The organism is Phenylobacterium sp. (genome assembly GCF_044358365.1).
GTDB lineage: Bacteria > Pseudomonadota > Alphaproteobacteria > Caulobacterales > Caulobacteraceae > Phenylobacterium.
In genome coordinates this window covers 1-48,946 of record NZ_JBIKNZ010000021.1, presented here as the reverse complement: position 1 = coordinate 48,946, position 48,946 = coordinate 1, and the positions used below count along the sequence as shown (strand labels likewise).

45 protein-coding genes are annotated in these 48,946 nt (G+C 64.9%); 15 read left to right on the top strand and 30 right to left on the bottom strand.

Going from position 1 to position 48,946, the window contains the following annotated elements; genetic code table 11:
* Positions 1–499 precede the first annotated feature (499 nt).
* The 10 genes from ssb to flbT all read right to left on the bottom strand — a co-directional run bounded on the left by ssb (position 500) and on the right by flbT (position 9,496).
* Positions 500–982 (bottom strand): single-stranded DNA-binding protein, encoded by a 483-nt coding sequence (gene ssb, locus ACIQ3B_RS08200; RefSeq protein ID WP_397401436.1) that lies wholly within the window; start codon positions 980–982, stop codon positions 500–502.
* Positions 983–1,095: 113 nt separating this feature from the next.
* Positions 1,096–1,473: a hypothetical protein gene (locus tag ACIQ3B_RS08195; RefSeq protein ID WP_397401434.1), complete on the bottom strand. Its 378-nt coding sequence runs from the start codon at positions 1,471–1,473 to the stop codon at positions 1,096–1,098.
* Between the two features lie 31 nt (positions 1,474–1,504).
* Entirely contained in the window at positions 1,505–2,146 is a 642-nt protein-coding gene (locus tag ACIQ3B_RS08190; protein ID WP_397401432.1) for a hypothetical protein, read from the bottom strand.
* A 103-nt stretch (positions 2,147–2,249) separates the two neighbouring features.
* Positions 2,250–5,009: a hypothetical protein gene (locus ACIQ3B_RS08185; RefSeq protein ID WP_397401430.1), complete on the bottom strand. Its 2,760-nt coding sequence runs from the start codon at positions 5,007–5,009 to the stop codon at positions 2,250–2,252.
* Between the two features lie 132 nt (positions 5,010–5,141).
* Complete coding sequence (locus tag ACIQ3B_RS08180; protein WP_397401428.1) at positions 5,142–5,975, bottom strand: flagellin; 834 nt, start codon at positions 5,973–5,975, stop codon at positions 5,142–5,144.
* A gap of 172 nt (positions 5,976–6,147) precedes the next feature.
* A complete protein-coding gene (locus tag ACIQ3B_RS08175; RefSeq protein ID WP_397401426.1) occupies positions 6,148–6,435 on the bottom strand; it encodes a hypothetical protein in 288 nt (95 codons plus the stop codon).
* Positions 6,436–6,567: 132 nt separating this feature from the next.
* Entirely contained in the window at positions 6,568–7,386 is an 819-nt protein-coding gene (locus ACIQ3B_RS08170; RefSeq protein ID WP_397401424.1) for a flagellin, read from the bottom strand.
* A 278-nt stretch (positions 7,387–7,664) separates the two neighbouring features.
* Positions 7,665–8,483: a flagellin gene (locus ACIQ3B_RS08165; protein WP_397401422.1), complete on the bottom strand. Its 819-nt coding sequence runs from the start codon at positions 8,481–8,483 to the stop codon at positions 7,665–7,667.
* A gap of 262 nt (positions 8,484–8,745) precedes the next feature.
* Positions 8,746–9,111 carry a flagellar biosynthesis regulator FlaF gene (gene flaF / locus ACIQ3B_RS08160; RefSeq protein WP_397401420.1) on the bottom strand — a complete coding sequence of 122 codons (366 nt, stop codon included), beginning with the start codon at positions 9,109–9,111 and terminating at the stop codon, positions 8,746–8,748.
* A complete protein-coding gene (gene flbT, locus ACIQ3B_RS08155) occupies positions 9,071–9,496 on the bottom strand; it encodes a flagellar biosynthesis repressor FlbT (protein ID WP_397401418.1) in 426 nt (141 codons plus the stop codon). The genes flaF and flbT overlap by 41 nt, the downstream gene beginning before the upstream one ends.
* Before the next feature lie 222 nt (positions 9,497–9,718).
* Between flbT and ACIQ3B_RS08150 the strand changes: the two genes are divergently transcribed.
* The 3 genes from ACIQ3B_RS08150 to ACIQ3B_RS08140 all read left to right on the top strand — a co-directional run bounded on the left by ACIQ3B_RS08150 (position 9,719) and on the right by ACIQ3B_RS08140 (position 13,417).
* Positions 9,719–11,521 (top strand): tetratricopeptide repeat protein, encoded by a 1,803-nt coding sequence (locus ACIQ3B_RS08150; protein WP_397401416.1) that lies wholly within the window; start codon positions 9,719–9,721, stop codon positions 11,519–11,521.
* A gap of 126 nt (positions 11,522–11,647) precedes the next feature.
* Positions 11,648–12,514 (top strand): AAA family ATPase, encoded by an 867-nt coding sequence (locus tag ACIQ3B_RS08145; RefSeq protein WP_397401414.1) that lies wholly within the window; start codon positions 11,648–11,650, stop codon positions 12,512–12,514.
* Between the two features lie 93 nt (positions 12,515–12,607).
* Positions 12,608–13,417, top strand: a complete 810-nt coding sequence (locus tag ACIQ3B_RS08140) for a hypothetical protein (protein ID WP_397401412.1) — start codon at positions 12,608–12,610, stop codon at positions 13,415–13,417.
* A gap of 20 nt (positions 13,418–13,437) precedes the next feature.
* Here ACIQ3B_RS08140 and ACIQ3B_RS08135 read toward each other — a convergent pair whose 3' ends face one another.
* Both ACIQ3B_RS08135 and ACIQ3B_RS08130 read right to left on the bottom strand, forming a co-directional pair.
* Positions 13,438–13,812, bottom strand: a complete 375-nt coding sequence (locus tag ACIQ3B_RS08135; RefSeq protein ID WP_397401410.1) for a hypothetical protein — start codon at positions 13,810–13,812, stop codon at positions 13,438–13,440.
* Positions 13,813–13,842: 30 nt separating this feature from the next.
* Positions 13,843–14,655: a universal stress protein gene (locus ACIQ3B_RS08130; RefSeq protein WP_397401408.1), complete on the bottom strand. Its 813-nt coding sequence runs from the start codon at positions 14,653–14,655 to the stop codon at positions 13,843–13,845.
* 107 nt (positions 14,656–14,762) lie between these two features.
* On the opposite strand from ACIQ3B_RS08130, the gene ACIQ3B_RS08125 reads away from it, so the two are divergent.
* The 3 genes from ACIQ3B_RS08125 to ACIQ3B_RS08115 are packed head-to-tail and all read left to right on the top strand — an operon-like array spanning position 14,763 to position 17,223.
* Positions 14,763–15,407, top strand: a complete 645-nt coding sequence (locus tag ACIQ3B_RS08125) for a YfbR-like 5'-deoxynucleotidase (RefSeq protein ID WP_397401406.1) — start codon at positions 14,763–14,765, stop codon at positions 15,405–15,407.
* Complete coding sequence (locus ACIQ3B_RS08120; RefSeq protein ID WP_397401404.1) at positions 15,404–16,366, top strand: NrtR DNA-binding winged helix domain-containing protein; 963 nt, start codon at positions 15,404–15,406, stop codon at positions 16,364–16,366. Before ACIQ3B_RS08125 ends, ACIQ3B_RS08120 begins: the two co-directional genes overlap by 4 nt.
* Positions 16,367–16,419: 53 nt before the next feature.
* Entirely contained in the window at positions 16,420–17,223 is an 804-nt protein-coding gene (locus tag ACIQ3B_RS08115; protein WP_397401401.1) for a helix-turn-helix domain-containing protein, read from the top strand.
* Between the two features lie 28 nt (positions 17,224–17,251).
* Here ACIQ3B_RS08115 and ACIQ3B_RS08110 read toward each other — a convergent pair whose 3' ends face one another.
* On the bottom strand, positions 17,252–18,166 hold the full coding sequence (locus tag ACIQ3B_RS08110; RefSeq protein ID WP_397401399.1) for a sterol desaturase family protein: 915 nt from the start codon (positions 18,164–18,166) through the stop codon (positions 17,252–17,254).
* The gene (locus tag ACIQ3B_RS08105) at positions 18,163–18,552 is read right to left on the bottom strand and encodes a hypothetical protein (protein WP_397401397.1); all 390 of its coding nucleotides are present in this window, start codon (positions 18,550–18,552) and stop codon (positions 18,163–18,165) included. The genes ACIQ3B_RS08110 and ACIQ3B_RS08105 overlap by 4 nt, the downstream gene beginning before the upstream one ends.
* A 133-nt stretch (positions 18,553–18,685) precedes the next feature.
* On the opposite strand from ACIQ3B_RS08105, the gene ACIQ3B_RS08100 reads away from it, so the two are divergent.
* Together ACIQ3B_RS08100 and ACIQ3B_RS08095 are read left to right on the top strand one after the other, a co-directional pair.
* Positions 18,686–19,801 (top strand): beta-ketoacyl-ACP synthase III, encoded by a 1,116-nt coding sequence (locus tag ACIQ3B_RS08100; RefSeq protein WP_397401395.1) that lies wholly within the window; start codon positions 18,686–18,688, stop codon positions 19,799–19,801.
* A 224-nt stretch (positions 19,802–20,025) separates the two neighbouring features.
* Entirely contained in the window at positions 20,026–21,744 is a 1,719-nt protein-coding gene (locus ACIQ3B_RS08095; protein ID WP_397401393.1) for an amidohydrolase family protein, read from the top strand.
* A gap of 21 nt (positions 21,745–21,765) precedes the next feature.
* Here the strand turns inward: ACIQ3B_RS08095 and ppdK are convergent, their stop codons facing one another.
* The 4 genes from ppdK to ACIQ3B_RS08075 all read right to left on the bottom strand — a co-directional run bounded on the left by ppdK (position 21,766) and on the right by ACIQ3B_RS08075 (position 28,727).
* Positions 21,766–24,459, bottom strand: a complete 2,694-nt coding sequence (gene ppdK / locus ACIQ3B_RS08090) for a pyruvate, phosphate dikinase (RefSeq protein ID WP_397401392.1) — start codon at positions 24,457–24,459, stop codon at positions 21,766–21,768.
* 15 nt (positions 24,460–24,474) lie between these two features.
* A complete protein-coding gene (gene glyS / locus ACIQ3B_RS08085; protein WP_397401390.1) occupies positions 24,475–26,745 on the bottom strand; it encodes a glycine--tRNA ligase subunit beta in 2,271 nt (756 codons plus the stop codon).
* Between the two features lie 2 nt (positions 26,746–26,747).
* Positions 26,748–27,632 (bottom strand): glycine--tRNA ligase subunit alpha, encoded by an 885-nt coding sequence (locus tag ACIQ3B_RS08080; protein WP_397401388.1) that lies wholly within the window; start codon positions 27,630–27,632, stop codon positions 26,748–26,750.
* Between the two features lie 525 nt (positions 27,633–28,157).
* The gene (locus tag ACIQ3B_RS08075) at positions 28,158–28,727 is read right to left on the bottom strand and encodes a fasciclin domain-containing protein (protein WP_397401386.1); all 570 of its coding nucleotides are present in this window, start codon (positions 28,725–28,727) and stop codon (positions 28,158–28,160) included.
* A 390-nt stretch (positions 28,728–29,117) separates the two neighbouring features.
* Here ACIQ3B_RS08075 and ACIQ3B_RS08070 point away from each other — a divergent pair, with 390 nt between their 5' ends.
* Together ACIQ3B_RS08070 and ACIQ3B_RS08065 are read left to right on the top strand one after the other, a co-directional pair.
* Positions 29,118–29,456: a P-II family nitrogen regulator gene (locus ACIQ3B_RS08070; RefSeq protein WP_397401384.1), complete on the top strand. Its 339-nt coding sequence runs from the start codon at positions 29,118–29,120 to the stop codon at positions 29,454–29,456.
* A gap of 24 nt (positions 29,457–29,480) precedes the next feature.
* On the top strand, positions 29,481–31,016 hold the full coding sequence (locus ACIQ3B_RS08065) for an ammonium transporter (protein WP_397401382.1): 1,536 nt from the start codon (positions 29,481–29,483) through the stop codon (positions 31,014–31,016).
* A gap of 64 nt (positions 31,017–31,080) precedes the next feature.
* Here the strand turns inward: ACIQ3B_RS08065 and ACIQ3B_RS08060 are convergent, their stop codons facing one another.
* The 4 genes from ACIQ3B_RS08060 to ACIQ3B_RS08045 all read right to left on the bottom strand — a co-directional run bounded on the left by ACIQ3B_RS08060 (position 31,081) and on the right by ACIQ3B_RS08045 (position 36,913).
* A complete protein-coding gene (locus ACIQ3B_RS08060) occupies positions 31,081–31,956 on the bottom strand; it encodes a 4-(cytidine 5'-diphospho)-2-C-methyl-D-erythritol kinase (RefSeq protein ID WP_397401380.1) in 876 nt (291 codons plus the stop codon).
* 3 nt (positions 31,957–31,959) lie between these two features.
* Complete coding sequence (locus ACIQ3B_RS08055) at positions 31,960–33,645, bottom strand: tetratricopeptide repeat protein (protein ID WP_397401378.1); 1,686 nt, start codon at positions 33,643–33,645, stop codon at positions 31,960–31,962.
* 37 nt (positions 33,646–33,682) lie between these two features.
* Positions 33,683–35,344, bottom strand: a complete 1,662-nt coding sequence (locus ACIQ3B_RS08050; protein WP_397401376.1) for an electron transfer flavoprotein-ubiquinone oxidoreductase — start codon at positions 35,342–35,344, stop codon at positions 33,683–33,685.
* A gap of 123 nt (positions 35,345–35,467) precedes the next feature.
* Complete coding sequence (locus ACIQ3B_RS08045; RefSeq protein ID WP_397401374.1) at positions 35,468–36,913, bottom strand: M48 family metalloprotease; 1,446 nt, start codon at positions 36,911–36,913, stop codon at positions 35,468–35,470.
* 160 nt (positions 36,914–37,073) lie between these two features.
* Between ACIQ3B_RS08045 and ACIQ3B_RS08040 the strand changes: the two genes are divergently transcribed.
* From ACIQ3B_RS08040 to ACIQ3B_RS08030, 3 genes are all read left to right on the top strand, one after another.
* A complete protein-coding gene (locus tag ACIQ3B_RS08040; protein ID WP_397401372.1) occupies positions 37,074–38,288 on the top strand; it encodes an SGNH/GDSL hydrolase family protein in 1,215 nt (404 codons plus the stop codon).
* 46 nt (positions 38,289–38,334) lie between these two features.
* Positions 38,335–39,156 carry a uracil-DNA glycosylase gene (locus ACIQ3B_RS08035; RefSeq protein ID WP_397401370.1) on the top strand — a complete coding sequence of 274 codons (822 nt, stop codon included), beginning with the start codon at positions 38,335–38,337 and terminating at the stop codon, positions 39,154–39,156.
* A gap of 76 nt (positions 39,157–39,232) precedes the next feature.
* Positions 39,233–40,843, top strand: coding sequence for a lytic transglycosylase domain-containing protein (locus ACIQ3B_RS08030; protein WP_397401368.1), 1,611 nt, complete (start codon positions 39,233–39,235; stop codon positions 40,841–40,843).
* Here the strand turns inward: ACIQ3B_RS08030 and ACIQ3B_RS08025 are convergent.
* Positions 40,751–41,254 (bottom strand): hypothetical protein, encoded by a 504-nt coding sequence (locus tag ACIQ3B_RS08025; RefSeq protein WP_397401366.1) that lies wholly within the window; start codon positions 41,252–41,254, stop codon positions 40,751–40,753. The two genes, ACIQ3B_RS08030 and ACIQ3B_RS08025, sit on opposite strands and share 93 nt — an antisense overlap.
* A gap of 20 nt (positions 41,255–41,274) precedes the next feature.
* Here ACIQ3B_RS08025 and ACIQ3B_RS08020 point away from each other — a divergent pair, with 20 nt between their 5' ends.
* Positions 41,275–42,411 (top strand): PA0069 family radical SAM protein, encoded by a 1,137-nt coding sequence (locus ACIQ3B_RS08020; RefSeq protein ID WP_397401364.1) that lies wholly within the window; start codon positions 41,275–41,277, stop codon positions 42,409–42,411.
* Between the two features lie 6 nt (positions 42,412–42,417).
* Here ACIQ3B_RS08020 and ACIQ3B_RS08015 read toward each other — a convergent pair whose 3' ends face one another.
* The 3 genes from ACIQ3B_RS08015 to ACIQ3B_RS08005 all read right to left on the bottom strand — a co-directional run bounded on the left by ACIQ3B_RS08015 (position 42,418) and on the right by ACIQ3B_RS08005 (position 44,233).
* Positions 42,418–42,543, bottom strand: a complete 126-nt coding sequence (locus ACIQ3B_RS08015) for a hypothetical protein (RefSeq protein WP_397401362.1) — start codon at positions 42,541–42,543, stop codon at positions 42,418–42,420.
* A 192-nt stretch (positions 42,544–42,735) separates the two neighbouring features.
* Complete coding sequence (locus ACIQ3B_RS08010; protein ID WP_397401440.1) at positions 42,736–42,852, bottom strand: hypothetical protein; 117 nt, start codon at positions 42,850–42,852, stop codon at positions 42,736–42,738.
* Between the two features lie 193 nt (positions 42,853–43,045).
* Complete coding sequence (locus ACIQ3B_RS08005; RefSeq protein WP_397401360.1) at positions 43,046–44,233, bottom strand: class I SAM-dependent RNA methyltransferase; 1,188 nt, start codon at positions 44,231–44,233, stop codon at positions 43,046–43,048.
* Between the two features lie 252 nt (positions 44,234–44,485).
* Here ACIQ3B_RS08005 and ACIQ3B_RS08000 point away from each other — a divergent pair, with 252 nt between their 5' ends.
* Positions 44,486–45,073, top strand: coding sequence for a glycine zipper 2TM domain-containing protein (locus tag ACIQ3B_RS08000; protein ID WP_397401358.1), 588 nt, complete (start codon positions 44,486–44,488; stop codon positions 45,071–45,073).
* Here ACIQ3B_RS08000 and ACIQ3B_RS07995 read toward each other — a convergent pair.
* The 4 genes from ACIQ3B_RS07995 to ACIQ3B_RS07980 form a co-directional block, all read right to left on the bottom strand.
* A complete protein-coding gene (locus tag ACIQ3B_RS07995; protein ID WP_397401438.1) occupies positions 45,070–45,804 on the bottom strand; it encodes a TlyA family RNA methyltransferase in 735 nt (244 codons plus the stop codon). The two genes, ACIQ3B_RS08000 and ACIQ3B_RS07995, sit on opposite strands and share 4 nt — an antisense overlap.
* Positions 45,801–47,555, bottom strand: coding sequence for a class I adenylate-forming enzyme family protein (locus tag ACIQ3B_RS07990; protein WP_397401356.1), 1,755 nt, complete (start codon positions 47,553–47,555; stop codon positions 45,801–45,803). Before ACIQ3B_RS07990 ends, ACIQ3B_RS07995 begins: the two co-directional genes overlap by 4 nt.
* Positions 47,556–47,707: 152 nt before the next feature.
* The gene (locus tag ACIQ3B_RS07985; RefSeq protein WP_397401354.1) at positions 47,708–48,163 is read right to left on the bottom strand and encodes a helix-turn-helix domain-containing protein; all 456 of its coding nucleotides are present in this window, start codon (positions 48,161–48,163) and stop codon (positions 47,708–47,710) included.
* Positions 48,164–48,267: 104 nt separating this feature from the next.
* On the bottom strand, positions 48,268–48,714 hold the full coding sequence (locus ACIQ3B_RS07980) for a hypothetical protein (protein WP_397401352.1): 447 nt from the start codon (positions 48,712–48,714) through the stop codon (positions 48,268–48,270).
* Between the last annotated feature and the right edge of the window lie 232 nt (positions 48,715–48,946).

Below are 48,946 nucleotides of genomic sequence, written 5' to 3'. Positions count from 1 at the left end.
TGCGCCACGATCCGCTCGCGCAGGTCCATCGAATAGCTCTTGCCCATGATCCACCTCCATCCACGGTGAATCACGCTTCGCCAGATTTGGGAATCCTTCGATTCCCGATTCAGGCACGACGCTCTAGAGCCTGTCCGTTTCAGATGGAATCATCTGAAACGGATAAACAGGCTCGTTTTCATACATTTAGAGTGCGACGGGCGCTTGAACCGGTATCCACTTCAAGCTGTCGCGCTCTAGCGCCCCTCCATGATCGACTGGACGGAGATGAGCCCGTTCAAGCCGCGGATACTGCCCGCGTCGTCGCCCCGAAGCAGGCCGGATATCCCCTGGGTGGAGCTTCCCGCAGCACTTCGCTGACCGGCATCCGTACCGCACGTCTGGTGAATGGGAGTCCTCGAGGCGCCAGGATGGACCTCGGCGCCAATCGATCCCGGTACAGGCATTTGCCGGGATGAGCGGAGTCTGGATCCCGGACTCGAACCGACCGGACCTGACTCTAGAACGGGATCTCGTCGTCCAGGTTGGCCGAGAAGTCTTCCCGAGGCGCCGAGCTGGTCTGGCGGGGACCCGAGGAGAAGCCGCTGGAGCCCGAAGAATAGCCGCCCTCCCCCTGCTCGGCGTCGCCGCCGCGACCGTCCAGCATGGTGAGTTCACCGCGGAATTTCTGAAGGACGATCTCGGTGGAGAACTTCTCGACGCCCGACTGATCCGCCCACTTGCGGGTCTGGATCGAGCCCTCGATGTAAACCTTGGAGCCCTTGCGCAGATAGTTCTCGGCCACCTTGACGAGGTTCTCGTTGAAGATGACCACGCGGTGCCATTCGGTCTTTTCCTTGCGCTCGCCCGAGGACCTGTCGCGCCAGGTCTCGGAGGTGGCCACGCGCAGATTGGCGACCCGGTCGCCGGAGCCCAGGGCGCGAATTTCGGGGTCTGCCCCGAGGTTCCCCACCAGAATGACCTTGTTGACGCTGCCCGCCATGTCGTTGTGTCCCGTCGTTTCCGTAGCTTCGGGCTCTGGCCCTGCAGGCACGCTAGACGCTCAGATCGGGCGCGGCAAGCGAATGTTCTTTGTTTGTTTCATTCTGCCCACAGTTATTGCTGCGGCATGGCGCCCGGAATCGCCAACCGACCGTCGCCGGTCCTGACCAGAGCCACATAGCGCGGCCCCTCCAACGACGTGGAAGTCAGAACGCCCTCGCGCACCAGAAACAGGAAATTGGCCTGGAAGGCGCCGTAGATGTCGGTCTGGTTGCCGCCCAGCCGCAGGAACTTGACCCGCATGGCTTCGAGGTTGCCGGCGCAAGCCTCCAGCGTGGCCACTGTCACCACACGGTTGTACTTCATCGATCCGTCCTTCTGCGGCACCACATGGTAGCAGACGCCGGCGTCACCCGGCGGCTTGGTGCGCTGGGCGCACCCGACCATCGCGAGCGCGGACACACCGAGGATCAGCAGTGTTTTGACGGACATAATTTTATCCTATCAGGCCAGCCGCCGCGCGTCATCCAACAGGTGGCAAGGCGCAGTCAGCCGCCTGCAGAACCAGCGTCGAGAATGTGCGGTTGTCGTCCGAGACCTCCACCCGGCCTGGCATAAGGCGCAAGGTGCGCGCGCCCCAGCGGCCATAGACCGCGCCCGAGGTCTCGCAGCGCCCCGCGAAGAGCGCCTGGACACAGCCGTCAAGGTCGAGGTCATTGGCCACCTTGCGCCAGCGCCCGCCCCGATGAAGCCAGCAGCTGCCTGGCGAGGGTTCATTGCCCACCTCGGCGTCAGGCTCCGGATCGGGCGTACGGAATGCGGCGCCCGCCTCCTCCTGGGGCGGCAGCGGAATGAGCGTCTGGCTGGCCTGCTGGGCCGCCGCCAGGGCGCCGCTCTCGTCGATGCCGACGTCCAGGGAATCGGTGGCCACGCCATTGCGCCGGGCGCAGGCGGTCAGGCTGAGTTCGCCGACAAACTGGCCGGCGACGAAGCAACGCAGCGGCCTGGCCGGATCAATGCGGTCATCGTCGGTAGCACTGGAATCGATGATCAGGCCGGCCTCCGACGCCGGCGGCGGGGTGGTGCGGTCAATGTCGCTGCGGGTCATGAACCAAGCCGCACCCAGTCCCGTGAGCAGGGCGATCAGGCCACCCGCCACAAACATGGGGACCCTGCGGGCCGGGGGCTTGGGGGCTGGGGTCTGCGACGTCTCCATGGGGTCTGGCTAACCCCCCGTCATGGCGCATTCAAGTCGCCAAATGACCCGGCTATCTGCCGAGGCGGTCCAGCGCCGCCTGATAGTTGGCGATCTGATTGTTCAGATAGGCCGGCACCTTGCCTGAAATCGCCGCAGCGGAGGGCGGTGGCGGAGGTGAGGCGGCCGCCTTCATGTCGATGTAGGCCTTGCGCACCACGCCCATGGCCTGGCCGATTTCGGCAATAGCGTGCTTGCGCTCAACCTCGTCGTTGAGGTTGAGGTTACTGGGCAAGCCCAGTCCGTAAAGCATGCTCTTGCCGTCGGCCGGGAGGGTTTTGCCACCCACCGTCGTAGTCTTGCGCAGGACGCCCTCGGGGATGCCCAACAGCTCCAGCGCGTCCTTGCCGTCCTTGCCCAGAGCGAACTCGATCATCTGCCTCGGAGTCGTCGGCTCGATGCGCAGGCTGCGCTGACCGCCCAGGGAGGTGATGGTGACTTTCGCCTGGAAGTTACTGTTTCGACGTATCTTCTGGGCCAGGGTATCAATCGTGTCGGTCGCTTCAATGGTGACGGTCCGGGCGGCCCCCTGCCCCGTCTTTATCGTAAACTGGTCGCCGGCCCGGAGGGCGGAGGCCGCCGTCAGGCGCGGTGAATCGCTGAGGTCCAGTTGGCCTTGCGGCAGGCCCAGGCGATCCAGGACGCTGGCGCCCTGGGTGTCCACGGCAATGCTCGTGGGCGCCGCGCGCCCGTCCTTGCCCGTAAACCGGCGCGACCATTCGACAGTCCCGGCGGCTACGTCCAGGCGCGTGAGAAAGCCGTCCTTCGTGCCGATCTTGTTGGCGAACCCCGGCAGATCCGTTCCGACAGCGCCCGCCAGCCAGACCTCGCCGCCGGCGCCGACAGCCAGGGCGGTGGCGCGGTCGTCGCCTGCCCCGCCGTAGTAGGCGATGGAGCCGCCGGGTCCGAGATTGGCGGAAATCCGCGCCGCGAACGCATCGCTGCCGCCCGAGTGCGCCCGGGTTATGGTTCCGGCGGCCAGCGCCGGGTTTCCAGCAGATCCGGCCACGACAACCTCGCCTCCATCCAGGGCAAGACCGGTGATCTCACCGCCCTGCAGAACGCCGAGATCGCGCATAGATGTCTGCACGGGATTGGCGCCAGAGACATCATATCTTCGCAGGACCGCGCGGCCGTCCTCGTTGCTGGCGGTCACCACCGAGGTCCCATCGACGACCAGGCCGGCCGGGCGATCCGTGCCGGCGGTGCCGAAAGTCGTCGTAAACAAAGTCTGTACCTTGCCGTTTCCATCCGGCTTGAAGGCCTCAAGATAGCTGTCCCAGCCCCCGATGGCCGTGGTCCCTGGAAGGGCCGACTGGGCGCGACCGGCGACATAGACGGCGCCATCGGCGCCGAACGCCACGTGGCTGGCCTCGTCGGCCTTACGCGCGCCGCGCCGCTGGGTCCAAAGCTCCTGCCCCTCGGCGTCGAAGACGGTGACGTAGCTGTCTGACGAGGCGCCGGGGCCGGCTGTGGAATTCAGTGCGCCATTGACGGCGCCGTTCAGCCCCCCCGTGACGGATCCGGCAATGGCGATCTTGCCGTCAGCCGACAGGGCCAGGCCCAGGCCGCTGGAGGTCTCTGCGGCCCCGAGAACACGGGCGAAGATCAGCTTCCCGGCGCCGTCATACTTGAGCAGCGCGGTGTCCTGGGCGCCCCGGATTTCCTGGCCAGCGACCTTGGAGGTTACATCCGCCAGCATGTAGACCGAGCCGTCGGCGTCGACCTTGGTCTGGCGAACGGTCTTGACCTCAGGCCCCAGGGTTTGCGCGAACACGCGGCCATCCACCCAGTTCTGCTCGCCGGTCCTTTGCAGCGGCGCGGCAACGTTGGTGGTATCGGTCTGGAACTTGAGAAACTGGCTGCGGGCGATGCTGTCGGCTGTGGCGGGTTTACCATCCGGATCGGGGTTGCCCGCGTCCTGAGCCAGATAGACCGCGCCCGCCGTCGCCGGCGCCTGGAACGAGACGGTTTCTCCAGCTGAGACCTTGAACTTCAGCGCAAACTGATCGGGATTGGTTCCAATAGTCACCGGCTTGCCGTTCACCGTAGTGGTCTTCGGCGGTCCGGGCGTTCGAGCCGAGGAAACCCGCGCTTCAACTCCGGCGGCCTGAAGCTTGCTGTTGATGTACTCCACGGTGTTGCCCATCGTACGCGGCGTGGCGCCCATGGCGGACAGGTCGATCGGGACGTTGATGGTGGTCCCTGACCGCCTCACGGTGATGTTGAACGCGACCGCACCCTGGAACGCCGGAACGACGGTCGAACTAGACCCGCTCACCAATGGCGGGGTCTGATACTCTGTTCGTGTCCGGGGGACGCCCAGCTTGGCCTTGGCGCTGGTGGCGGCTTCGCCCTGGACCAGGCGCATCTTTTCGAAAGATGAGTCGTCTACGTAGCCGGCAACCTCTTCGAGACCCCGGGTAAAGGCCTGACTGATGCGTTGCTTCTCGCTGGGGTTAAGGCTCTTGGCGCCGGCCTGCTCGGCGACGCCCAACAGGCTGCCGAGCCCCTGATAGAGGGCGAACAGTTTTCGGTAATCCGTACTCGCGCCAGCCAAGTCCAGCTTGGCCGCACCCTCATTGATGAACTTGCGGCCCGACAGAGCGGCCTTGATCGCCGCGCTGGTTTCGGCGGGCGTTGTGGAACCGTTCCAGGGCGCCGTGGGCGCGACCCGCTTGAAGGTTCCCGGGGATGCGCTCGCAACCGCCCGGGCACCGGTCCGAGACTGGTACGTCGAAAGCAGCAGACTGGAATCAATCGCCGTAACCATAGGCTCGCTCGCGCAGACGCAGGGGTCGCAGGTTCACGATAGTCACAACAACACTTACCTCTCGTTAAGCCGCCCGCAAAACAACACCCAGGCTCACCTCCGCGCCGGCCAAAGCGCTTTCCACGTAACGGGCTAGCCGCCGCGGAACAAATCCAGGATGATACGCGGCGCCGAGTTCGCGATTGAAAGCGCCTGAGCGCCCAGCTGCTGCTGGACCTGCAAACCCTGAAGACGCGCGCTTTCCTTTGCGAGGTCAGCGTCAACCAGGTTCCCGACGCCAGACTCCAGAACATCAGTCAGTTTGGACACGAAGTTGAGGTGGGCATCGATCTGCTTGGCCTGAGAGCCGAGATTGCCCAGCGCCTGGTTGACGTTGGCGATGGAGGTGTCAAGGCGCGCCAGCACGGTTGTGGCGATGGTGATGGTGGTGATGCCCGCAGTGGCCGGGATGGTGATGTTGGAGCCGCCCAGAGCCAGGGTGCGCGTCGACAGGGTGAGGCGCGAGGTCGCCTCGGCGTTGGCCAGGAACTGGATATTGCCCGCCGTGCCGCTGAAGATATTGGCGCCGTCGAAGCTGGAATTCTGCACCACCTGAGTGATCTGTCGCAGGATGGCCTTGAAGTCGGAGTCCAGCGCGTTCCGCGAGGCCGCATCCAGCGATGTGTCCAACGCTGCAACGACCTTGGCCTTGAGCTCAACCAGGAGGTCCGAGATGGTGGCGCCGGCGGCGAGCGAGACATCAGCGATCGAGGTCGCGCGATTCAGGCTGTTGGTCACCGCCCCCAGCGCCCCGATGTCGGCCCTCTGCCCCTGAGCAATGGCCCAGACGGAGGCGTTTTCCTTGGCGTTGTTGATCCGCAGACCGGTGTTGATCCGATTTTGCGTCTCGGTCAGCTTGTCGGTGGTCGCATTGAGGTTCTGGAGCGCTGTCAACGCTGACTTATTTGTATGGACGCTGATCGTCATCACGCTCTCCTGGCGGTCCGACCCCGGCGGCGACTCGCAACCGTGTGGCCAGGCCACTGTAGGAAAACGTGGTGATCAGAAAGTTAACGCGCCACGCAGAACGCCGCCGCCGGGCGCTCCGGGGCGGTTAACGGTGCATACTGGTCCTGCGCGAACGGCGGGCCGGGCTGGATCAGACCTCGGTGCGTACGATCGCCCCGGACTTGTATTCGTCGCCTGATTGCAGCTTCAGGATCTCTTCCCGAGGAAACTGCCGAAGGATTTCGCCCGTCACACGGTTGATCGTCTTGTAGACGTACGAGCCGCTGACCTTACCTTCTTCAATGACCAGACGAACGTCGGCTAGATCCGGGCCCGTCGCCACGGACGGCGCTTCTGCTTTCGTAGGCGCCGAACCTTGCTGGACTTGCGTCGGGACTGGATCGAGCAAGCGTGCGTTAGTTGCGATCTTGGGTTCCATTGCTCCTCTCGCCGACCTGTGGTGCGGCGCTCCGGATTATTTGGGAAATGCGACCGGCGGACGGGCGAGCCGCCCGCCGGCGTATTTGGAGTGATACCCGGAACATCAGATCGTTCCGGGCGTCGCGTTCCATTAGCGGAACAGGGCCTGCAGGATCGACGGCGCCTGGTTCGCGATCTGGAGCGCCTGAACACCCAGCTGCTGCTTTGTCTGCAGGGCCTGGAGCCTGGCGCTTTCCTTCGCGAGATCAGCGTCGACGAGGTTGCCGACACCAGCGTCGATCGTATCCTGCAGCTTGTTGACGAAGTTAAGGTGAGCGCCCAGGGCCTTGGACCCGGTACCCAGCGACGACAGCTTGCTGGAGACTTCCGTGATCGCCGAGTTCACGAGGCCGATGGCCGTGGAGGCCAGGGTCTTCGTGCTGATTGAGCTGGTCGACAGCGACAGCGCCGAAAGCGTCAAGGTCTGGGCGGCAACGGTGATCACCGATGAGGCGTCAGAGTTGGCCAGGGCGTTGATTGTGGTGCCACCCTGCTTGATCAGGTTGCCACCATTGAACTCGGCGTTGCTCACTGCCTTGGTGATCTGGCCGAGAATAGACTTGTACTCGTCGGCAAGAGCCGTACGGCTGGTGCCGTCCAGACCCGCGTCAGCGGCGGAAAGCGCCTTTTCCTTCAGCTGCAGAAGCAGGTCGGAAATGGTCTCGCCGGCCGAAATCGCAACCTCTGCGGTCGATTGACCGCGCTGAAGCGATTCCCGCACGGAGTTCAGAGCGTTGGAGGCGGCACGCTGGTTCTGGGCGATCGCCCAAACGGCGCCATTGTCCTTGGCGTTGCCGATCTTCTTGCCGGTATTGATCCGGCTTTGTGTAATTTCCAGTTCCCGGTTCGTCTGGTTCAGGTTCTGGAGGGCGACCATGGCGCCGACATTGGTATTCACTGAATTTGGCATTTTAGACCTATTTCTCAGGGACCGACCGTCATTCTGACAGCCAGAGGCGTTTTGCCTGCCCACTTGTGAGCAACGAACGCGCCAAACGTGGCTGCCGCACTTCCAAGATCAAATCATTGAAAAACTTGAGTTATAGGACTGTTAAGCCTATCGGCGCCCGGCAGTTTCTGCCTGGTAAGGCGCTCAGGTCGGCAGAATATGCCGGCCAAGGCCGGCAATTCCGACCTACCGCGCAAAGAGGCCGCCAGGCGAACCAAAGCTCGCCTGGCGGCAATGACCTAGCGGAACAGAGCCTGCAGGATCGTCGGCGCCTGGTTCGCGATCTGGAGCGCCTGGACACCCAGCTGCTGCTTTGTCTGCAGGGCCTGGAGTTTGGCGCTTTCCTTCGCGAGATCGGCGTCGACAAGATTGCCTACACCGGCATCGACTGTGTCCTGCAGCTTGTTGACGAAGACGAGATGAGCGCCCAGGGCCTTGGCCCCGGTGCCCAGCCTCGAAAGCTTGCTGGAAACTTCCGTGATCGCCGAATTCACAACGCCGATGGCCGTTGAGGCCAGGGTCTTGGTTCCCAGGGTGCTTGTCGCTAGCGACAGCGCCGTCAGGGTCAAGGTCTGGGCTGCAACCGTGAGCACCGATGAGGCGTCAGAGTTGGCCAGGGCGTTGATCGTGGTGCCACCCTGCTTGATCAGGTTGCCACCATTGAACTCGGCGTTACTCACCGCCTTGCTGATTTGAAGCAGCAGGGATTTGAACTCGTCGGCGAGCGCACCACGGCTGGTTGCGTCCAAACCTGCGTCAGCGGCGGAGAGCGCCTTTTCCTTCAACTGCAGAAGCAGGTCGGAAATGGTCTCACCAGCCGAAATCGCAACCTCGACGGTCGATTGACCGCGCTGCAGGGATTCCCTGACGGAGTTCAGAGCGTTGGAGGCAGCGCGCTGGTTCTGGGCGATCGCCCAAACGGCGCCATTGTCCTTGGCCGTCGCAACCCTCTTGCCGGTGTTGATCCTGGTCTGTGTGGTGGCAAGCTCCGCGTTGGTTTTATTCAGGCTTTGCAGCGCGACCTGCGCGCCAACGTTCGTATTGACCGAATTGGACATGGTGCAGTTTCCATTCTGGAAGGGGAAAACCGGCTTCGCCGATGAGCGACTTTGCGCTTGCCCCACCCTCCGCAATCGGCATGCCAAGCCGTTAACCCTGAGCGGAACCCATATCTAATTGAATATTTGAGATATTTTCAGGATCTCGACCCGTTGGGCCACGCGCAAACGTTAGCGCGCATTTGCCGCGCGGCAGAAGCTGCCGGGACATGAAAAAGGCCGCAGTCGCCTGCGGCCTCCCAGATGTGACAAAACCACACGATCAGGCGGCGACCTGGGCTCCAGCCGCGAGACCCTGCATGATCATCCGGTTGATCTCGATCAGAGGTTCGATCTCTTCCTCACGACGGATCACAAGACTGGTGTGCCTCCCGACCCAGAGGCTCAGCGAAATGATCGACGCCCGCAATGGCTTTGGCAGGCCATTGTCGGGGCTGCCGCAATCCGAGGCGAATGCGGTCCACACCCGGCGATTCCAGTCGAGCGCATCAGCCCGGCCGCCGAAATCCATCGGATCCAGCTTCGAGGCCTCGATCAGCGCGCGGGTGACCTGCGCGAACAGGCGGTATTCGGTATCGCGCGGGCTTTCAGCCCGCGTCGCCGCCTGCTGGTAAGCCTGTAGGGACATGCCCCAACCTTTCGTCTTCGTACTCTATAAGTTTCCGGCAGAGCATGAGCGCCTTATAGAACTCACGCTCCATGCAATGGCGCGATATGTTGACGCAGTGCGTAAGAATCAATGGATTCTGGATAACGCCCATGAACTCCGTGAGCCTCAGCACGAACTCGTCGTAATGGCGCTGGGCGCTTGCCTCATCGAGATACATCATCATCACCGGGAAATAGATGCGTCGGGCCGGCGTCTCGACTTCGGATTCCTGCAGGATGTCCTTCTCCCGAAGGACCGAGGCCTTGTTCTGTAGCACCAGGACCGCGCGGCGATCACCGTTCTGCAGCACAGCGCCGTTCAGGACGAACTTTTCTCCGGGTCTCAGAGACAACTTCAGTGGCAAGTCTGTCTCCCTTTTCTTGCGCGGCGAGCCGCACCATTGCGATTCGCGTCAGGTCAACTTCGCGCATGCCGATCCCTAGCGCACCCCCTGCCTAGCCGCTTTTCGGTTAACGACGCCTTTCGAGCGCGAGACGCGCTTTCGGCAGCGGACGAAGCCACAGCGATTAACGCGCGATTAAGCATAATCAGGCGAGCAAGGGGCGGGCCAACCTGAGGTGAATCCATGTCGCGCAATGCGATGATCAACGCCGCATCCAGCCGGGCGCTGCAGGATTCGGCCGGGGCCACGCCTGCCCGGATGTCGGTTGTCGACATGGGCCAGGCCGCCAACAAGGAAGCCCTGGCGACCCTCAACGAGGCGGTCCGCGAACTCAAGGCGCTGGCCGTTCAGCCGATCCTCAAGCGCGCCATCGAAGCCCTGAACCGCGAGGACTTCGTCGCCGGCGGCAAGTGGGCGGTCAAGGCGCTGGAGAAGGACGAAAAGAACGGCGTCGGCTGGTACCTTCTGGCGATGGCGCGGGAGCGGGCGGGCGATTTCACCAACTCGATCAAGGCCTATGAAGCGGCGCTGCAGCTTTTGCCTGACCACGCCGAGGTCGCCAATGACCTTGGGCGTCTGGCCTATCGAATGGGCATGCACGAACAGGCCGAGAAGCTGTTCCGCCACTATGTAGAGCACGCGCCGGATCGGCCGGAAGGGGTGAACAACCTGGCGACGGTCGTGCGCGATCGCGGGCGTCCGGACGAGGCGGTCGAGCTCCTCAGGCAGGCCATTGGCGTCAAACCTGAAGCCCAGATGCTGTGGAACACCCTGGGCACCATCATGATGGAACGGGGCGACCTGGAAACGGCATGCATCTTCTTCTCCGAAGCGATCCGGCTGGCCCCGACATTCGGGAAGTCGAGGTACAATCTAAGCCAGGTGAAGCTCGGGCTCGGCGACCCTGAGGGTGCGCTGGAAGACTGCGACGAGGCCATGAAGCTGGTGATCACCGCGGACGACCGCGAGATGATGCGACTGGCGCGCAGCTCTTACCAACTGGCCATGAGCCGGCTGGGCGAAGGGTGGGATGACTACGAGGCCCGCCTGTCGCCACAATTCGCCGATGTCACAAACTTCTTTATCGACCGTCCCCGCTGGTCGCCAGGCGCTGATGTCTCAGGCAAGACCGTGCTGGTGGTTGGCGAACAGGGTCTAGGTGACGAGATCCTGTTCGCCAACGTCCTTCCGGACCTGCTGGAAAAACTGGGCCCTGAGGGCAAGCTGCGGATCGCGGTGGAGCCACGCCTGGTTCCGCTGTTCCAGCGCAGCTTCCCCACGGCCGAAGTCACCTGGCACACGACCCACGTCTGGGCGACCCGCCCGCTTCGCTCGGCGCCCAACACCGACCACGCCTCGGCGGATCTGTGGACGCCAATGGGCAGCCTGATGCGGGAGTTCCGGCGCACGCTGGACGACTTTCCGGCGCACAAGGGGTTCCTCAAGCCTGATCCGAAGCGGGTCGCACACTGGCGCAAGGTGCTCAAGACGGCTCCGGTCGGGCCAAAGGTCGGGCTGCTATGGAAGAGCGCCACAAACAAGGACGCTCGCCAGCGCTATTTCTCGCCTTTCTCGCAGTGGGCGCCTGTGCTCAAGACTCCTGGCGTCAGCTTCATCAATCTCCAGTACGGCGACTGTTCGGAGGAACTGGCCCAGGCCGAAGAAGAGTTCGGCGTCCGGATCTGGACGCCGCCCGGCATCGATCTGAAGAAGGACCTGGACGATGTGGCCGCGCTCTGCGCCGCGATGGACCTCGTTGTGGGATTTGCAAACGCGAGTTTCAACCTGGCCGCCTCGAGCGGCACGCCGGTCTGGTTGATTTCGACCCCAGGCTCATGGCCGCGTCTCGGCACGGACCGCTACCCCTGGTATCCGCAGGCCCGCGTCTTCATCACCCCCACCTATGGCGACTGGGACGGGGTTATGGCGCTGATTGGTGATGCGCTGGGCGAGCATGTGGCAGACGGCGACACCCCGGGCGCCTGACGCCGCGCAGCCGCCTTACTGACTGCGCCTGCTCGAACGCGCTTGAACATCGCGCGCGGCCCTATAGGTTGCCCCCAGACAAACAACTGTTCGAATGCGGGCACGGAGCTCGCACGGGGAGCCTAGATGAGCCAACGTTTTACCGGGACTGACAATTACGTCGCCACCGAAGACCTCAAGGTGGCCGTCAATGCCGCCATCGCCCTGGAGCGCCCGCTCCTGATCAAGGGCGAACCCGGCACCGGCAAGACCGTGCTGGCCGAGGAGATCGCCAAGGCGCTGGGGTCAGAACTGATCACCTGGCACATCAAGTCGACCACGAAGGCGACCATGGGCCTTTACGAATACGACGCCGTCACCCGTCTTCGGGACAGCCAGCTGGGCGATGAGCGGGTCAAGGACGTCAAGAACTACATCAAGAAGGGCAAGCTCTGGGAAGCCTTCGAGCACAAGGGCCGACCCGTGTTGCTGATCGACGAGATCGACAAGGCAGACATCGAGTTCCCGAACGACCTGTTGCAGGAACTCGATCGGATGGAATTCTACGTCTACGAGACCAACGAGACCATCAAGGCGGCGATCCGCCCGATCGTGATCATCACCTCCAACAACGAAAAGGAACTGCCGGACGCCTTCCTGCGCCGCTGCTTCTTCCACTACATACGCTTCCCCGACTCCGAGACGATGCAGCAGATCGTCGACGTCCACTATCCGGGGATCAAGAACAAGCTGGTCGCCGAAGCGCTGCGCATCTTCTACGACATGCGCAAGGTGCCGGGTCTGAAGAAGAAGCCCTCCACGTCCGAGTTGCTGGACTGGCTGAAGCTGCTGATGGTCGAGGACATCGACGCCGATAGCCTGGCGGAGAAGGATCCGACCAAGCTGATCCCGCCGCTGCATGGCGCCCTGCTGAAGAACGAGCAGGACGTACACCTGTTCGAGCGCCTGGCCTTCCTGGCCCGTCGCGAGGGCGCGGCCCGCCCCGGCCAGTAAGTTACGTTCGGCGTTACACCGAATTCACTCGCCTTTTGGAAGGGCTCCGGCCACCGTTTGTCGCAACAGACGGATTGGACGGAGCCCTTTTCCATGAGAACGCTATATCTTCTGGCCGCATCGGGACTGGCCCTGGGCACGTCGGCCTGCGCGGTGAAAGCGCCACCGGCGCGGACGGCTCTGGAGTGTCCGCAAACGCAAGGCGACCTCTCCCGCACCTCGGCAGCGTCTGACGGCAAATCGTGCACCTACATGACATCCAGCGGGGCCGAGGTAACCTTGCAACTGGTGTCCGCCGCCGGCGGGGCAGATGCGGCCCTGACGTCGATCGAAACCACCCTGCTGGCAAATCGCACCCCGCCAACCCCAGACGACAAGACAAAGGCTGACGCGCCGCCAACGCCCGCGACGGCGGCTTCGGCCACTGACTCCAGCAAGGCGGCGGCTGTAGCGGCCGAGCAGGCGCTCGAGGACTCCAGTCGCGCCAGCGTCGATGTGAGGATCGACAGCTCCGGCAAACACGTAACCGAGAACGGCGACGGAACGATGCGGGTTGATCTACCGGGCATCCACATCACGGCGAATGAAAACGATGAATCGGCCAAGGTTCGGGTTGGACCGATCTCAATCGACGCCAACGACTCCAGCGCCACGATCAAGTCGCGGCGCGATGTCCGGCTGCGGGGCGAAGCCTTCAGCCGCGAGAAGCGCGGCATCCGGGCAACCTTCATCTACACCGGCAAAGACCTGCCGACGGGCTATCGTTTCGTAGGCTATGAAGCCGGTGGCCCCAAGACAGGCCCGATCACCGTCGCCATCGTGAAGTCAAAGCTGGATGGCGTTGCGGGCGAAGAGATATACCCCGATGTCAAGAAGCTGGTCCGCAAGAACGGCGGCGTGTGAGCCTATGGGGTAGCGATCTTTCACCCTGCAGGCTGGATCTCGACGACCTTGTAGGTAAGCGGGCGACCGTCTTCATCTGAAACGGTCACGTACTCTCCAACGGCGAAGCGGTGCATGCCCAGACGATAGACGGGCTCGTCGTCGTCGGACGCTGCGGCGTCGTAGTCGAAGAACCAGTTCTTGCCCTTGCGCGCGAGACGGCCCTCGACCGCCGCCTCATCGGGCGCGAAGCGGCGCACGGTGCAGTGGTCGCGGGACTTGCCATAGGCCGCCTCGTCCAGATGACCTTCAGCGGTCAGCGGCGCGGTCAGGGCGTAGCCTCGATGATCGTCGCCACCGGCGAACTCCGTGCCAGGGTTGCGGGCCAGACGCATGGTGATGCGCGATAGGGTCATGACGTGAGATCCTAAAAAATAATAACAAATTCAATGGGACAAAAACAAGGATGGCGAGTCCGCATTGAGAAGTGTCCGGGTGGTCCCGCCAAAGATGAACTCCTGAAGCCGAGGGTGGCCAAAGGCGCCAGCCACAAGGATTTCGGCGCCGACTGACGCCGCAGCCCGCAGGATCGCCGGCGCGGCATCTCCGCTCTCGGCCAACGTCAGGACCTCCGAGGTCACGCCGCGCGCCGCATAGTAGCCCTGCAACCGTACAGGATCGAAGGTGCGCGAACTGGCTTTGGGTGCGGCGATGATCACCACCCTGGACGCATTCTCCAGCAGGGGCGTCGCCAGTCGGGCGGCGCGCGACGCCTCCTTGCCGCCATCCCAGGCCACGGCGACGACGCCGCCGATTTTCAAGCCTTCCCGCGCCACCAGCACGGGACGCTGTTCATCGGCGACCATCTGCTGGAACGCCTCGGCCAAGGGCCCCCTCCCCCGTGACGCGTCGCTGGTGAAGACGATCACATCGGAGAGCCGGCTTTCCGCCGAAAGGCCGGCCCAGACCGGGGTCTGAAGGCTCACGAACTGCTTTTTCGCGTAGGTGGAGGCTGCGAAGGTCGCCCGGGCGTTGGCCTCGCCCGCCGAAGTGGCCTCCTTCAACGACTCCAGCGCGGTCGTCTGCACCCCGCCAAGGAATCCCTCACCCATCCATGGCATGACGTCAGCCAGGTCCGCCGGCGTGTAAACCCCGGCCAGTTCCGCGTCGAACGCCCCGGACAGCATTGCCGCTGCGCGTACAGCTTCGTCATCTCCCTTGCCGCCGGACAGCGGCGCCATGATGCGGGCCCAACTCATGGAGTATCCTTTTCTCTGCGAACAGTGACGGCCTCACACTGGACCTCCATTGATCTTTCGCAAGTCCTGGGTCAGTTCACAGGGGTCAGATCGGGAGGAACGTTCGCGTGAGGAAAGGGTTGCCCCGCAGGAGCGCTATCCCGCGCGCGTGGCAGCGCATGCTCTCCGGACGGCGGCTCGACCTGCTGGATCCCTCACCCATGGACGTGGAGATCGAGGACATCGCCCATGGTCTGGCGCGGGTGGCGCGGTGGAACGGCCAGACGATCGGCGAGCACGCCTTCTCGGTGGCCCAGCACTCGGTGGTGGTCGAGGAGATCGTAGCGCACCTGCAGCCCGACATTGCGCCGCGCTGGCGTCTTGCCGCCCTGCTGCACGACGCCTCAGAGTATGTGATCGGCGACATGATCTCGCCGTTCAAGGCGGCGCTGGGGTATGACTACAAACTGTTCGAGGAACGGCTGGAGCATGTCATTCACACCCGGTTCGGCCTGCCCGCCAAAACACCCGCCGAGATCAAGGTTCTGATCAAACAGGCCGACCGTGCCTGCGCCTTCTTCGAGGCGACGCAATTGGCGGGCTTTGCGCAGGATGAGGCGATCGAGCTCTTTGGCGCGCCGCCGGCCGGCTACAGTCTGCACATTGAACCAGAGGCGCCGTTCGCGGCACAGGCCCGGTATGTGCGCCGTTTCGAAGCCCTTTCGGAGGCGGCCGGCTATCGCCCGCACACGCCTGGCGTCAGCGCGCCATGAACAGTTCGCTGGTCATCGGCCTTTCCGCCGTGGTGGTGGCCATCAAGGATGGCGAGGCGGCGGCCCTGACCGTTCGCCACAAGGCCGCCAGCGGCAACCTGACCGGCCTGCCCTTCGGTCCGTTTGACCCCGACGGCCACCGGACGTTCGAGCTTGCGTTGCGCGCTTTCGTGACCGAGCAGACACGGTTCGATCTGGGGTATGTGGAGCAGCTCTATACGTTCGGCGACAAGGGTCGCGACGCGCCGCTCGCCGATCTGGGCGACGGCGATGCGGCGGCGCGGGTAATCTCCATCGGGTATCTTGCGCTGGCCCCGGCCGCCGTGGACACCCACTTTGCAGGCAGCACCTGGCGGCCCTGGTCGCAGATATTCCCCTGGGAAGACTGGCGTATCGGACGGCCCCCGGCCCTGGCTCCGATCGAGACCGCGTTGCGCGCCTGGAGCGGCGGCGACGCCCAGCGGCTGGCTCGCGCACGCCTGTTGTTTGCGCTCGACGACGCACCCTGGAACGAGGAACGGGTAATCGAACGCTACGAACTGCTCTACGAAGCGGGCTTGGTACAGGAAGCCGCGCGCGACCGTGGGGAGACCGCGCCATCGCGCTCCGACCAATTGATCGCGGCCGTTGGCGAGGCGATGATCTCCGACCATCGGAGAATTCTGGCCACCGCATTGGGACGGCTTCGCGGAAAGCTCAAGTACCGTCCGGTGGTGTTTGAGTTGATGCCGGACGCCTTCACCCTCTCGGCCCTGCAGCGGACGGTGGAAGCGATCGCGGGCGTGCCACTGCACAAGCAGAACTTCCGGCGGGCGCTGGAGCGGGCTGAGCTGGTCGAGGGCCTTGGCCGCCTGGACGCGGAAACCGGTGGACGCCCGGCCGAGTTGTTCCGGTTCCGGCGGGAAATCCTGGGCGCACGGCCGGTTTCCGGGCTGAGCCTTCCCCTCCTGAGGGAATAAGATTACCTCCAAGGTCATGGATATGGGGCGCATATCGCCATAGCCTTGACTCCATGAACCAGCTGTCCAGCCCGCTTGGCGATCAATTGCGCACCTGGCGGCAACGTCGCCATCTCAGCCAGCTCGACCTGGCGCTCGACGCCGAGATTTCAACACGACATCTGAGCTTCATGGAAACCGGGCGCGCCCGGCCCAGCCGCGAGATGGTGCTGCGCCTTGCCGAGCGGCTGGAAGTTCCACTGCGGGAACGCAACACCCTGCTGGTCGCCGCCGGTTTCGCGCCGGTATTTCCGCAGCGGGATCTTGGACACCCTGCCCTCAGCGCCGCCCGCAAGGCCGTCGACCTGATCCTGACCGGTCACGAACCCTTCCCGGCCCTCGCCGTTGATCGCGGCTGGAATCTCGTGGCGGCCAATCGCGCCGTGGCCCCGCTGATGGCGGGGGTGGACCCTCAGTTGCTCGCCGGTCCGGTCAATGTCCTGAGACTGAGCCTGCACCCTCTTGGACTGGCGGCACGCATCGTCAATCTGGACGTCTGGCGAACCTACATTCTGGAGCGACTGCGGCGCGAGATCGACATCACGGCAGACGAAGGACTGGTGGCGCTGTTGAGCGAACTGCGCGCCTTTCCCGGATCCGCCGCCGGGTCACGGGCGACCCAGGGCGCACCGCTGGACGGCATCGCCATGCCTCTGGAAATGCAGATCGAGGGCCGGCTGCTGTCCTTCCTTGTCACCACAACCGTCTTTGGCACGGCCACGGAAATCACGCTCTCGGAGCTGACCCTGGAGACGTTCTTCCCTGCCAATGCCGAAACGGCGACAGCGATTCAATCCATGGCCAAGACGGTCGCCTGACCCGGTATCCACGTCAGATTGTCGCGCTTCAGGTTCCGGCTTCCGGTTCCGGAGCGGCCCGGGCCTGTTGCTGGCGCCAGGTCGCCTTCAGGGTCACGCTGGTGTCTCGACTGCCGTCGTGGCTCCAGCCCGGGCGGCCGAAGATGTAGCCCAGAGCGTGGCGCGGGTGCCGCACGACGTCGGCCGCCATGCCGATCCACTCATGAAAGGCCACGCGCAGGATATTGAAGGTGGCCAGGTTTTTCACGGTCCCGTAGCGGCAGGGTTCCTTATCCAGCTCTGGCTGGAAGGTGCCGAACAGCCTGTCCCAGATGATCAGGATGCCCGCGTAGTTGCTGTCGAGGTAGCGTGGATTGCGGGCGTGATGGACCCGGTGATGCGACGGTGTGTTGAACACCGCCTCGAACCACTTCGGCATCCGGCGGATCGCCTCGGTGTGGATCCAGTACTGATAGACAAGGCTGATCCCCTTCTGGATGGCGATCATCGCCGGCGGGAACCCGAGGAACGCCAGCGGCAGCCATAGCGCCCAGGTTCCGGCGATGCCGCCGGTCCAGGTCTGACGGAGCGCCGTCGACAGATTATAGTGCTGGGACGTGTGGTGATTGACGTGCGCCGCCCACCAGAATCGCCGCTCATGGCTGAGGCGGTGGAACCAGTAATAGGTCAGGTCCTCGAGCAGGAAGATCGCCGCCCAGGCCCAGATCGCCGTCATCGGGATCTCGAACAGGCGATGCTCATAGACCCACAGCGTGGACGCCACGACGAGGCCAGCGGTCAGCAGGCCCGCTGCGCCGGAGAACAGCCCCATGCCCAGCGACACCGCCGTGTCGCGCGCCTCGTAGTTGGCCTTCACCTTGCCCAGGCGCGCCAGAACAATCTCCAGGATGATAGTGACGATGAAGATCGGCGTCGCCAGCTGGACCGGGTTGAAGTCTTTCACGCGGCCAGATCCTTCGGCGGCCATGAGGGCAGACTGATGGTCGCGACAGGTGCGGAAATGTCCGAGAGATCGATGCGCAGACGGCCACTCCGGAAGCTGGACGACACCGCCTGGGCCCAGGGAATCTGCCGCGCGGCAAAGCCGTCTCCCACCCGACAGAGCACCAGCGCCATTCCCCCGGAACGGGCAAGTGCGCCCGCGCCATCGGTGGCCACCCACACCTGATCCAGGGACCGACCCGGGAACTCCTCGGCCAGGATCTCCTGCGCTCGCGCCTGGTTCAGCGGTCCGACCGGTCTGGCGATCCTGGCCCAGGCCGCCAGCCCCACCAGCACCGCCACCGCCGCAGTCGAAGCCGCCAGTTGAATCAGATAGGCCTTGTCCACCCTGCCCCCGCATCTTGATCCCGCAAACCTGGGCGGGCGACGGATCGGGGTCAAGGAAAACGCGATCTGCGACTCTGGCCGTGACGCCCGCCACGGTCGTGCTATCAGACGCCCAAAGTCCGGGAGTCGTTTTATGATCAATGCGGTGATCGCCGCCACGGGGCTCTATACGCCGCCCCAGAGCCTCTCCAACGCCGAGTTGGTGGAAACCTTCAACACCTACGTCGAGCGTTTCAACGCGAGCCACGCCGCCGAGATAGAGGCCGGAGAGGTTCAGGCGCTGATTCCCTCCTCCGCCGAGTTCATCGAGAAGGCCTCGGGCATCAAGTCGCGGTTCGTGGTCGACAAGAGCGGTCTGGTCGACCCTGAGCGGATGACCCCCAACATTCCGGAACGGTCGAACGAGGAGATCTCGGTCCTCGCCGAGATAGCGGTCGAGGCCGCGCGCGAGGCGATCGCCCGGTGGGGCAAGCCGATCTCCGAGATCGGCGCTGTGATCTGCGCGGCGTCGAACATGCAGCGCGCCTATCCGGCCATGGCCATCGAGGTGCAGCAGGCGCTGGGCATCGAGGGCTTCGCCTTCGACATGAATGTGGCCTGCTCGTCGGCTACGTTTGGCATCAAGACGGCGGCCGATTTCGTGGCGTCTGGCTCGGCGCGCGCCGTGCTGATGGTGAACCCCGAGATCTGTTCGGGCCACCTGAACTTCCGGGATCGCGACAGTCACTTCATCTTCGGCGACGTGGCGACGGCGGTGATTGTCGAGGCTGCGGATCAGGCGACCGGCGGCTGGGATATTCTCGGAACCCGGCTCAAGACCCAGTTCTCCAACAGCATCCGCAACAATTTCGGCTTCCTGAACCGCGCCGCGCCTGAGGGCATCGGGGCGACGGACAAGCTGTTCGTCCAGGAGGGCCGCAAGGTGTTCCGCGAGGTGGTGCCGATGGTCTCGGAAATGATCGTCGAGCACGCGGGCGACATCGGCATCGATCCCCAAGCCCTGAAGCGCATGTGGCTGCACCAGGCCAACATCAACATGAACGTCATGATCGGCAAACGTGTGCTGGGCCGCGACCCGGCGCCCGGCGAGAACGTGATCATCCTGGATGAGTATGCCAACACTTCGTCCGCCGGCTCGATCATCGCCTTTCACAAGGCCAATGAGGACTTTGCGGCGGGCGAGACCGGCCTGATCTGCTCATTCGGCGCGGGCTACTCGGCCGGCACGGTGTTTGTGCGGAAGCGGTAGGGCCTTACCACCCGCCGGGGGTTTCGCCCGAAGAGCGGGGGATAGAGAGGGTAGACCCCATCCATCGAATACGTTTCGAATGGATGTTGCGCGGAGCGTGAAGCTTGTACCCTCCACCACTACCTCTACGAGGCGCGGTTGCCATTGGCCGGGGAAAATGCAGACAGCGAGCCGGTTGTCAGGTGTATTCGCCGTAAGGTTCCAGCGTTTGGGAGGAGACTGCAATGTTACGTGGGGCGTTGCTTGGGACGGCTATGGCGATGGCAGGCGCGGTCGCGGGCGCCGCAACACCGGCCTATGACCTGATCGTCCGGGGCGGCGCTATCTACGACGGCTCGGGCGGCGCCCCGGTGCGGGGCGATGTCGCCATCAAGGGCCAGCGAATTATCTGCGTCGGCGCCTGCGAGGGCCAGGCGGCCAAGGTCGTCGACGCCACGGGCAAGGCGGTCGCGCCGGGCTTCATCAACATGCTGTCCTGGTCGAACCAGAGTCTGATCCAGGATGGTCGCGGCCTGTCCGTTCTCAAGCAGGGCGTCACCCTGGAGGTGATGGGCGAAGGCAACTCCATGGGGCCGCTGAACCCCCAGATGAAGCGTGAGGCGCTGCAGCGCCAGGGCGACATCAAGTATCCGGTCAACTGGACCACCCTCGATGAGTACCTGCGATTCCTGGAGGCGAAGGGCGTCTCGGTGAACGTGGCCTCGTTCATCGGGGCAGAGACAGCGCGGGTTCATGTGCTGGGGGAAGGCAATGTGGACCCGACCCCGGCGCAGCTTCTCCAGATGCGCCAACTGGTCGTCAAGGCGATGGAAGATGGCGCCATGGGCGTTGGATCATCGTTGATCTATGCCTCCGGTAACTTTGCCGAGACCGACGAACTGGTGGCGCTGACCACCGAGGCCGGGCGCTGCGGCGGCATGTACATCAGCCACATGCGTTCCGAGGGAAACCGGCTGCTGGAAGCCATCGACGAATTGATCGAGATCTCCCGGCGATCCGGCGCACCGGCCGAGATCTACCACCTGAAGCAGTCGGGTCGCGACAACTGGGGGAAACTCGACGCGGCGATCGCCCGCATAGAGGCCGCTCGCGCGGAGGGCCTGCGGATCACGGCGGACATGTATAACTACCCTGCCGGCTCTACCGGGCTGGACGCAGCCATGCCCGTCTGGGTGCAGGCCGGCGGCTACGAAGCCTGGGCGCAGCGGCTGAAAGATCCAGCGACGCGGGCTCGCGTGCTGACGGAAATGCGCGACACCAAGGGAAACTTCGAGAACCTGATGCTACAGGCCGGTGCGGAGGGCACCCTGCTGGTGGGGTTCAAGAATCCGGCGTTGAAGCCCCTCACGGGCAAGACCCTGGCGCAGGTCGCCAGGGATAGGGGCGTCAGTGTTCAGGACGCGGCCATCGACCTGGTGATCGAGGACGGCAGCCGGGTGCAGGTGATCTACTTCCTGATGGACGAGGCCAATGTGGCGCGCCAGACCGCCCTGCCCTGGATGAGCTTCGGCTCTGACGCGGAGGGCCGCGCGCCGGAGGGGCCGTTCCTGCTCTCGTCCACCCACCCACGCGCCTACGGGAACTTTGCCCGGCTGCTGGCAAAGTATGTGCGCGAGGAGAAGCGGCTTTCGCTGGCAGAGGCGATCCGCAAGCTGACGTCGCTGCCGGCGCACAATCTGGGTCTGCGGGACCGGGGGATGCTGAAGGTCGGGAACTATGCCGATGTGGTGGTCTTCGACCCCGCGACGATACAGGACCACGCCACGTTCGAGAAACCGCAGCAGTTCGCCACGGGTGTCAGTGAGGTGGTCGTCAATGGCGAGCTGGCGCTTGAAGGCGGCGAGGCCACGACGGCGCGGCCGGGCCAGGTGGTGCGCGGGCGTGGCTGGACGGGCTGGAAGGACGGCGGGTGTCGGGTGAGTACGAAGGACTGGAGCTGGTAGGTCGACGCCTCGCGCGCTGACCTACCGGTCCTTCTCCCGCTCGCCGATCGCCGCCTGGGCTGCGGCCAACCTTGCGATCGGCACGCGGTAGGGGGAGCAGCTGACGTAATCCAGGCCCACGCTCTCGCAGAACTGGATCGAGGCCGGATCGCCGCCGTGTTCGCCGCAGATGCCCAGCTTGACATCGGCACGCACTGCCCTGCCCCGCTCGGTGGCGATGCGGATCAGGTCGCCCACGCCTTCCTGATCGAGGGTGACGAAGGGATCGCGTTCAAAGATGCCCTTGTCGATATAGGCGTTCAGGAAGCGGCCACTGTCATCGCGGCTGATGCCGAAGGTGGTCTGGGTCAGGTCGTTGGTGCCAAAGGAGAAGAACTCGGCGTGCTCGGCCAGGTCGCCGGCGCGGATAGCGGCCCGGGGCAGTTCGACCATGGTGCCGACCATGTATTCGATGGAGACGTCGCGCTCGGCGAGCACTTCTTTTGCGGTACGATCGGTGAGTTCGCGCAGGAACTTCATCTCCTCGCCCTTGGCCACGAGGGGATGCATGATCTCGGGGATCGGCGCGGGGCGGCCGTCGGCGACCACCTGGCAGGCGGCCTCGATGATGGCGCGGACCTGCATCTCGTAGATCTCGGGATACGATACGCCCAGCCGGCACCCGCGGTGGCCCAGCATGGGGTTCACCTCGTGCAGTTCCTGGGCGCGGCGCAGCAGCTTGGTCGGATCAAGTCCCGTGGCCTCCGCCACAGCTGTGAGATCGTCCTCGGAGTGCGGCAGGAACTCGTGGAGCGGCGGGTCGAGCAACCGGATTGTCACCGGCAGACCCTCCATGATCTTGAAAAGCTCGACAAAATCCGCGCGCTGCATCGGCAGGATCTTGGCCAGCGCCGCCTTTCGGCCCGCCACATCATCGGCCAGGATCATCTCGCGCACCGCGGCGATCCGCGCGGGATCAAAGAACATGTGCTCGGTGCGGCAAAGGCCAATGCCCTCGGCGCCGAACTGGCGGGCCACCTGGGCGTCGAGCGCGGTTTCGGCGTTGGCGCGAACCTTCAGTCGCCGAACCGAATCCGCCCAGCCCATGAGCGCACCGAAATCGCCGGAAAGCTCCGGCTCGATCATCTTGACCACGCCCTGCAGCACCTCGCCGGTAGAGCCATCGATGGTGACGATGTCGTAGGCGCGGATGGTCTTGCCGCGCGCCCGGAACTCCCCGGCTCGCTTGTCGATCTGGATTTCGCCGGCGCCGGACACGCAGGGTCGGCCCATGCCGCGCGCCACGACGGCGGCGTGACTGGTCATACCACCGCGGGCAGTGACGATCCCGCGGGCAGCGTCCATGCCGCGGATATCCTCGGGGCTGGTCTCCTCGCGCACCAGGATCACCGCCTCGCCGGCCAGGCCCAGCTTTTCGGCTTCCTCGGCGGTGAAGACCACCTTGCCGGTGGCCGCGCCGGGCGACGCCGGCAGTCCGGTTGCGATGACGTCGCGCGGGCTGGCCGGATCGATGGTCGGGTGCAGCAGCTGGTCGAGCGACGCCGGGTCCACCCGCATCACCGCCTCGGCGTGGGTGATCAGGCCCTCGTTCGCGAGGTCAACGGCGATCCGCAGCGCCGCCTTGGCGGTGCGCTTGCCGTTGCGGGTCTGCAGCATGTAGAGCCGGCCCTGCTCGACCGTGAACTCGATGTCCTGCATGTCGCGGTAGTGGGTCTCAAGCCGCTCCACCACCGCCTTGAACTGGGTGAAGACTTCCGGCAGCGCCTCTTCCATCGACAGGTTGTTGTCGCCCATCTCCTCGCGAGCGATGCGGGTCAGCGGTTGCGGCGTACGGATGCCGGCCACCACGTCCTCGCCCTGGGCGTTGATCAGGAACTCGCCGTAAAGACGGTTGTCGCCCGTGGAAGGATTGCGCGTAAAGGCCACGCCGGTGGCCGAGCCGTCGCCCATGTTGCCGAACACCATGGACTGGATGTTGACGGCGGTGCCCCAGCTTTCCGGGATATCGTGCATGCGGCGATAGAATTTGGCCCGGTCGTTCATCCAGCTGGCGAACACCGCGCCCACCGCGCCCCATAGCTGTTCGGGTGGATCCTGCGGGAAGGGTCGGCCAAGCTCACGCTCCACCGCGTCCTTGTAGTCGGTGACGACAGCTTCCCAGTCCTCGGCGGTCAGGCCGGTGTCGACATAGACCTCGAGGCGATCCTTGTGGTCGTCGAGGATCTCTTCGAACAGGTGGTGATCCATGTTCAGGACCACGGCGGAGTACATCTGAATAAACCGCCGATAGCTGTCGAAAGCGAAGCGGCGATCCCCGGACAGCTTCGCAAGACCCTCGACGGTCTGATCGTTGAGGCCCAGGTTCAGGACGGTGTCCATCATGCCCGGCATGGAGGCGCGTGCGCCTGAGCGCACCGAAACCAGCAGCGGATTGGCGGCATCGCCAAAGGCCTTGCCGGTGATCGTCTCAACGGCCTTCAGGCCGTCGGCGACCTGTTCGCGCAGGCCAGGGGGATAGGACTTGTCGTTCGAATAGTAGTGGACGCAGGCCTCTGTCGTCACGGTGAAGCCTGGAGGGACGGGCAAGCCCAGCGACGACATCTCGGCCAGGTTGGCGCCTTTGCCCCCCAGCAGGTCCTTCATCGAGGCGTCGCCGTCGGCAGTCCCGCCGCCGAAGGCATAGACCCAGCGCGTCTTCACCATCGTTTCGGCCATTCCCAGCACCTTCTATCAGCCCGTAACCTGAGCAAAGTCCGCCACTTGCCCCATGGCATCGCGCACCTTCGCCAGCAAACGAAGGCGATTGTCGCGCTCGTCTGATACATCCGAATTTACTAACACCTTGTCGAAGAATGCATCGACGGGCCCACGAAGTTTCGAAAGCTCGCGCATGGCGCCGGCGAAATTCTCGGCATCGAGCGCCGCATCGAGTTTGGTCTCGAGGTCGTCGACGGCGGAAATCAACGCCATCTCCTCGGGCGATGAGGCCGCCATCCGCACGGGCGCGCCGGTGGGCAACGGCCCCTTCTTCTCCTCGGCCTTGAGGATGTTGACCGCGCGCTTGTAGCCAGCCAGCAGATTGACCCCGTCCTCGGTTTTCAGGAAGGCGTCCAGCGCGTTCACCCTGGCGACCACCCGCACAAGGTCATCGTCGCCAAGGGCGAAGATCGCGGCGACCAGATCGTGCCGCTGGCCCCGATCCCGCAGCCACACCTCCAGCCGGTCAGCGAAGAAGGCGACAACCTCGCCAACGACCTCGTCGTAGGGCCGGAACTGGAACAGCACCTCGCCCTCGGGCTTCTCCCGCTCGAGGCGGTCGAATTCCAGGTCAACCTCGCGGTCCATCGCCACGACCTGCGGCACACCGTCCAGCAGCGCCTCGTCGAATTCACGCAGATAGACCGAGAACTCCTGCGACTTCGCACGCCCGCGCGCGCCCAGATGGGCCGTCAGCTTCGGTGTGGCGACCCACAGCGCCCGACCTGGATCCACGAAGCAGCGGAGCGAGCGATACCAGTCGGCGACAACCTCACGCAGCGGGAGGCGCAACTCGGAACCAAGCACGATCCGGATCACGCCCAGGGCCGCACGGCGAAGGGCGTAGGGATCGCGCGATCCCGTGGGCTTCTCACCAATCGCGTAGAAGCCGACCAGGGTGTCCAGCTTCTCCGCCAGCGCCACGGCCATGCTCACCGGCCGGTCGGGAACCTCGTCCGAAGGACCAGCCGGTCGATAGTGATCGCGGATGGCCTCGGCAACCAGGGGGCTCAGCCCCTCGGCGGTGGCATAGTAGCCCCCCATCACGCCCTGGAGTTCGGGAAACTCGCCCACCACGCCTGTGGTCAGGTCTGCCTTGGCGAGGCGCGCCGCCTGGATCGCCTTGGCGGGATCGGCGCCGACGCGAGGCGCCAGGGCCTCTGCCAGCATCTCCAGGCGCTCGACGCGCTCGTACATGGCGCCCAGTTTGGCGTGGAAGGTAACGCCCCTCAGTTTTTCGAGGCGTCCTTCCAGGGTCGTCTTGCGGTCCTCGGTCCAGAAGAAACGCGCGTCAGACAGGCGGGCCGAGAGCACCTTGGCGTTGCCGAGCGCAATGGTCTTGCCGCCATCCGTGGCGTCGATGTTGGCCACGGTGACGAAATGAGGCGCCAGATTGCCGGTGCGAGGATCGCGCACGGCGAAATAGCGCTGATGTACGCGCATCGAGGTGCGTATCACTTCCGGGGGGAGATCCAGATAGACCGGGTCCATATCGCCCAACACCGGGATCGGCCACTCGACCAAGCCGGCCACTTCGTCCAGCAGGCCGGCGTCCTCGACCAGCTCAAGATTGCGGGCGAAACAGAGCGTGCGCGCCGCCTCCAGGATGCGATCCTTCCGCTCCTGCGGATCCAGCACCACGAAATGCTTTTCCAGCTTCTCGGCGTAGGCGTCGAAGTCCTTCACGGTGAACGGCTGGCCGGAGCCCATGAACCGATGGCCCTCGGTGACATTGCCGCTGGCGATGCCGTCGATCTGGAAGGGTACAATCTGGCCGTCGAAAACGCACAGGATGCGCCGCAGCGGTCGCACCCAGCGCAGCTTGCTGACGCCCGAGACCATCGACTTGGGCCATGGAAAACTGCGGACAATCGCTTCGACCATCTCCGCGACAATCTCTGGCGTCGGACGGCCGGGCTTGTGCAGGTGGGCGTACCAGATGCCTTCCCGTTCGGTGAGGTCGCTCTTCTTGAGTCCGGTCTTGCGCAGGAACCCTTCCAGCGCCTGTTCCGGGGCGTTGCTACGTGGGCCCTTGACCTCTTCGTGGCGATCTTTCTGGGCTTCCGGCAGCCCTTCAGCCACCAGGGTCAGCCGACGGGCGCCAGCAAACGCCGTCAGCGCCTCGGGCAGCAAACCCTCGGCAGCCAGGCGCTCGCGCGCCATGCGTTCCAGATCCTTCGCCGCCTGCGCCTGCATGCGCGCGGGGATTTCTTCGGAGAGCAGTTCGACAAGCAGTTGGGGCATGATCAGGCGTTCCCGCCCTGCGACCCGACCCAGGCCTCGGCGCACATCTTTGTCAGATCGCGGACGCGACCGATGTAGCTCTGGCGTTCGGCAACCGCGATGGCACCGCGCGCGTCCATGATGTTGAACAGGTGACTGGCCTTCAGCACATGGTCATAGGCCGGCAGGGCCAGAGATTGCCCCTGACGCCCCTTGTGACCCAGAATTCTGACGACCTCGCGCTCCATATCCTCAAACTGACGCTTGCAGGTGGCCACATCGGCGACCTCCAGTTCAAAGGCCGAGAACTGCTGTTCATTCGCCAGGTAGATGTCGCCGTAGGTGAACTGGTCGTTGAACTTCAGGTCGTACACGTTGTCCTTGTTCTGGAGATAAAGGCTCAGGCGCTCCAGACCGATGGTCAGTTCGCCCGCGACCGGGAAAACGTCCAGTCCGCCCACCTGCTGGAAATAGGTGTACTGGGTGATTTCCATCCCGTCGCACCACACCTCCCAGCCCAACCCCCAGGCGCCGACCGTGGGGTTCTCCCAATCGTCCTCGACAAAACGAATGTCGTGGACTCCGGGGTCGATGCCGATGGCCTCCAGACAGCCCAGATAGAGTTCCTGCAGGTTCTCGGGGTTGGGTTTCAGGATCACCTGATACTGGTGATGCTGGTGCAGGCGGTTGGGATTCTCCCCATAGCGTCCGTCGGACGGGCGACGGGAGGGCTGCACATAGGCCACCTTCCAGGGTTTTGGCCCCAGCGTCCGCAGGACCGTCATCGGCGAGAGGGTGCCGGCGCCGACCTCGACGTCATAGGGTTGCAGGATGGCGCAACCCTGACGGCTCCAATAGTCGTGCAGTTTCAGGATCAGGGCCTGAAACGAAAGCGGTTCATTCGGCATGGTCGGGGGGCTGTTCGCAGGTGCAAAAAAGTCGGCGGACCATAGGGCCCCACTGCAATCGCTTCAACCCGCCCAAACGCGCGAAACTGTGAGGCCCTAATTCCCCCTGGCATCCGAGCGTTTACCGGCGCGGGACATGGGCTGGCCATACTTCGCGCGGTTCTCCGGCGTGTCCGCAACTGGGCCGTTCGTGACCACCGTGTCGGTCAAGGTCGCGCTGCCCACCCGGTAGGTCACGGACCTTGAAGCCGCCGCAGTTACATCATCCGGTAGGGGTGCCGCCGTCGCAGACAACGCCGCCGGCGCCGTTGCCACAACAGGGTTCGGCGCAGGGACCGCCGATTGGCTTGCATCGTTCGCTGGGGTCTGAGCGTTCGCCGTCCCCGCCAGAAAGGCGACAATTGCTATGGCGGCAAGTGCTGCAAGGCGCATCGTCTGAACTCCGGTTGGCAGGCGAACGTCGGACGTGAGTCCAACGCCTGCCAACCCCTACGGTTCAGACGGCCTTAGCGTTCCGTGATTTTATCAGGAGCTGGGCGGCGTGGGGGCCGCCGCTGCTTCAGCGGCCGGCGCCGGATCAACAGCTCCCTGGCCAGACACCAGCACCTTGTCGACAATCTGCAGCAGCCCGCTCCCGGTCTGCAGATCCGCCTGGACGATGGTGGCGGCGTCCACCTTCAGCGCACCGGCCTCATCGGTGCCGTCGAGAAGGATGGTGTCGCCGGCGCCCGAAGGGATGGGCCCCTTCACGCCCTTGATCTTGTCCGAGGTGATCGGCGCATTCACCACGTGGTGCAGCACAAATTTCTGCATCGCGGCCTTGTTGGCCTTCAGATTGGCCAGATCTGCGGCGGGCATGGCGGCGAAGGCGGCGTCCGTGGGCGCGAAGACGGTGAGGTTCTTGTTGGTCCGGAGCAGACCCGCCAGGTTGGTGGCGTCGATCCCGCCGACAAAGGTGGTGAACTGGCCGGAAAGCTTGAGCGTGTCCACGAGGTCGCCCTGCACGGCGACTGGGGTCGCAGCCTGGGCCGAAAGACCTGGAGCTACGATGGCCGCGGCCAGGACCAGAGCGGAGAAGAAACGGTTGGACGACATTCGGGATCCTTGTGGTTTCGGCAGGGGCCGCTCTTTGGCCACGCAGCGTCGCCGCCGCATTGGGTGGAATTGAAGCCTAGATCAAGACCGCGCCGGATTTAAGACGACCAGCGGGCGCGTCAAGGACCACATGGTCACGGATTGTTAACCGCCCAGCCGCCCTCGGGGCCTATTTCCGCTCAAAAATTGCACATCCGCTGAGTTTGCCGCCCATAAAAGCAGCGCTACGGGGCATCTTCACGAAAGCGTAAATCCAGCGGGCGGGTCCAGACCTCGCCCGACATAGCGTTCATTTCGATCACTGTGGCGGGGCTCAAAGCAGTTCGCAGGGGTCGATGAACACTTGAGAGGGGTTGGCCCACCCATCGGGCCGAACGCGGGAGCGAGCTGATGAAACTCATCATGGCGATCGTCAAACCGTTCAAGCTGGATGATGTGCGCGAAGCGCTCGTCAACGCCGGTGTGGAGGGTCTCACGGTCTCGGAAGTCAAGGGATACGGCCGTCAAAAGGGTCAGACCGAAATTTACCGGGGCGCCGAATACCAGATCAATTTCTTGCCAAAGGTGAAGCTGGAGGCCGTCGTCGATGACGCCGCCGCCGCCAAGGCCGTCGAGGCCATCAAGGCCGCCGCCGCCACCGGCAAGATCGGTGACGGAAAGATCTTCGTCCTCGACGTCTCGGAAGCCGTGCGCATCCGGACGGGCGAGACAGGCTCAGCCGCGCTCTAGCGAACGGGACAAGGGACAATGCTTATGAAATTACTTGGAAAACAGCGACTGGCCGGGCTGATGCTCGCCGTCGCCATGGCTGGAGCGCCGTTCGCGGCGCCAGCCTTCGCTCAGGACGCTGCGGCGCCTGCCGCTGCGGTCGCAACCCCGGAAGCAGCCGCGGTCGCTGCCGCGCCTGAAGCTGCGGCGCCGGCCGTGGTAGCCCCGGCTGCTGAGGAAGCGCCCGCACCGCTTGCGCCGAATAAGGGCGACACGACCTGGATGCTCACCTCGACCATCCTGGTTCTTTTGATGATCCTGCCCGGTCTGGCCCTCTTCTACGGCGGCCTGGTTCGGCAAAAGAACATGCTGTCGATGCTGATGCACGTCTCGATCGTGACGGTCATCGGCATGATGGCCTGGGCGTTCTGGGGCTACTCGCTGGCATTCACGGATGGCGGCGGCCTGAATAAGTTCATCGGCGGAACGAGCAAGTTCCTGCTGAGCGGCGCGGTTTTCAACGCGGAGGGCGCCTTCACCAATGTGGAGACGTTCTCCAAGGACGTGGTGATCCCGGAAGTGGTGTTCGTCTGCTTCCAGATGACATTCGCGTGCATCACCGCGGCGCTGGTCCTGGGCGGTGTGGCCGAGCGCATGAAGTTCGGCGCGGTTGTGCTCTTTGCCGTCCTGTGGCCGCTGCTCTCCTACTATCCCATGGCGCATATGGTTTGGTGGTGGGCTGGCGCGACCTCCGGCTTTGGTCAGACGGCGGACGCGCTCGCAGCGGGTGCAGGTCAGATCTGGGCCTTCGGCGCGCTTGATTTCGCCGGCGGTACGGTGGTGCACATCAATGCGGGTATCGCGGCCCTGGTCGGCGCCCTCATCCTTGGACCGCGCAAAGGCTATCGGTCTGAGCCGATGCCGCCCCACTCCCTGACCCTGACCCTGGTCGGCGCAGGTCTCCTGTGGGTGGGCTGGTTCGGCTTCAACGCCGGTTCGAACCTCGAGGCCAACGGCTACGCGGGTCTGGCAATGATCAACACCCTCCTGGCCACTGCTGCGGCCGGCTTCTCGTGGGCCATGGTTGAGTGGGTCACACGCAAGAAGGCTTCGATGCTGGGCCTGGCTTCAGGTCTCGTCGCCGGTCTCGTTGCGGTGACGCCTGCGGCAGGTTTCGCGGGTCCGGTGGGCTCCATTATCCTTGGCCTTCTGGTCAGCCCGATCTGCGTGTTCTTCTGCTCCACCATCAAGAATGCGCTGAAGTATGACGACAGCCTGGACGCCTTCGGCATTCACGCGGTCGGCGGGATCGTCGGCGCCATTGCCACCGGCATTCTGGTCAATCCGGCGCTGGGCGGCGCGGGTGTGGTCGACTTCACCAACGGTAGCGTTGGTTACGACGCCGGCTTCCAGATCATGGCGCAGATCAAGGCCGTGCTTCTCGCCATCGCCTGGTCGGGCACCGCCAGCGCTATCGTGTTCTTCCTGATCAAGTTCACCATTGGACTGAAGGCGTCGCCCGAGGCCGAGGAAGAGGGTCTCGATATCGTCGAGCACGGCGAGCGCGCCTACGCTTCCTGACCATCGAGGCAAGTACAGCGTACGGAACGGGGGTCCTTCGGGGCCCCCGTTTTCGTTTGGGATCTCAGTCCCAGGGGCCGCCCAGGCGGCAACGTTTGATCCACCACTGCGGGGCCATCGCCTCCAGCCGTTCGGCCAGGGTCTCAACGGCGAAGTCGTCTTCGCAGATGGCGAAACAGGTGCCACCCGACCCGGACACCCGGGCCAGCAGCACCTCAGGCTCACCACGGAGCGTGTCCAGCACCGCGCCGATCCCGGGTTCCACGGAGATCGCCGCCGGCTCCAGATCGTTCGCCATCAGGGAAAGCCAGGCCGCCACTTCCGTCACGGATTCGAACGTATCAGGCATGGGCGGCGGGTATACGGCGCCAAAGCCGCCCATCTCATCGAACGCCCGGTAGACGGCCGGGGTCGATACGGGCGGCCCAGCGTTGACCAGAAGGGTCGGCAGGTGCGGAAGACCGGGTGCTGCGGACAGGCGCTCTCCCTGCCCTTGCGCCAGCACAGGTCGCCCCCACAGGCAGGCTGCACCATCCGCCCCCAGGCTGGCGGCCACGCGTTCCAGCCGCGCATCGTCAAAACCCGGCGCAAAGACATCCCGGATCAGCCGCAAGGCCGCACCCGCGTCGCTCGAGCCACCACCCAGCCCACTGGCGATGGGCAGTTGCTTGTCGAGGACAAACGCCATCTCCGACATTGGCCGGCCAAGTTCGGCGACAAACGCCCTCACCGCCCGGATGATCAGGTTATCGGGTTCGCGCCCCAGCCCGCGCGCGAACGGGCCATGGGCGATCAGGCTCCCCTCGCCCAGTTCAACACTCACCGTATCGCCGATGTCGGCGAAGGCCATCAAGCTGCACAGCGGATGATAGCCGTCAGGCGCCGGCGCGCCGACATGCAGGAACAGGTTGACCTTCGCCGGCGCCAGCCTTGCCGGCATCGCCTATTGTCCGGCCAGCTTCGGCGACGGGCCGAGGCCTGAGGCCAGCTTCTTTTCGGCGTCAGCCTTGATCTTGTCGTCGGGTTTCAGCGTCAGGACCCGGCGCCATTGGAACACAGCCTCGTCCTTGCGCCCCACCATCCAGTAGGCGTCGCCGAGATGATTGTTGATTTCGGGGTCGCCGGCTTCCAGCTCAATGGCCTGTTCTATGACTTCCACGGCCTTCCTGTAGTCTCCGAGCCGGTAATGAGCCCAGCCGAGACTGTCGATGATGGCGCCTGAGCGCGGGTTGGCGGCGAGCGCCTTCTCGATCATCGCCATCGCCTCTGGAAGGCGTTCGCCTCGATCAATCCAGCCATAGCCCAGATAGTTCAGCAACTCGCCCTCATCCGGGCGCAGCCGGATCGCCTGCAGCAGATCGGCCTCGGCCTCCTTCCAGCGGTCCATTCGGCCATAGGCGCGGCCGCGGGCGTAGTAGAGCTGCCAGTCCGCATCCTGACCGGACGCAAGTTCAGCATTCCAGATCGCTACCGCAGCGGCGTCATCGCCGTTGGCCGACAGCAGGTCCGCCAGGGTCAGCCTGCCATCCCGAACGCCCGTGGCCGCAGCGGCGCGCGCCAGCTTGAGCGCCTCGACCTTGTCGCCTGCGCTCTGATAGCTCCAGGCCAGCTTGGACTGACCCGACGCAAACTCCGGCGCCCCGGGACGGGGGCGCAAATAGGCCGCACGGGCTCCGGTTGTATCCCCCTGCTGCTGCAACAGGTCACCCAGCATCAGCCAGCCGTCATTCCTGTCCGGATCGAGCCGCAGCGATAGCCGCAGATAGGCCAGACCCACCTGGGTTTGCTTGTTGGAAATGAGCGTAACCGCCGGCGCCAGCATCGCAAACGCAGCGCCTTGCTGGACGGTAGGCGCAGCCGGCGGTGGCTTTCGCGTCGCCGCGCGCGACCTTGCCGCCTTCAGGGCGAGGTTATCGGGGTTTCGCCTGAGCGCCGCATCATAGAGCGCCAGGGCGTCAGGCCGCCGGCCCCGCCGCTCCAGAAAACCGCCATAGGCGCTGACGGCGATCTCGGTGGGAGACTCACCTCCGGTAACCGCCTTGAAGTTGGTCTCGGCCTCATCGTAGCGGCGCGCACGCTCGAACAGATGCGCCTGACCGATCTGGCCGAAGTAATCGACGGCGCCGTCACCGCGAACCGTGGGGCGCACAAGCGAGCCCTCAAGGTCACCCAATGAGGCGGCGACCCAGGGCGAGAGCAGCGCCACAGCGCCGCGATGCGGAAAGCCGATCCCGTCGTTACCGATCACCTCGCGGGCCACCTTGCCCTTGCCCTCGGCCAGCGCCTCTACGGCGCGGGTGAGGCGGCCCATACGGCGGCCCTGATCGGACGCACCGTCGCCGTCGGGCGCCAGAAGAGCGGCGCGTTCGATATCACCGGCGAGCAAAGCGGCGGTGAAGGCGCGCTCCGTGACGGCGGGGTCGACCGCGCCCTGGGCCTTGGCCAGTTCAAGCAGGCGCAGAGCCTCGCTGTTGCGACCGTCGCCCAGCGCCGAACTGCCGGCCAGGAACAGGCCGTAGGCGCTGCCTGGCGCGCCCAAAGCCACGGTCTCCACCCCCCTGGGAGGCGCCGTCGCGCAGGCAGAGACCAGAAACAGCGGCAGGCAGGCGGCGGTGAGGAGGTGACGCATGACCCTGAACTTGGGCGCGCCGGACGCGCGCCGCAACTCACATATTCGGATAGTTGGGTCCGTCGCCGCCCTGAGGTGTCGTCCACACGATGTTCTGCGACGGATCCTTGATGTCGCAGGTCTTGCAGTGGACGCAGTTCTGGAAGTTGATCTGGAACTTCGGGTTCTGGCCGTCGGCGTCGGTCAGCACCTCGTAGACGCCAGCCGGGCAGTAAAGGCGTGCGGGCTCGCCGTACTTCGGCAGGTTCACACCGATCGGCACCGAGGCGTCGCGCAGGGTCAGGTGCGCGGGCTGATTCTCATCGTGGTTGGTGCTCGAGAGGAAGACAGACGACAGTTTGTCGAAGCTGAACACGTTGTCGGGCTTCGGATAGGTGATCGGCTTGTAGTCCTTGGCCAGGCCCGTGGACTCCGCGTCGCTCTTGCCATGCTTCAGCGTGCCCCAGGGCGACCAGCCGCCCAGCAAGGTGGCGATGATTCCGTCCATACCGCCAAGCAAAAGGCCAGGAATGGTCCCGAACCGCGACCACAGTGGCTTGACGTTGCGCACTGACCAGAGTTCCTTGGCGATCGACGATTTCTGATAGGCAGTTTCATATGCCGTCAAATCGTCGCTCGAGCGCCCCGCTGATATCGCCTCGAAGGCGGCTTCCGCGGCAAGGATGCCGCTCTTCATCGCATTGTGACTTCCCTTGATGCGCGGCAGATTGACCATGCCGGCCGAACAGCCCAGCAGCGCGCCGCCGGGGAAGTAGAGCTGCGGCAGAGATTGGGCGCCGCCTTCGGTGATCGCGCGTGCGCCGTAGGAAATACGCTTGCCGCCCTCGAGGTAGGCACGAATGCTCGGGTGGGTCTTGAACCGCTGGAACTCATCGAAGGGCGACAGGAAGGGGTTCTTGTAGTTCAGGTGCAGCACGAAGCCGATGGCCACGTAGTTGTCCCCGAAGTGGTACATGAACGAGCCGCCGCCGGTGGCGTTGTCCAGCGGCCAGCCGAAGGTGTGCTGGGTCAGGCCGGATTCAAACACCGCGTCAGGAACCTGCCAGAGCTCCTTGATGCCGATGCCGAACTTCTGCGGCTCCCGTCCATTGGTGAGGCTGTATTTGGCCTGGAGCTGTTTCGCCAGGGAGCCGCGCACGCCTTCCCCGATGAAGGTGTATTTGGCGTGCAGTTCGAGACCGGGCTGATAGTCCGCAGTCGGCTGACCATCCTTGCCGATGCCGAAGACGCCGGCCACCACGCCCTTGACCGACCCATCGGCGTTGAACACCAGCTCAGACGCCGCCATGCCGGGGTAGATCTCCACGCCCAGGCCCTCGGCGTAGGTCCCCATCCAGCGACAGACATTTCCGAGCGAGGCGATGTAGTTGCCGTGGTTCAGCATCCACTTGGGGAACGGCAGGAAGCTGATATCCAGCTCGCCCATCGGACCCAGCATCACCCACTTGTCGCGGGTGACCTTGGTTTCCAGAGGAACACCCAGTTCCTTCCAGTTGGGCAGCAGGTCGGCGATGCCACTGGGATCGATGACCGCGCCGGAGAGAATATGCGCGCCGACCTCGGATCCCTTTTCCAGCACCGCAACCGTCAGGTCGGCGTTGAGCTGTTTCAGCCGGATCGCGGCGGCCAGGCCCGACGGCCCCGCGCCCACGATGACGACATCATATTCCATGGCTTCACGTTCCACGGCTTCACTCATGCTCTTCCTCTCGCCTCCCCGCGCGTCGAATGCGGCCTGCGCGATGACGTCGTTGATCCTGTTGCAGTCTTATCGGAATGTGACGGCCCGGCGGTCAAGCGGCAAGACGCCTTGCGACCCACCTCATCGCCGCTGATCCACCACCAACTTGACCTGGCGTCCCGGAGCCAAGGCCTCGCCGGGGGCGAGATTGTTGATCATCCTGAAGAGTGACAGCTTGTCTCCGCTACTTGCCATCCGCGCGGCAAGCCCTTCGCTGGTGTCGCCACGTCGCGCCGTGACCACCTGTATCCGCAGCGCGGGGATCCGGCCGGCCTCCCCATCACTGATTCGCCGGAACGATTTGAACAGGGGGTCGAACGCAGCGGTCTGACCCGCCGGCGCCAGGACCGTGAACCGGTATGCGCTATCTCCGCCCATGGCGTAGGCCACGACGGTCAGATCCACGGGCTGTCCCTGGCTTGTGGCCCGTGCGGTCTGGGCGACGGCGTCCAGGCCGTTGATCGTCGTGCGCTGCGGCGGGCCGATCTCGGCGGCAGCCTGACCAAGGATGGTGCGTAGCGCCTGTCCCGCATGATCCTCCAGCCGAACACTGCCAAGCCTGGCGCCAGTGAAGTCGCCGCGCAGCCCGCCCGGGCCCGAGATCGATACAGCCGATGCACCGTTGGTCAGCCGGAAGCCACGCGGCGCGTCGAACGCAATCCGGAGATCCGGGTGCAGAAAGGCCGTCCCGCGCACGAAACCCTGGGCCGGGTCGTCCCCATAGAGAAGTCCATCCATCTGTGAGAGGTAGGCGGCCTCGTTGATCGCGAGCGGACCTGTGACCGGGCCGGCCTTGCCCGCCTCAGTGGCAGCCCGCTGGATGCGGGTGGTGGTCAGAGGGTGGGTTCGCGCCCAGACGGGCGTCGCATTTGACGGCGTCGCGCCCATTGCGGCCGCGGCGTAGGCATCCTGACGTTGAAGCGCGGCCAGCGCGTTGGAAATGCCCTCACGCGGATATCCGGCTGAGGGCAGCGTCTGAGTCGCGAAGGTATCGGATTCGTACTCCTGGCCCCGCGAGTAGCTGAGAGCGCCGAGCTGCGCGGCCTGGCCCGCCAGCTGGCCGATCTGGTCGGACTTGGCCACGGCGCCCACCAGAACAGCGGCCAGGCCGGTGAGCAGCTGGGTGTTGCGCTGTCGCGCAAAGTGCCTGCGGGCCACATGGCCGACCTCATGGCCCAGCACACCGGCCAGCTCAGCCTCGCTGTTGAGAATGCTCAGCAAGCCGCGCGTTACAAAGATGCTGCAGCCGGGTGGAGCGGCGAAGGCGTTGATCACCTCGCTGTTGATCAGGGTGAAGGTGCATTTCCCGCCCAATCCCCCTGCGGTGGCCATCTTCTCGCCAATGCGCCGGACGTAGTCCGCCTGGGGACCGACATAGACCCCGCCCAGACTGTCCGCGAGCGCCGCCTGCTGCTGCGCCGGCTCAGCGGTCCGCACCTGCGCCTGGGCGGTTGCGCCCAGAGCGGCGGCCACCGCCCATGCGAGCACCGGAAGCAGGCGCCCCACACGAGTCGTTGACTGTGTCATCTCTGGTCCTCGTTCCTGAGCTGGCTGGCGGTTGCACACATGTGACGCATGAGAGTGACTTAGCCTGATTCAAGGGTGTACTTCGAAAACGCGGTCCTCGCAGGTCCGCCAGGCAAACAGGTCTGGCAAGGGACCGCGAAACGACCGGGAGAAAAACATCATGATGCGCGCCCTTATCCTTGCGGGACTTCTGCTCGCGGCGGCGCCAGCCTCCCATGCGGCCGACGGAAAATGGATCGGAGCCTGGGGCGCATCGCCGGTCCCTCCGATGGCAGCCGCGCCGGGTGTTGAGACCCGTCGGATAAGTCCGTCATTCGTCAACCAGACCATCATCCAGACGCTCAGGCTGAGCGCCGGCGGCCAGAGGCTGCGGATTCGCTTCTCCAATGAGTACGGCGCCAGGCCCCTGGAGATCGGCGCAGCCCGCGTCACCTTGCTCAACGCCGAGGGCGGCGTGGTTCCCGGAAGCGAGCGGGTCGTGACATTTTCCGGGTCCGGCGCGGCGACCATCCCGGCCGGAGCCCCGCTCCTCAGTGACGCCGTCGACCTGAAAACCGGAAGCCTTGCGACTGTAAGGGTCGCCCTTTTCGTTCCGGAGGAGACGGGCCTCTGCACCTGTCACATGACCGGCGGCGACTTCGTTCAGGTCTCGCCGCCCGGCGACTGGACCCAACGCGAGCTGCCGCCCGCGACGGGCCCGGCGCAGTACCGGGCCTTTATTTCGGGCGTCGAGGTCGAGACGCGATCGCAGGCCAGGGTGATTGTCGCCCTGGGCGATTCCATCACCGACGGATACCTAGCCACGCCCGGCGCCAATCGCCGCTGGCCGGACCGGCTCGCCGAACGGCTGACCGAACGGTATCCCAACCGCGCCAACGGGGTGGTCAACGCCGGGATTGGCGGTAACCGCGTCCTGTCCGATGGCCTCGTCGCGACGATGGGCCAGAGCGCCCTGACACGCTTTGACCGCGATGTGCTTTCCGTTCCGGGGGCCACGCATCTGGTCATCCTGGAAGGCGTCAATGATCTGGGAATACGGACCGGGCGCCCCTCGGCCGAGGGGCTCATCCATGGTTATCGACAGTTGATCGCCAGGGCGCACGGGAATGGCCTGAAGGTGATCGGCGCGACCATACTGCCCTATGAGGGGGCCGCCTACTTCACGCCCGAGGGGGAGGCCTCACGACAGACGATCAACGAATGGATCCGGAAAAGCGGCGCGTTTGACGCGGTCATCGACCTCGATTTGGCGATCCGCGACCCTGAAAAACCGACCCGTATGCGCGCCGCGTGGCATGCCGGCGACTGGCTCCACCCAAATGACGCGGGCTATCGCGCCATAGGGGACGCCGTCGATCTGGACCTGTTCCGATAATCGCAGGCTGACAACCGAACGGTCGGCGGGCAAGAGTTCCCGCGCAATGTCCGCCGCGAACCGCACACCCGCCCAAATGGCCGAAAGTCTGCTCGCGTTCTGGGCGGACGCAGGCGTGGACTCGATGTTGCTGGAAGATCCGGTCGATCGGATAGCGGCCGGCCGCATACTACCGCCCATACGCGTCGCCGCGCCCGTAACCGCCGCGACGGCGGCGCGCGCGGCGCCCCGCCAGCCCGATGTTTCGGCTGCTGTGGCCAGGGCGCAGTCGCTTGCCAAGGCAGCCCCGGATCTGGGCGCGCTCATCGCCGCCATTGCCGCGTTTGAGGACTGTCCGCTGCGGTTCGAAAGCTCCGCTACACAGGCGGTCATCTATCGTGGCGTCGTCCCGGCGCCGCTGATGGTCATCGGCGAGGCTCCCGGGGCGGAGGAAGACGCCCAGGGCCAACCTTTTGTAGGTCGCGCAGGCAAGCTGCTGGATAAAATGCTGGCCGTCGCCGGGCTGCAGGATCGCGTCCTGATCACCAATACGGTCTTCTGGCGGCCGCCTGGCAACCGCACGCCGACACCTGCAGAACAGGCCGTCTGTGCGCCTTTTGTTGAACGTCTCATCACCCTGGTGCGCCCGCAGATGCTGCTGCTGGCGGGCGGCGCGCCGGCCAAGGCGCTCCTGAAGCGCGACGAAGGCATCCTGTCGCTGCGGGGGCGCTGGCATGACTGGACCTCGGCCGATGGGACAGTGACGCTGCCCGTCCTACCAACGCTTCATCCGGCTTTCCTGCTTCGCCAGCCCGGCGCCAAGAAACATGCCTGGGCAGATCTACTGACACTGACGGAGAGGCTTGATCGGTCCGACAACCCCCTCTAGTCTGACCTTTTCGGGTTCGACAGTTAGAGGGATCCGCGGGGCGCTGACTGTTTGGCGCCGCGCGGTTAAAGACCGCATGACGCTCAAAAAGCGCCTGCGCGTCGGGGTGTTTTCCCTCGTCGCCGCCGCCCTGTTCGCCGGAGTTTCGGCGGCCGAAACACCGAAGGCTCTCTCAGGCGCTGACGAGCGCGCCTATGCGGCAGCCTTCGAGGCGGTTGAGCAGGGTGACTTTCTGGGAGCTCAGCTTCAGGCCGCTGAAATCAAGGACAAGTCGCTGGCGGGCTATCTGTCGTTCGAGGCGTTGATGCACCCGACGGCGCACAAGGCCAATTTTGAGGAGCTGTATGGCTGGCTGGCCAGGTTCCGGGACTTGCCGCTGGCTGACCGCATTTTCTCGCTGGCCGCCAAGCGCAAGCCGGCCGACGCGGTGGCCCTGCCCCTGCCCGAGGTGGTCACCGCCGACGCCGCCCGCAGCGAGATCACCCGCCCGGCCCGCGAAGCCTTCTATTCAGGTGACGCCCGCCTCGCCTTCCAACTTGCTGTAGGCGTCGGTGAACGCTGGATCGCCGGGCTCTCGGCCTGGCGGCTCGGCGACTACAGTCAGGCTCACGACTATTTCGTGCAGGTCGCCAACGACGAGAGTGAGGATCCCTGGTTGCGGGCCGGCGGCGCCTACTGGGCGGCCCGCGCCGCTGTGGCGCTGGGCGACAATGCGGGCGCTGCGGGGTTTCTGCATCTCGCAGCCCAGGCGCCTCATACCTTCTACGGCATGATCGCGGAACGTCAGGTGCGGATGACCGCCGCCCAGGCCAATACCGGAGAACTGATCCTGGCGTCGTTCCGCGCGCCGGCGCCAAACATCGATTCGGTATTGGCCGTGTTTGTCGAACAAGACCCACGCGCCCACCGCGCCGCCGCCTTGACCCAGATCGGCCGTTTTGAAGAAGCCCGACAGGAATTGCGTGCAGGTCTGGCCCTGGCGCGAAGCGGCGCTGAACGGGAAACTTGGAGCTCCTTGATTGCAGCGCTCGGACCAGCCGCGGGACAAGATCTGGCGCGGGCGTCGATTGCGTCTGTAGGCGAGTATCAGACGCCGGTGCTGGAACCGCACAATGGCTTCACCGTGGATCGCGCCCTGGTCTATGCGATCGTACGCCAGGAGAGCTCATTCAATCCCAGGGCCGTGTCGCATGCGGGCGCAATGGGGCTTATGCAGCTCCTTCCCGCTTCTGCGGCTCTTGCGACCGGCAACAAGAGCTTCCGGAGCCGGCCCGGACAACTGTTCGATCCGGCCATCAACCTGCGCGCCGGCCAGGACTACCTGGCCTGGCTGATGGATCATGGGGTTGGGTCTGACATCCTGCGCACTGTAGCTGCCTACAACGCCGGGCCCGGCGCGGTGCTTAAAACCCTCGACAGGGTGGGCGATGAGGATCCCCTGCTTATGGTGGAAAGCCTGCCTGCGCTCGAGACACGCAACTACGTCGAGAAGGTCATGACGGCCTACTGGTCCTACAAGCGGATCTTTGGTGAAGAGACCCATACGCTGGACGCTCTGGCCGGCGGCGCGCGGCGCATCGACGCTAAACTGGACCTACCCCGTCCGGCGCCGGCCCAGTCCGAGGCGCCTGCGCAAACCTTTGAGATCGGAGTCCTCGGCGGTCTCGAGGCGGCTTCGTTCAACTAGGATCCCGAACGGGCGCCAGGCAAACAAGCCGCCGTCGGACCAACCCTGAACCAGAGCAGCGCCCTGCCCGCGCTCAAGGTGGCCCTTCAGCGCGCCGATCCAGCCATCGCGCAGCCGGAAGTCGGCGGGCAGAACGACGATCCATTCGGCGCGCGCCGACCTGGCTGCCGAGGCGATCCCCAGTAGGGCCTCAGCGCCGGTTTCCTCGCAAAGATCCTCGATGCCAGGCTGCTGCGCCGCCGCGACGATCAGCACCTGCCGCACGACCCCGTCTACCGCCCCGGCCGTCAGCTGGGCCAGGAGCCCGGGCAGGTGTTCGGCGCTGGTCCGCGCGTCGATGATCGCTGTCAACATCCGGTCGAGAAGCCGTGCTTTGTACGACGCCGTCAATATGTTCTTTCTTTGTTCCATTACAGCGCTATCCTGGAGGAATGTCCCCACTCCTCACTCGCGGCCGCGGCGCCCGCTCCAACGCCTCCGGACGCTACGAAGCCCGGTCCATTGAAGCCTTTGACGACGGTTGGACGCCTGACGACGCGGACCCGGTCAAGTTCGCCACGACGATAAGTCCCGAACAGGCGCGGGTGATCATCAGCCGCAATGACAGCCCCGACGTGGGCTTCTCCGCCTCGATCAATCCCTATCGCGGCTGTGAGCACGGCTGCATCTACTGCTACGCGCGGCCGGCTCACGCCTACATGGGCCTTTCGCCAGGGTTGGATTTCGAGTCGAAGCTATTCTTCAAGCCGCATGCGGCGGTCTTGCTGGAGGCCGAACTGCGCCATCCACGCTACCGGCCCGAGCGCATTCATATCGGCGGGAACACGGACCCTTATCAGCCGGAGGAGCGGAAGCTCGGGGTTACACGGAGCATTGTCGAGGTGCTGTTGAGGTTCCGGCATCCCTTCTCCGTGATCACCAAGTCGGCCCTCATCCTGCGCGATCTGGACCTGCTGGCGCCCGCAGCGGAGCTAGGCCTGGTTCGGGTTGCGATCTCGGTGACCAGTCTCGACCGCAAGCTGGCGCGCTCGATGGAGCCTCGGGCAGCGACGCCAGAAAAGCGCCTCGACGCCATCGCCCGACTGACGGCGGCGGGGGTACCGGTGACCGTGATGTTCGCGCCTGCGATCCCGGGTCTGAACGACCACGAGATGGAAACCGTGCTCGAACGCGCTGCGGGCGCGGGCGCCACAGGGGCGGGCTATGTGGCGCTGCGCCTGCCGCTGGAGATCAAGGACCTTTTCCGCGAATGGCTGGAGAGCGACCATCCCGACCGCGCGCGCCGGGTGATGTCGCTGGTCCGGCAGATGCGTGGCGGCAAGGACTACGACGCCCAATGGGGCAGCCGCATGCGCGGCCAGGGGCCGATAGCGGATCTGATGAGCGCTCGCTTCAAGGCCGCACGGAAACGCTACGGCCTGGATGGATCCAGACCGACCGATGACGTGTCCAGGTTTCGCATTCCGCCAAGGACCGGCGACCAAATGGATATGTTTGGCGACGCCAACGTCGTCGACAGCGCGCGCAACGCCGACTTCACCACCAAAGCGGGGAATGCAGCCGGATAGTAGCGGCTATCGCGTACTGCGGCGGTCGTTCAGTAGAGGTTTGCGCGTCTGCTGAACCGGCGCACCGGTGGAGCGCGCATCACGCAGGCCGCCCTGGACGACGGGTTGATAGGTGGCGCCATAGGTTTTCATGAGATCTGGCCCTTTCGGCCGGCAGTCTTGCGTATCTGTCGCATACAAGCCCCAAGCCATTGGGCCTTTGCCGGCGGCAGATCGGGTTAGTCAGGTCTTCAAGCCGCGCGCCCAGCTGCAAGATCTAGCCCCGATTTTCCCGGGCGGCGCTGACGGGCGGGATCAACTGCGACCAGAGGCTGACGGGAGCCTCTAGCGGCCCCCGGCGTTCGGGAACGATTTCAGAACCGAGACGGACACCGGCGGCTTGGCGGGCTCCTTCTTGGGTTTGCGCGTTTCCTTGTTGGACTTCTTCTGGCCCTTGGCCATCTTCGCGCCTTTCGAAACGGCGGCGGAAATCAAGCGCTGATCTCTGGCCGACACGGTGGGGTCGCACAGAGTTTCGCGATCCCGGTCTCTATATCACGAATTGCCCGCCATTGGCCGTGAATTCGTCGGCGGCCTTCATGGATTGCGCAAAAGCCCGACAGGCCGCTATCCGCCCGGCAGGGGCCGGTAGTGTCTATCGACTGAACACGCCCACGAGCTCGATGTGCGGCGACCACAGGAACTGATCCACCGGCAAGACGCGTTCCAGTCGAAACCCGGCGTCGATCAGGACCCGGGCGTCACGGGCGAAGGTCGCGGGATTGCAGGAGACCCCGATCACCCGGGCGACCTTTGAGCTCGCGAGCTCGGCGGCCTGTTCCGCCGCACCCGCGCGGGGCGGGTCGAACACGGCGACGTCAGTGTGGCGCAGGTCGTGGGCCAGCAGCGGTCGGCGCACCAGATCGCGGGCCTCCACCGTTACGCCCTTAAGACCCGGAGCGGACGACAGCGCGGCGCTGAGCGCGGCCACGGCGCCGGCGCCGAAGTCCGCCGCATGGGTCGGGGCGATCTCGGCCAGCCGGAAGGTGAACGTACCGACGCCGGAATAGAGGTCGGCGATACGCGTGGCGCCCGAGGCTGCTTCAGCGACGAAATCAGCCATGACCATCTCGGCGGCCCTGGTAGCCTGCAGAAAGGCTCCGGGCGGCAGGCTGACGCGGGCCGGTCCGAGGCGCACCTGCGGCAGACGGGCCATGTATGCGACCTCGCCAGAGAGGGTGACGCGGGCGAAGTCCGCCTCGGCCGCGCGTTCGGCCAGTTGCATACGCGCATCCGCCGAGAGACCGCCGCTCTTCGCCTCGACACCGGTAATGTCGATGTCGAGACCCGTGTCGGTCAAGGTCACGTGCAGCGACGGCGCGGACTTGGGGTGTTCGAACAGCCGTGCCGCCAGCCGCTTCAATGTGGGAATCGCCGCCTGGATTGCAGGTTCTGCGATAGGGCAGACATCGATATCCACCAGATCCCAGGACTTGCGGGCCTTGTAGCCCAGGCGCGCGCTATCGCGGTCTCCACGTCGAGCATGGAGCGTCACCCGACGACGGGTGCCTGGCGCCGCCGCGAAGGGGGCCAAGACCTCGGCCTCGACCCTCTCCCGCGCCAGGGTGCCGATCAGGCGATCGACCTTCCAGGCCAGATAAGGCGCATGGTCCCAGTGCTGCAGGGCGCAGCCGCCGCAGACGGTGAAGTGTGGGCATGCAGGCTCTATCCGCCGGGGACTGGCCTGAAGCACATCGACCAGATCGCGCCGCTCACCCGCGCCCTGCGCTGTGACCCGCTCGCCCGGCAGAGTGAAGGGCACGAAAACGGGGCCGGCCGCCATGCCGTCGCCCTCCCCGCCAACTGCCTCGATCAGCAGTTCCGCGACAGGACCCGTCGTCGGGCCGGCCGCGGGCCGCGCCGGGGGCCGGGGCTTTGGCCTGCGCCTTTGCGGCCTCATCTCGCGGTCACTTCGCTTAAGTGAAAATGAACAAACATGAACGACTTTCTAAGCGGCCGTTCAGGTTGGCCGCCGCATCTTTGCCTCAGGTCTCGTCGAAAAACGGGCCATAGGCTTGTTGTAGAGGGATACCCAATGTCCAAGCGCGTCACCACCGGCAAGACCGCCGCCACCGTTCTGGCCGCTGTCATGGCGCTGAGCGCCGCAGCGCCCGTTCTGGCTCAACCGGCAGGTCCATACACCGCCCAGAGCTCCAAAGGCTACTATTACGACCCTTGCCGCCGGGACACAGCGCAGCGCGGCACTATCGGCGGATTGCTGGGCGGCCTGGCCGGCGCGGCGATCGGGTCGAATGTCGCGGCCCGCAATGCCCGCACGGAGGGCGCGGTTCTGGGTGGCCTCGTCGGCGTTCTGGCCGGTAGTTCGGTGGGCAACAAGACCGCCGCGTGCCGATCCGAAGATACCGCGAACCGATACCCGCAGCGCGTCGAGGCTCCCGACTACGACCGCGACGCCTATGCTGATCGGGCGGCGGCCCAGGCCCGGGAAGATGCCTATGCCCGCGATGAGCGCGGCGACCGTTATCGGCTGAGCGACCGCGCGCCGGGCGCAGATGGCTGCACTCTTGCCGAGAGCCCGATCTACATGCCCGATGGTCGCACCCAGACCCGCTTCGTACGCGTCTGCCGTGACGCGAGCGGCAAGTACGCTGTGGTGGACTAGGATCTCTCGCGGGTTGCCCAGAGCAGGTATTCGCGATTGCCATCACCCCCTGTGATGGGACTGTCAGTTGTGGCCCGGACGTTCCAACTGCTGGATGAAAGGAAGCCGGCGACAGCGGCCAGAGCGTGCTCGCGTGCGCTGGCCGCCGTGACGATGCCGCGCTTGCCCACCTTGTCCGGCCCGACTTCGAACTGAGGCTTCACCAGAGCCACCAGATCCGCGCCAGGAGACGCCAGCGCCAGCGCCGCCGGCAAGGCCTTGGCCAGGCCGATGAAGCTCACATCGCTGACAATCAGGCCCGGCGGCTCGGTGATCAGTTCGCGCGTCAGGTTCCGGGCGTCGGTGGCCTCAAGGTTGAGCACCCGACCGTCTGCGCGAAGGCTGGCGTGCAGCTGCCCCTGCCCGACGTCCACGGCGAACACCCGCGCCGCGCCACGCGCCAAGCACACCTCGGTGAAACCGCCCGTCGATGCGCCCACGTCCAGCACAACCCGGCCCGAAACCTCAATCGGCCAGAGCGCCAGCGCATGGACCAGCTTCAGAGCACCTCGCCCCACCCAGGGATGCGCAGGCGTCGCCTCCAGTGCGGCGTCATCGGACAGCAGCTCTGATGGCCTGACGACCTGGCGACCGTTGGCGAACACGCCACCTGCCTCGATGGCGGCGCGGGCCCGGGCGCGGCTGTCGAAAAGGCCGCGGGCAACCAGCAGGACGTCGGCGCGCGTCGTCAGGTCGCCTGATCCTCGAACAGCTTTTTCAGCTCGTTCTTCAGGATCTTGCCGTTGGCGTTGCGCGGCAGGGTCTCGGCCCAGAACTTGACGGTCACGGGCACCTTGAAGGCGGCCAGCCGCTCCGCCACGTGGGCCCGCAATCCGGCCTCGGTGGCCTCGGCGCCGGGCTTCAGCGTAACCACCGCACCTGGCTCCTCGCCCAGGATCCGGTGTGGAATGCCGACGACGGCGGCGTCCATGATCGCAGGATGGTCGTAGAGGACGTTCTCGATCTCCACGCAGTAGATGTTCTCGCCGCCGCGGATCAGCATGTCCTTGGCACGGTCGAGGATGAAGCAGAAGCCGTCCTCATCAATCCTGGCGAGGTCGCCGGTGCGCACCCACCCGTCGACGAAGGTCTGGGCGGTGGGCTCGGGCTTATTCCAGTAGAGCTTGGCGTTCATCGGGCCCTTGGACCAGAGCTCTCCCATCTGACCCACCGGCAGCACGGTGACGCCATCGCCGGGATCGCGGATCTCGAGTTCGGCGACGGCAGCGGCCGGGCCGCAACTGTCTGGCCGGAATTGATAGTCTTCCGCGCCATTGGAGGTGACTGTCGCGCAGGTCTCGGTCATGCCCCAGCCTTGGCCGGTCTGCGACTTGGGGAATACCTCCTTGAGCCGCCGCACCAGTTCCGGCGCGGAGGGGGCGCCGCCGTAGGACACGCCCTCAAGCGACGAAAGGTCGTAGTTGGCCCGCGCGGGATGTTCCAGAAGCTGCCAGGCGATCGTGGGGACTCCGCCGGCCGATGTGATCTTCTCGCGTTCGATCAGTTCGAAGGCACGGATAGCGTCCCACTTGAACATCAGCACCACCTTGGCGCCGGCGAACACCGAGGGATTCAGAACGGCAAAGCAGCCGGTTGCGTGAAAGAAGGGCACAGACAGCAGGCTGGAGCGCTGCGGCGCATCCGGGTCGGGGGCCGGCGGCGCCTCGCCCCGGCGCAGAAAGCCCCGCGCGGCGGCCGCGCCGGCGGTGATGATGTTGGTGTTGATGGCGCGGTGGGTGGCCAGCGCACCCTTGGGCTTTCCTGTCGTGCCCGAGGTGTAGAAGATGGTGGCGTCATCATCGGTGTGCAGATCCACCGGCGGGATCGGATCATCCGGCAACCCTGCCCAGGTATCCGGCGCGCCCAGCACGCTCTCCAGCTTGGTGACGTAGGGATTGGCGATCTCGTCCGTCGCCCGGCTGACGTAGATGCGCTTCAGGTCCGGGCAGTCGGGCAGATGTTCGGTCATTCGCGCAAAGCGTTCGGCATCCATGATCGCGACTTTCGACCCTGAATCGGTGAGGCCGTACTCCAGCTCGGGACCGGTCCACCAGGCGTTCAGCGGCGTCACGATCGCCCCGATGGAGGCCGACGCATAGAAGGCCACGGCCCACTCCGGCACATTGCGCATGATGATGGCGACCCGGTCGCCCTTGACCACGCCCTGGCTCTGCAACTCGGCGGCGAACCGCGCCACGGCCCGATGGAAGGCGTCATAGGTGACGCGCTCGTCCTCATAGACCATGAATACCTTCTGGCCGTGCCCCCTGGCCATTTCGGCGACGGCGCGAAGCGTCGGCGGCTGGTTTTTCCAGACCTTGAGCCTGACGCCGCGAATGGTCTCTTCCGCCACCTCCGCCGCCGTCCCGGGACTGCCGATCAGGGCATGGGCCTGGGCGATGGACATGGCGGGCCAGCCCGGGGGCATGACGGCTTCGGACATTGGTTTCACTCCGGTGCTCTTTCGCGGCGTCTACTTCGGCGCGTCCTGGCCGCAAGCAAAACCATAACCCGCGATCCCGCACCAGCGGGGTATCGCTCGCGATCAACGCACCACTCAATTTGCTTGGGTTTGCAAGCGCAAGCCGCTCCGGATCAGCCTTCGCCGTCGCCGACGAGCGCCACTGCCAGATTCAGCAGGCACCGGCGCGACTGAGTATCCAGGCCCGCGTAGGCCTGCACAAGATCGCGCGTCTCAGCACTGCGAAGTTGGGGATTGCGGAGCGGATTTTCGGGGGAGGCCGCCTCAGCGCCCGGCAGGCCCTGATAGAAGTAGCTCACCGGAACCTGCAACTTGTCGGCCAGTTGCCACAGTCGCCCTGCCGTCAAACGGACTCCGGCGCACTCGTACTTCTGGATCTGCTGGAAACCGACGCCGCAGGCGTTCGCGAGGTCCTGAAGGGTAAGACCCAACAGCTTCCGCCGCCGCCGCACCCGCCGGCCGATATGCATGTCGATCTCGTCAAGCACGCCGTTGGCCGCCGACTCGAGCGACAGAACGGCAGGTCTGGAACTCGAACTCATCACCCTTGCCCCCAGGCTGAACTCCATCCAGTCGGTCCGACACACTGAACCGTTCCCGTTACAGTATCAGCACCGAAGTCTGTTTCGGACGCAGCGGTGCTCATTCTAGGTAGCCGGCCTGTCCGGGCAGCTCACACCTCGATGCCCTGCTCGCGCAGCTGGCGGATCAGACGCCTCAACAGGACGGCGTTCTGTTCGGCCATCGCCTTGACCATTTCCGGATTGGCGACCTCGTTGGCGCCGATCAGCCCGCCATCGGCCTCGATCAGGGAGCCTTCGTTCAACAGCTCCTGGATTCGCCGCCGCGCGGTTTCATAGGAAAGGCCCAGAGACATCGCCACGGCATTGCGGCTGATGGGTCGTTTGATCCCCTGCGGCTCGGGAGTTTCGATGCTCGCAAAGGCCTGGGACAGCGTTATGTCGGTATTGAGGTGGGCCACATTGGCCACCGCCACGGTAGAGAGAATCAGCGCGTCGATGGGGTCATGCCGGCTCCCACGCAGGATCGCACTACAGATCGCCACCACATAGTCCATCGACATCCGGGAGATGATACGGAGTTGTTGGCGGTCGTTCACGTGAGCATGGTCCTGTTCTGCAAACTGCGGATTCGAGCAGCTAATATAACGTTGGTCTACAAAGGTTGCGAGGGTTGGCCATGCCGCCCAATCGGGGCCGGAAATTGTTAAGCTGTCCGCAACTAGCTGTGAGCTCTCAATAGGTTGTCCATCCGGCCCGGACCGGGGAAGCTGTGGTTGTGAAGCTACAGGGTCTCAGGAGAGGGTCGGATGAACGTGCACAAGAATGCCC

What these genes read in the sequence shown, in the direction of transcription:
- ssb (WP_397401436.1), bottom strand. Translation starts at nt 982, where the DNA reads ATGGCGGGCAGCGTCAACAAGGTCATTCTGGTGGGGAACCTCGGGGCA.
- flaF (WP_397401420.1), bottom strand. Translation starts at nt 9,111, where the DNA reads ATGTCCCTACAGGCTTACCAGCAGGCGGCGACGCGGGCTGAAAGCCCG.
- ACIQ3B_RS08025 (WP_397401366.1), bottom strand. Translation starts at nt 41,254, where the DNA reads ATGGAACAAAGAAAGAACATATTGACGGCGTCGTACAAAGCACGGCTT.
- ACIQ3B_RS08095 (WP_397401393.1), top strand. Translation starts at nt 20,026, where the DNA reads ATGTTACGTGGGGCGTTGCTTGGGACGGCTATGGCGATGGCAGGCGCG.
- ACIQ3B_RS08190 (WP_397401432.1), bottom strand. Translation starts at nt 2,146, where the DNA reads ATGTTTGTGGCGGGTGGCCTGATCGCCCTGCTCACGGGACTGGGTGCG.
- ACIQ3B_RS07990 (WP_397401356.1), bottom strand. Translation starts at nt 47,555, where the DNA reads ATGTCCGAAGCCGTCATGCCCCCGGGCTGGCCCGCCATGTCCATCGCC.
- ACIQ3B_RS07985 (WP_397401354.1), bottom strand. Translation starts at nt 48,163, where the DNA reads ATGGAGTTCAGCCTGGGGGCAAGGGTGATGAGTTCGAGTTCCAGACCT.
- ACIQ3B_RS08030 (WP_397401368.1), top strand. Translation starts at nt 39,233, where the DNA reads ATGACGCTCAAAAAGCGCCTGCGCGTCGGGGTGTTTTCCCTCGTCGCC.
- ACIQ3B_RS08020 (WP_397401364.1), top strand. Translation starts at nt 41,275, where the DNA reads ATGTCCCCACTCCTCACTCGCGGCCGCGGCGCCCGCTCCAACGCCTCC.
- ACIQ3B_RS08080 (WP_397401388.1), bottom strand. Translation starts at nt 27,632, where the DNA reads ATGCCGAATGAACCGCTTTCGTTTCAGGCCCTGATCCTGAAACTGCAC.
- ACIQ3B_RS08120 (WP_397401404.1), top strand. Translation starts at nt 15,404, where the DNA reads ATGAACAGTTCGCTGGTCATCGGCCTTTCCGCCGTGGTGGTGGCCATC.
- ACIQ3B_RS08100 (WP_397401395.1), top strand. Translation starts at nt 18,686, where the DNA reads ATGATCAATGCGGTGATCGCCGCCACGGGGCTCTATACGCCGCCCCAG.
- ACIQ3B_RS08170 (WP_397401424.1), bottom strand. Translation starts at nt 7,386, where the DNA reads ATGCCAAATTCAGTGAATACCAATGTCGGCGCCATGGTCGCCCTCCAG.
- ppdK (WP_397401392.1), bottom strand. Translation starts at nt 24,459, where the DNA reads ATGGCCGAAACGATGGTGAAGACGCGCTGGGTCTATGCCTTCGGCGGC.
- ACIQ3B_RS08045 (WP_397401374.1), bottom strand. Translation starts at nt 36,913, where the DNA reads ATGACACAGTCAACGACTCGTGTGGGGCGCCTGCTTCCGGTGCTCGCA.
- ACIQ3B_RS08140 (WP_397401412.1), top strand. Translation starts at nt 12,608, where the DNA reads ATGAGAACGCTATATCTTCTGGCCGCATCGGGACTGGCCCTGGGCACG.
- ACIQ3B_RS08115 (WP_397401401.1), top strand. Translation starts at nt 16,420, where the DNA reads ATGAACCAGCTGTCCAGCCCGCTTGGCGATCAATTGCGCACCTGGCGG.
- ACIQ3B_RS08065 (WP_397401382.1), top strand. Translation starts at nt 29,481, where the DNA reads ATGAAATTACTTGGAAAACAGCGACTGGCCGGGCTGATGCTCGCCGTC.
- ACIQ3B_RS08050 (WP_397401376.1), bottom strand. Translation starts at nt 35,344, where the DNA reads ATGAGTGAAGCCGTGGAACGTGAAGCCATGGAATATGATGTCGTCATC.
- ACIQ3B_RS08135 (WP_397401410.1), bottom strand. Translation starts at nt 13,812, where the DNA reads ATGACCCTATCGCGCATCACCATGCGTCTGGCCCGCAACCCTGGCACG.
- ACIQ3B_RS08000 (WP_397401358.1), top strand. Translation starts at nt 44,486, where the DNA reads ATGTCCAAGCGCGTCACCACCGGCAAGACCGCCGCCACCGTTCTGGCC.
- ACIQ3B_RS08175 (WP_397401426.1), bottom strand. Translation starts at nt 6,435, where the DNA reads ATGGAACCCAAGATCGCAACTAACGCACGCTTGCTCGATCCAGTCCCG.
- ACIQ3B_RS08150 (WP_397401416.1), top strand. Translation starts at nt 9,719, where the DNA reads ATGTCGCGCAATGCGATGATCAACGCCGCATCCAGCCGGGCGCTGCAG.
- ACIQ3B_RS08180 (WP_397401428.1), bottom strand. Translation starts at nt 5,975, where the DNA reads ATGACGATCAGCGTCCATACAAATAAGTCAGCGTTGACAGCGCTCCAG.
- ACIQ3B_RS08060 (WP_397401380.1), bottom strand. Translation starts at nt 31,956, where the DNA reads ATGCCGGCAAGGCTGGCGCCGGCGAAGGTCAACCTGTTCCTGCATGTC.
- ACIQ3B_RS08075 (WP_397401386.1), bottom strand. Translation starts at nt 28,727, where the DNA reads ATGTCGTCCAACCGTTTCTTCTCCGCTCTGGTCCTGGCCGCGGCCATC.
- glyS (WP_397401390.1), bottom strand. Translation starts at nt 26,745, where the DNA reads ATGCCCCAACTGCTTGTCGAACTGCTCTCCGAAGAAATCCCCGCGCGC.
- ACIQ3B_RS08015 (WP_397401362.1), bottom strand. Translation starts at nt 42,543, where the DNA reads ATGAAAACCTATGGCGCCACCTATCAACCCGTCGTCCAGGGCGGCCTG.
- ACIQ3B_RS08145 (WP_397401414.1), top strand. Translation starts at nt 11,648, where the DNA reads ATGAGCCAACGTTTTACCGGGACTGACAATTACGTCGCCACCGAAGAC.
- ACIQ3B_RS08130 (WP_397401408.1), bottom strand. Translation starts at nt 14,655, where the DNA reads ATGAGTTGGGCCCGCATCATGGCGCCGCTGTCCGGCGGCAAGGGAGAT.
- ACIQ3B_RS08010 (WP_397401440.1), bottom strand. Translation starts at nt 42,852, where the DNA reads ATGGCCAAGGGCCAGAAGAAGTCCAACAAGGAAACGCGCAAACCCAAG.
- ACIQ3B_RS08040 (WP_397401372.1), top strand. Translation starts at nt 37,074, where the DNA reads ATGATGCGCGCCCTTATCCTTGCGGGACTTCTGCTCGCGGCGGCGCCA.
- ACIQ3B_RS08195 (WP_397401434.1), bottom strand. Translation starts at nt 1,473, where the DNA reads ATGTCCGTCAAAACACTGCTGATCCTCGGTGTGTCCGCGCTCGCGATG.
- ACIQ3B_RS08165 (WP_397401422.1), bottom strand. Translation starts at nt 8,483, where the DNA reads ATGTCCAATTCGGTCAATACGAACGTTGGCGCGCAGGTCGCGCTGCAA.
- ACIQ3B_RS08035 (WP_397401370.1), top strand. Translation starts at nt 38,335, where the DNA reads ATGTCCGCCGCGAACCGCACACCCGCCCAAATGGCCGAAAGTCTGCTC.
- ACIQ3B_RS08005 (WP_397401360.1), bottom strand. Translation starts at nt 44,233, where the DNA reads ATGGCGGCCGGCCCCGTTTTCGTGCCCTTCACTCTGCCGGGCGAGCGG.
- ACIQ3B_RS08185 (WP_397401430.1), bottom strand. Translation starts at nt 5,009, where the DNA reads ATGGTTACGGCGATTGATTCCAGTCTGCTGCTTTCGACGTACCAGTCT.
- ACIQ3B_RS08070 (WP_397401384.1), top strand. Translation starts at nt 29,118, where the DNA reads ATGAAACTCATCATGGCGATCGTCAAACCGTTCAAGCTGGATGATGTG.
- ACIQ3B_RS08055 (WP_397401378.1), bottom strand. Translation starts at nt 33,645, where the DNA reads ATGCGTCACCTCCTCACCGCCGCCTGCCTGCCGCTGTTTCTGGTCTCT.